The 56673-nt window shown below is 70.9% G+C and carries 56 protein-coding genes (1 of these 56 only partly in view); 9 read left to right on the top strand and 47 right to left on the bottom strand.

Translation table 11 applies throughout. From position 1 onward, the window contains the following. Positions 1-517: 517 nt before the first annotated feature. From HCT63_RS12205 to HCT63_RS12305, 21 genes are all read right to left on the bottom strand, one after another. On the bottom strand, positions 518-949 hold the full coding sequence (locus HCT63_RS12205; RefSeq protein WP_167005047.1) for a pilus assembly protein TadG-related protein: 432 nt from the start codon (positions 947-949) through the stop codon (positions 518-520). Beyond that, positions 946-1377, bottom strand: coding sequence for a hypothetical protein (locus HCT63_RS12210; RefSeq protein WP_167005050.1), 432 nt, complete (start codon positions 1375-1377; stop codon positions 946-948). The genes HCT63_RS12205 and HCT63_RS12210 overlap by 4 nt, the downstream gene beginning before the upstream one ends. Beyond that, positions 1374-1766, bottom strand: coding sequence for a TadE/TadG family type IV pilus assembly protein (locus tag HCT63_RS12215; RefSeq protein WP_167005053.1), 393 nt, complete (start codon positions 1764-1766; stop codon positions 1374-1376). Before HCT63_RS12215 ends, HCT63_RS12210 begins: the two co-directional genes overlap by 4 nt. After that, complete coding sequence (locus tag HCT63_RS12220; protein ID WP_220471276.1) at positions 1763-1945, bottom strand: hypothetical protein; 183 nt, start codon at positions 1943-1945, stop codon at positions 1763-1765. The genes HCT63_RS12215 and HCT63_RS12220 overlap by 4 nt, the downstream gene beginning before the upstream one ends. A 42-nt stretch (positions 1946-1987) precedes the next feature. Further along, a complete protein-coding gene (locus HCT63_RS12225; protein ID WP_167005058.1) occupies positions 1988-2917 on the bottom strand; it encodes a type II secretion system F family protein in 930 nt (309 codons plus the stop codon). Beyond that, positions 2914-3780 carry a type II secretion system F family protein gene (locus HCT63_RS12230; RefSeq protein ID WP_167005061.1) on the bottom strand — a complete coding sequence of 289 codons (867 nt, stop codon included), beginning with the start codon at positions 3778-3780 and terminating at the stop codon, positions 2914-2916. The genes HCT63_RS12225 and HCT63_RS12230 overlap by 4 nt, the downstream gene beginning before the upstream one ends. Further along, positions 3780-5003 (bottom strand): ATPase, T2SS/T4P/T4SS family, encoded by a 1224-nt coding sequence (locus HCT63_RS12235; protein ID WP_167005064.1) that lies wholly within the window; start codon positions 5001-5003, stop codon positions 3780-3782. Before HCT63_RS12235 ends, HCT63_RS12230 begins: the two co-directional genes overlap by 1 nt. Positions 5004-5097: 94 nt before the next feature. Continuing rightward, positions 5098-5553 (bottom strand): hypothetical protein, encoded by a 456-nt coding sequence (locus HCT63_RS12240; RefSeq protein ID WP_167005067.1) that lies wholly within the window; start codon positions 5551-5553, stop codon positions 5098-5100. Further along, the gene (locus HCT63_RS12245; protein WP_167005070.1) at positions 5553-6545 is read right to left on the bottom strand and encodes a helix-turn-helix domain-containing protein; all 993 of its coding nucleotides are present in this window, start codon (positions 6543-6545) and stop codon (positions 5553-5555) included. The genes HCT63_RS12240 and HCT63_RS12245 overlap by 1 nt, the downstream gene beginning before the upstream one ends. Before the next feature lie 101 nt (positions 6546-6646). Further along, positions 6647-8002 carry an amidase gene (locus tag HCT63_RS12250; RefSeq protein ID WP_167005073.1) on the bottom strand — a complete coding sequence of 452 codons (1356 nt, stop codon included), beginning with the start codon at positions 8000-8002 and terminating at the stop codon, positions 6647-6649. After that, positions 7999-9111 (bottom strand): NAD(P)-dependent alcohol dehydrogenase, encoded by a 1113-nt coding sequence (locus HCT63_RS12255; RefSeq protein WP_167005076.1) that lies wholly within the window; start codon positions 9109-9111, stop codon positions 7999-8001. Before HCT63_RS12255 ends, HCT63_RS12250 begins: the two co-directional genes overlap by 4 nt. Beyond that, the gene (locus HCT63_RS12260; protein WP_208322425.1) at positions 9108-10166 is read right to left on the bottom strand and encodes a branched-chain amino acid ABC transporter permease; all 1059 of its coding nucleotides are present in this window, start codon (positions 10164-10166) and stop codon (positions 9108-9110) included. The genes HCT63_RS12255 and HCT63_RS12260 overlap by 4 nt, the downstream gene beginning before the upstream one ends. Before the next feature lie 46 nt (positions 10167-10212). Beyond that, positions 10213-11079 carry a branched-chain amino acid ABC transporter permease gene (locus tag HCT63_RS12265; protein ID WP_167005079.1) on the bottom strand — a complete coding sequence of 289 codons (867 nt, stop codon included), beginning with the start codon at positions 11077-11079 and terminating at the stop codon, positions 10213-10215. Between the two features lie 4 nt (positions 11080-11083). Continuing rightward, a complete protein-coding gene (locus HCT63_RS12270; RefSeq protein ID WP_167005082.1) occupies positions 11084-11812 on the bottom strand; it encodes an ABC transporter ATP-binding protein in 729 nt (242 codons plus the stop codon). Continuing rightward, positions 11809-12570 (bottom strand): ABC transporter ATP-binding protein, encoded by a 762-nt coding sequence (locus tag HCT63_RS12275; RefSeq protein ID WP_167005085.1) that lies wholly within the window; start codon positions 12568-12570, stop codon positions 11809-11811. The genes HCT63_RS12270 and HCT63_RS12275 overlap by 4 nt, the downstream gene beginning before the upstream one ends. Beyond that, entirely contained in the window at positions 12570-13877 is a 1308-nt protein-coding gene (locus HCT63_RS12280; protein ID WP_167007045.1) for an ABC transporter substrate-binding protein, read from the bottom strand. The genes HCT63_RS12275 and HCT63_RS12280 overlap by 1 nt, the downstream gene beginning before the upstream one ends. 226 nt (positions 13878-14103) lie before the next feature. Then, a complete protein-coding gene (locus HCT63_RS12285; protein WP_167005088.1) occupies positions 14104-15024 on the bottom strand; it encodes a polysaccharide pyruvyl transferase family protein in 921 nt (306 codons plus the stop codon). Between the two features lie 67 nt (positions 15025-15091). Next, complete coding sequence (locus HCT63_RS12290; protein ID WP_167005091.1) at positions 15092-15805, bottom strand: GAP family protein; 714 nt, start codon at positions 15803-15805, stop codon at positions 15092-15094. 71 nt (positions 15806-15876) lie between these two features. Further along, positions 15877-18555 (bottom strand): M14 family zinc carboxypeptidase, encoded by a 2679-nt coding sequence (locus HCT63_RS12295; RefSeq protein WP_167005094.1) that lies wholly within the window; start codon positions 18553-18555, stop codon positions 15877-15879. A gap of 146 nt (positions 18556-18701) precedes the next feature. After that, positions 18702-19442 carry a CPBP family intramembrane glutamic endopeptidase gene (locus tag HCT63_RS12300; protein ID WP_208322426.1) on the bottom strand — a complete coding sequence of 247 codons (741 nt, stop codon included), beginning with the start codon at positions 19440-19442 and terminating at the stop codon, positions 18702-18704. Beyond that, positions 19439-20344 (bottom strand): NAD(P)H-binding protein, encoded by a 906-nt coding sequence (locus tag HCT63_RS12305; RefSeq protein ID WP_167005097.1) that lies wholly within the window; start codon positions 20342-20344, stop codon positions 19439-19441. The genes HCT63_RS12300 and HCT63_RS12305 overlap by 4 nt, the downstream gene beginning before the upstream one ends. Before the next feature lie 204 nt (positions 20345-20548). On the opposite strand from HCT63_RS12305, the gene HCT63_RS12310 reads away from it, so the two are divergent. Genes HCT63_RS12310 through HCT63_RS12325 form a run of 4 tightly spaced genes read left to right on the top strand, consistent with a single transcriptional unit; the run spans position 20549 to position 25044 of the window. Further along, positions 20549-21385: a transporter substrate-binding domain-containing protein gene (locus HCT63_RS12310; RefSeq protein WP_167005100.1), complete on the top strand. Its 837-nt coding sequence runs from the start codon at positions 20549-20551 to the stop codon at positions 21383-21385. 24 nt (positions 21386-21409) lie between these two features. Then, the gene (locus HCT63_RS12315) at positions 21410-22234 is read left to right on the top strand and encodes an amino acid ABC transporter permease (protein WP_167005103.1); all 825 of its coding nucleotides are present in this window, start codon (positions 21410-21412) and stop codon (positions 22232-22234) included. After that, entirely contained in the window at positions 22234-22992 is a 759-nt protein-coding gene (locus HCT63_RS12320; RefSeq protein ID WP_167005106.1) for an amino acid ABC transporter ATP-binding protein, read from the top strand. Before HCT63_RS12315 ends, HCT63_RS12320 begins: the two co-directional genes overlap by 1 nt. Positions 22993-23052: 60 nt before the next feature. Next, positions 23053-25044 carry a hypothetical protein gene (locus tag HCT63_RS12325; RefSeq protein ID WP_167005109.1) on the top strand — a complete coding sequence of 664 codons (1992 nt, stop codon included), beginning with the start codon at positions 23053-23055 and terminating at the stop codon, positions 25042-25044. A gap of 86 nt (positions 25045-25130) precedes the next feature. On the opposite strand, the gene HCT63_RS12330 is transcribed toward HCT63_RS12325, so the two are convergent. The 3 genes from HCT63_RS12330 to HCT63_RS12340 all read right to left on the bottom strand — a co-directional run bounded on the left by HCT63_RS12330 (position 25131) and on the right by HCT63_RS12340 (position 32000). Beyond that, positions 25131-26246, bottom strand: a complete 1116-nt coding sequence (locus HCT63_RS12330) for an ABC transporter permease (RefSeq protein ID WP_208322427.1) — start codon at positions 26244-26246, stop codon at positions 25131-25133. Then, positions 26243-27145 carry an ABC transporter ATP-binding protein gene (locus tag HCT63_RS12335; protein ID WP_167005111.1) on the bottom strand — a complete coding sequence of 301 codons (903 nt, stop codon included), beginning with the start codon at positions 27143-27145 and terminating at the stop codon, positions 26243-26245. The genes HCT63_RS12330 and HCT63_RS12335 overlap by 4 nt, the downstream gene beginning before the upstream one ends. 85 nt (positions 27146-27230) lie before the next feature. Then, a complete protein-coding gene (locus HCT63_RS12340) occupies positions 27231-32000 on the bottom strand; it encodes an NAD-glutamate dehydrogenase (protein ID WP_208322471.1) in 4770 nt (1589 codons plus the stop codon). A 90-nt stretch (positions 32001-32090) separates the two neighbouring features. Between HCT63_RS12340 and HCT63_RS12345 the strand changes: the two genes are divergently transcribed. Then, complete coding sequence (locus HCT63_RS12345) at positions 32091-32585, top strand: DUF2505 domain-containing protein (protein WP_167005117.1); 495 nt, start codon at positions 32091-32093, stop codon at positions 32583-32585. A 33-nt stretch (positions 32586-32618) separates the two neighbouring features. Here the strand turns inward: HCT63_RS12345 and HCT63_RS12350 are convergent, their stop codons facing one another. Genes HCT63_RS12350 through HCT63_RS12385 form a run of 8 tightly spaced genes read right to left on the bottom strand, consistent with a single transcriptional unit; the run spans position 32619 to position 38778 of the window. Further along, positions 32619-33092, bottom strand: a complete 474-nt coding sequence (locus tag HCT63_RS12350; protein WP_167005119.1) for an RDD family protein — start codon at positions 33090-33092, stop codon at positions 32619-32621. Further along, positions 33089-33802, bottom strand: coding sequence for a hypothetical protein (locus tag HCT63_RS12355; RefSeq protein WP_167005122.1), 714 nt, complete (start codon positions 33800-33802; stop codon positions 33089-33091). Before HCT63_RS12355 ends, HCT63_RS12350 begins: the two co-directional genes overlap by 4 nt. A gap of 9 nt (positions 33803-33811) precedes the next feature. Next, positions 33812-34915 carry a glycerate kinase gene (locus HCT63_RS12360; RefSeq protein WP_243843015.1) on the bottom strand — a complete coding sequence of 368 codons (1104 nt, stop codon included), beginning with the start codon at positions 34913-34915 and terminating at the stop codon, positions 33812-33814. Next, entirely contained in the window at positions 34912-35112 is a 201-nt protein-coding gene (locus tag HCT63_RS12365; RefSeq protein WP_208322428.1) for a hypothetical protein, read from the bottom strand. Before HCT63_RS12365 ends, HCT63_RS12360 begins: the two co-directional genes overlap by 4 nt. Positions 35113-35150: 38 nt before the next feature. After that, positions 35151-35480, bottom strand: coding sequence for a hypothetical protein (locus tag HCT63_RS12370; RefSeq protein ID WP_167005126.1), 330 nt, complete (start codon positions 35478-35480; stop codon positions 35151-35153). Next, on the bottom strand, positions 35477-36943 hold the full coding sequence (locus tag HCT63_RS12375) for a wax ester/triacylglycerol synthase family O-acyltransferase (RefSeq protein ID WP_167005129.1): 1467 nt from the start codon (positions 36941-36943) through the stop codon (positions 35477-35479). Before HCT63_RS12375 ends, HCT63_RS12370 begins: the two co-directional genes overlap by 4 nt. A 9-nt stretch (positions 36944-36952) precedes the next feature. Beyond that, positions 36953-38200 carry a hypothetical protein gene (locus tag HCT63_RS12380; protein WP_167005131.1) on the bottom strand — a complete coding sequence of 416 codons (1248 nt, stop codon included), beginning with the start codon at positions 38198-38200 and terminating at the stop codon, positions 36953-36955. Further along, the gene (locus tag HCT63_RS12385; RefSeq protein WP_167005134.1) at positions 38197-38778 is read right to left on the bottom strand and encodes a hypothetical protein; all 582 of its coding nucleotides are present in this window, start codon (positions 38776-38778) and stop codon (positions 38197-38199) included. Before HCT63_RS12385 ends, HCT63_RS12380 begins: the two co-directional genes overlap by 4 nt. A gap of 205 nt (positions 38779-38983) precedes the next feature. On the opposite strand from HCT63_RS12385, the gene HCT63_RS12390 reads away from it, so the two are divergent. Then, positions 38984-39265 carry a helix-turn-helix domain-containing protein gene (locus HCT63_RS12390; RefSeq protein WP_167005136.1) on the top strand — a complete coding sequence of 94 codons (282 nt, stop codon included), beginning with the start codon at positions 38984-38986 and terminating at the stop codon, positions 39263-39265. On the opposite strand, the gene HCT63_RS12395 is transcribed toward HCT63_RS12390, so the two are convergent. Beyond that, a complete protein-coding gene (locus tag HCT63_RS12395) occupies positions 39249-39758 on the bottom strand; it encodes a hypothetical protein (protein ID WP_167005139.1) in 510 nt (169 codons plus the stop codon). The two genes, HCT63_RS12390 and HCT63_RS12395, sit on opposite strands and share 17 nt — an antisense overlap. A 97-nt stretch (positions 39759-39855) precedes the next feature. Here HCT63_RS12395 and HCT63_RS12400 point away from each other — a divergent pair, with 97 nt between their 5' ends. Further along, positions 39856-40596 carry a LysM peptidoglycan-binding domain-containing protein gene (locus HCT63_RS12400; protein ID WP_167005141.1) on the top strand — a complete coding sequence of 247 codons (741 nt, stop codon included), beginning with the start codon at positions 39856-39858 and terminating at the stop codon, positions 40594-40596. A 39-nt stretch (positions 40597-40635) separates the two neighbouring features. Then, entirely contained in the window at positions 40636-41160 is a 525-nt protein-coding gene (locus HCT63_RS12405; RefSeq protein WP_167005144.1) for an Rv3235 family protein, read from the top strand. A 95-nt stretch (positions 41161-41255) separates the two neighbouring features. Here HCT63_RS12405 and secA read toward each other — a convergent pair whose 3' ends face one another. The 11 genes from secA to HCT63_RS12460 all read right to left on the bottom strand — a co-directional run bounded on the left by secA (position 41256) and on the right by HCT63_RS12460 (position 54065). Beyond that, positions 41256-43973 carry a preprotein translocase subunit SecA gene (gene secA, locus HCT63_RS12410; protein WP_208322472.1) on the bottom strand — a complete coding sequence of 906 codons (2718 nt, stop codon included), beginning with the start codon at positions 43971-43973 and terminating at the stop codon, positions 41256-41258. Between the two features lie 144 nt (positions 43974-44117). Continuing rightward, the gene (locus tag HCT63_RS12415; RefSeq protein WP_167005146.1) at positions 44118-45365 is read right to left on the bottom strand and encodes a crosslink repair DNA glycosylase YcaQ family protein; all 1248 of its coding nucleotides are present in this window, start codon (positions 45363-45365) and stop codon (positions 44118-44120) included. Beyond that, positions 45362-46018, bottom strand: a complete 657-nt coding sequence (locus tag HCT63_RS12420) for a response regulator transcription factor (RefSeq protein ID WP_243843016.1) — start codon at positions 46016-46018, stop codon at positions 45362-45364. The genes HCT63_RS12415 and HCT63_RS12420 overlap by 4 nt, the downstream gene beginning before the upstream one ends. A gap of 40 nt (positions 46019-46058) precedes the next feature. Beyond that, entirely contained in the window at positions 46059-46718 is a 660-nt protein-coding gene (gene raiA, locus HCT63_RS12425) for a ribosome-associated translation inhibitor RaiA (protein WP_167005151.1), read from the bottom strand. Between the two features lie 61 nt (positions 46719-46779). Further along, positions 46780-47565 carry a ComF family protein gene (locus HCT63_RS12430; RefSeq protein ID WP_208322429.1) on the bottom strand — a complete coding sequence of 262 codons (786 nt, stop codon included), beginning with the start codon at positions 47563-47565 and terminating at the stop codon, positions 46780-46782. A gap of 96 nt (positions 47566-47661) precedes the next feature. Next, positions 47662-49443, bottom strand: coding sequence for an LpqB family beta-propeller domain-containing protein (locus tag HCT63_RS12435; RefSeq protein WP_167005155.1), 1782 nt, complete (start codon positions 49441-49443; stop codon positions 47662-47664). Next, positions 49440-51077 (bottom strand): MtrAB system histidine kinase MtrB, encoded by a 1638-nt coding sequence (gene mtrB / locus HCT63_RS12440; protein WP_167005158.1) that lies wholly within the window; start codon positions 51075-51077, stop codon positions 49440-49442. Before mtrB ends, HCT63_RS12435 begins: the two co-directional genes overlap by 4 nt. 5 nt (positions 51078-51082) lie before the next feature. Then, positions 51083-51796, bottom strand: coding sequence for an MtrAB system response regulator MtrA (gene mtrA / locus HCT63_RS12445; protein WP_255490665.1), 714 nt, complete (start codon positions 51794-51796; stop codon positions 51083-51085). Between the two features lie 20 nt (positions 51797-51816). Continuing rightward, positions 51817-53247 carry an adenosylhomocysteinase gene (gene ahcY, locus HCT63_RS12450; protein WP_167005161.1) on the bottom strand — a complete coding sequence of 477 codons (1431 nt, stop codon included), beginning with the start codon at positions 53245-53247 and terminating at the stop codon, positions 51817-51819. Between the two features lie 60 nt (positions 53248-53307). Continuing rightward, positions 53308-53628, bottom strand: a complete 321-nt coding sequence (locus HCT63_RS12455) for a hypothetical protein (protein ID WP_167005164.1) — start codon at positions 53626-53628, stop codon at positions 53308-53310. Then, a complete protein-coding gene (locus HCT63_RS12460; protein WP_167005167.1) occupies positions 53625-54065 on the bottom strand; it encodes a threonine/serine exporter family protein in 441 nt (146 codons plus the stop codon). The genes HCT63_RS12455 and HCT63_RS12460 overlap by 4 nt, the downstream gene beginning before the upstream one ends. 17 nt (positions 54066-54082) lie before the next feature. On the opposite strand from HCT63_RS12460, the gene HCT63_RS20480 reads away from it, so the two are divergent. Continuing rightward, on the top strand, positions 54083-54493 hold the full coding sequence (locus HCT63_RS20480; RefSeq protein WP_243843017.1) for a hypothetical protein: 411 nt from the start codon (positions 54083-54085) through the stop codon (positions 54491-54493). On the opposite strand, the gene HCT63_RS12470 is transcribed toward HCT63_RS20480, so the two are convergent. The 3 genes in view from HCT63_RS12470 to HCT63_RS12480 are tightly spaced (at most 27 nt apart) and all read right to left on the bottom strand, a layout consistent with a single transcriptional unit that may run on beyond the window. After that, positions 54466-55479 (bottom strand): SIS domain-containing protein, encoded by a 1014-nt coding sequence (locus HCT63_RS12470; RefSeq protein WP_243843018.1) that lies wholly within the window; start codon positions 55477-55479, stop codon positions 54466-54468. The two genes, HCT63_RS20480 and HCT63_RS12470, sit on opposite strands and share 28 nt — an antisense overlap. A gap of 27 nt (positions 55480-55506) precedes the next feature. Beyond that, on the bottom strand, positions 55507-55680 hold the full coding sequence (locus tag HCT63_RS12475; RefSeq protein WP_167005170.1) for a Trm112 family protein: 174 nt from the start codon (positions 55678-55680) through the stop codon (positions 55507-55509). After that, positions 55677-56673: the 3' portion of a phosphomannomutase/phosphoglucomutase gene (locus HCT63_RS12480; protein ID WP_208322430.1), read on the bottom strand. It continues 395 nt past the right edge of the window; the window shows 997 of its 1392 coding nt (coding positions 396-1392); its start codon lies beyond the right edge, outside the window — the gene reads right to left on this strand; its stop codon occupies positions 55677-55679. Before HCT63_RS12480 ends, HCT63_RS12475 begins: the two co-directional genes overlap by 4 nt.

Genomic DNA, 56673 nt, shown 5'->3' on the forward strand with positions numbered 1-56673 from the left:
CGTCGAAAACCCAACCAAAGGCTAGGCAACAACTTCCGTTATGACCCGGACTAACTATTTGCTGACAAATAATTGTCACGGAATCAACCCCAAACACTCACCCCTCCAAAGAGAAGCAAAAGTCCGAGGCCTTACTACTGATTATCTCGTCGACTTTTGGCACACTGTTGAGTTCTCAAACATCAGACACACAAAACCCTCAACCCCCACGGGCATCAGATCAAGGCGCGACCCCCAAACCTACCAGGCGCTCCTCGGACTCCCAAACCGGGCTCCTTCGGGGCACCTCGTAGCGACCATCTCCCGCTCCACGCGTGTGGAACCGGCTAGGCTCTTGCTTTGAGGTGGTTATCGCTGGGGCCGCGTGCCCGGCCTCTCGGCCTTGCCCGCCGCCGTCCCCGGCAACAAGAAGAACATTACAGGGTCGGTTTTGGGCGGTCAAACCGGGGGTACCCCTTAACGCGCAAAGTGCCTCTGACCTGCGGGGATGCGTAGCACCCGCGTGCAGGGGGCCGATTCAGTCGATCCGGAGCTCCACGGTCGCATCGGCAGAGATCGCTGCGCCGCGCGTCCATCCCGGGGGCACCAACGGCAGCCGAACCCGTCCTTCGAGCCGAACGACCACCGCGTCACCCCTCCCCCGCACCTCCCAACGGAGAGCTGCGACGTGTCCGTCGGCGTCGACCGCCCGGAGGTAGTCGGCCACCGCTGTCCTCGCCGCCGTCGGATCGAGCGGCGCACGCTCTCCTGTCGCCCCGTACAGGCTCGAGCGCTCGACTCCCTCCGCAGCGGCCAGCGCGGCACCGTCGGCGAGGTCCGCGAGACGCCGTTGTCCGAGGTAGGCGGCTGACGCGTTGACCACGACGGCGACGACGAGGAGCAGGACGAGGAAGAAGCCGATGATCATCACCGAGATCTGACCGCGGTCGTCCCGCTTGCCCTCTGTCACGACCGGTCCTCGCGGAACCGCCCGTACGGCTCTGTGTGCGTGCTGCTCACGCGGACCGCCGGCCGGGCTCCGCCGAGGAAGTCCGGGACGAACGGCAGGTCGGCCCATACGTCGACGGTCACGGTCACCGACGATCCCGGACTGAGGCAAGGTCCGCCCGTGCAGTCCACGCTCACGGCGCGGGCACCCGCCTCGATGCCGTGGTCCTCGAGCACGAGCGCGGCCGCCGCACTCCCCCGCTGCTGAGCGGAGGCGACGTCCGGGCTCTGGACGTACGCGCGACCGGCGGCCCGCCCTGCGGCGCTGGCGCCGTACGCGGCCCGCTGCACCTCGAAGACCGAGAGCATCACGTACGCCAGCGGGATCAGGAGCAAGATCCCCAGCCACGTCATCTCGACGATCGCGCTGCCCCTCTCGTTGCGCGTCATCCGGTCTCCTCGACGGCGCGGCCCGTCCCCGTCACCGTGACGGCGGGGCCGACGATCCCGAGTGCCGGGACCTCGGCACGGGCTCGCACGACGACGACCGGCTGCCCGCTGGCCGATGCCCGCGCGGTGGTGACCTCGCGGGCGTACCTGCTCGACAGAACTCGGGTGATCTGCTCGCGCGTGCGGCGCGCGCCGTCGTCCGGTGTCGCCCCGGACCGCGAGGCGACACGCGCGCCGTCGGCAGCCGCCGCGGTGAGGGTGTTGCGGACGTGCAGCACGAACCCGACCTGCATGACGCCGAGCACCAGCGGCACGAGCACGACCATGACCAGGCAGAACTCCGCGACCGCGGATCCCTCGTCGAGCCGCGGCTGCGCGCGTCGGCTCATCCTCCGACGGAGCTCAGCGCCGACTCGAGCATCGACTGCAGCTGCGGCCCTGCGACGGCCGTCAACCCCGCGACGAGGCCGGCTGACATGACGACGATCAGGACCCAACCGGGCACGTCGCCGCGCTCGTCCCGGTCGTCGTGGACCCGCTGGAGGCGGGATGCGGGTCTGGGGGACACACGGTGTGGGTGGGGGCGTACGAGCATGACTCTCCTCGGGTGTCAGGGCGTGCTGAGCGACAGGCTCACCAGACCGGGGTAGAACGCGAACAGGACGGTCACCGGCAGAACCAGGAAGACGACCGGCACGAGCATCAGGACCTCGCGGCGGGCACCGGACTCGACGAGCTCGCGGCGGCTCGCCTCGCGGACGTCTGCGGCTTGGGCGTGCAGCACCTCGGTCAGAGGCGTACCGCGCTCGACGGCCACCGACAGGGTCTCGGCAAACCGCGCCACCGCCGTGACACCCGAGCGCGCGGCAAGAGCGTCGAGCGCCTCGGAGAGCGGGCGGCCGATCCGGACGTCGGCGACCACCGTCCGCAGCTCGGCCGCCATCGCCCCGTTGCTCACCCGACCGACGCGCTCGAGGGCGGAGACCGGCCCCTCGCCGGCGGCGACCGCGAGCGCGAGGAGGTCGGCGAGCGTCGGGAACTCGCGCACGAGCTGGTCCTCTCGGCGCGCGACCGCCTGGGTGAGGGCGATGTCACGAGCGAGCACGCCACCGACGGCGGCAACGCAGCACAGCACGAGGCCGGCGAGCGGCCGTACGGTCGAGACGGCGCTCCAGCACAGCAGGAGAGCGGCCACTGCACCGAACGCCGAGCCACCCCACACCACCTGGCTCACCCGGAACTCCTCGAGCGTCATCGGCGACCCGCTGCGTGTCAGCCGACGGCGCACGGACGCGCTCCCGCCGAGGGTGCGCTCCACCAGCTCGGCCGCGCGGCGGACAGTCGGGCCGAACACTGCCCACCCCGTCTGCAGCGGGGCGGGCGTGCGGTCGGACGCCGAAGGCGGGACGACGTCACGGACGTAGGGAGCGACCCGGCTGACGAGGGTGGGACGGCGTCGCAGGCGCGCGACACGGACGAGCTCCAGCAGCCCGACGGCGACTCCCGCCGCCAGAAGCCCTCCCGCCACGACCGGGGTCACCGCAGGACCCTCGGCTCGCGGGGAAGGCGGCCGATCCGAAGCATCAGCCGGTACGCGACGACGCACACCGCGAGCCCGCAGAGCAGGAGCACGAGGCCGGTGCCGCTGCCGAACTGCGCAATCGCGTCGCGACGCATCGCCATCAGGGCGAGCACGATCCACGGCGCGGAGACGGCCAGCCGAGCACCGTTGATCGTCCAGGCCTGGCGGGAGACGAGCTCGCCACGGGTCCGAAGGTCGTCGCGCAGGAACGCCGAGAGCGTACGGAGCATGCGGCCGAGATCGCCGCCGCCGACGTCGCGCGCCACCCTCAGCGCCTCGACGACGCGGTCGCCGACAGGATCGGCGAGTCGCGCCTTGAGGGTGTCGAGCGACTCGGAGAACCGTCCGCTCGCCTGATAGTCGCGAGCGAAGGCGGCGAACGGCCCCCGTAACGGCTCAGGGCCGCGCTCGCCGAGACCCGCGACGGCCTCGGGAAGCGACAACCCCGCGCGTACGGCCGAGGCCAGGTGGTCGACCGCCTCGGGCCAGGCCGCCGCACGCTCAGCGACGACCCTGCCGGCGCGTGCCCGGATGACACCCACCGGCACGTACGCGGCGGCGAGCCCGCCGACGAGCGCGACCGTCGGCGTCCCCGTGACGAGGAGCGCCACGACGAGCCCGAGCACCCCGCAGGCACCGCAGACCCCGACGAGTCCGGAAGCGGTCACCCCCTCGGCGCCGGCGCGCGCGAGAAGGTCGGCGAGGCGACCCCTGCCGTGACCTGTACGGGTGGTCGCGACGTGGCTCGCCGACGACGCGGTGAGGCCTGACCAGGCGAGGAGGAGACCGATGCCGATCCCCAGACCGAGGACGTAGCCCATCAGCCCTCCCGCCGCAGGAGCGCGCCGATGTCGATGCCGGACTGCTCGAACCGCTCCGTACGGGCAGGGGTGCCGGCGCCGCGTACGAGAACCCCGTCCCGGAACGAGAACAGCGTCTCGGTCTCCATCACGTCCTGCTCGACCCGCCCGTTGACGGCGGCGATCTCACGCACCGTACGACGGCCCTGGGAGTCGAGGCCGAGGTGGACCACGTGGTCGACGCACGTCGCGACGGTCGGGACGACGAACCGGGCGGAGATGTTCTCGCCGGCCAGCAGCGGCAGGGTGCAGAGCTTGACGAGGGCCTGGCGCGCTGACGACGCGTGCAGCGTCACCATGCCCGGCAAGCCGGCGTTGAGCGCGAGGAGCAGGTCGAAGCACTCCTCGGCGCGGACCTCGCCGATGATCAGGCGCGAGGGCCGCATCCGCAGCGCCTCCTTGACGAGCGTGCGCAGGCGGATCTCCCCGGTGCCCTCGAGGCCGGCCTGGCGGGTCTGCAGCGCCACCCAGTCTGGGTGGGCGAAGCGCAGCTCGAAGACCTCCTCTGCCGAGACGATCCGCTCGGCACCCGGCACCTCGGTGGCGAGCGCGTTGAGGAGGGTCGTCTTGCCGCACTGCGTGCCGCCGGACACGACGATGTTGTGCCCGGAGACGACACTGGCCCGCAGGAAGTCGGCCGCATGCTCGGTGAGCGTGCCTGCGGCGACCAGGTCGGCGAGCCCTCGGAAGCGCTGGACGAACTTGCGGATGTTGACAGCGACGAAGCCGCGCGAGATGCCCTCCAGCACGACGTGGAGGCGATGCCCTCCTGGGAGGGTCGCATCGACGAACGGCTGGCTCACATCGAGCCGCCGGCCGCTGGTCGCGAGCATCCTCTCGACGAGCTCACGCACCTCGACCGCATCGAGGATCACCGGCGTCAGCTCCGTGCGACCGGCCCGCGCGACGAAGACTCGTGACGGATCATTGATCCAGATCTCCTCGATGTCGGGGTCGTCGAGGTAGGGCTGGAGTGGCCCGAGGCCCGAGACCGCGGCCACCAGCTCGCCGACTGTCGCCTCGGGATCGGGCAACGCCGCGACGACTCCCGTCAGGCTCCGCTGGTCGTGCGCGGCCGCCACCTGCTCGGCGATCCGCCGCACCGCAGACGCATCTCGGAGCGGATCCACCCCCTGCGCGCGCACGTGCTCACGGACCTGGTCAGCAAGGCTGCTCGTCGTCACGGAACTCCCCCAAGGGCGGCGATCGTGACCGGAATCCTGCCGCAAACACGGGTCACCACAACACCCCTGTGACCGAACCTGTGGAAACCCAGGCTCAGACCGACGCGGTCGTGCCGTACAGCAGACGCCTGACACCTGCCCGCGACGCCAGGAGAGCGAGGACGAGCAGGGTCACGGGGACGAAGCCGCCCAGGCTCACCGAGCCGCCGAACGCGACATCGATCAGCCAGAGCACGACGAGCTTGCTCCCCACCGCCACCACCCAGAGCAGGACGGCAGAGGTCGTCTTCGTCAGCAGGGTGGTGGCGCCACGCAGCCGGGTCAGGACGACCCCCTTGACGAGGAGCACCAGCTCCAGCGTCACCTTGAGCAGGACGGCCGTCAGCAGCGAGAGGGTGAAGGTCTCGCTGATCACCGCCGGGAGGTACTGGATGGCGAGGTTGAGGACGACCACGTAGACGAACACGTCGATCACGTCGGCCGGGTGCGCGGCGACCCAGGCGCGCAACGACCCGCGCTGGGAGCCGGCCTCGCCCACGACGTACGGCATCAGAGTGTCCGGCCCTCAGTGCGCGGCGACCACGGCACCGACGGCTCAGCGACGCCCCGCGCGCGGTAGGCCCGGGGCGACAGCCCGTGGGTGCGGTGGAAGACGCGGCTGAAGTGGGTCGGGTCGGGCAGGCCGACTGCGGCGGCGATGTGGGCGATCGACTCCCCCACGTGCTCCGGGTCGAGCAAGAGGTCGCGGGCACGGGCGATGCGGCGTTCGCGTACGTACGTCGCGACGGGCCCGAGCTCGGCCGCGAACGCCTCGTACAGGCGTCGGCGTGACACCCCGGTCAGCGCGGCGAGGGCGGCCGCGTCCAGCGTCGGGTCAGCGAGCCGCGCCTCCACGTGGCGCTGGGCGGCGGCCACGATGCGGTCGTGGTCGGTCCGCGCGGGCAGGCGGAACGCGGGCGTGTCACGGACAACCCGGGCCGCGATGTCGGCGAGCACACCGGTCGCGAGGAACCCGTCGCCGCGCGCGCTCGTCAGCATCGCCTCGCGCAGCTGCGGGAGGGCGTCGCTCTGCAGCGGCTGCGCGGCCTTCATCGCGATCTGGTCGCGCGACAGCCCGAGCGCGCTGCGTGGGATCAGCAGCAGGAGGATGCCGAACGGCAGCGCGCTGCCCGCGTCGTACGGGTCGGCCGTGTCGTACACGACGACGTCGCCGCGGCTCAGCGCATGCGTACGGTCGTGCTGGCGCAGCGCCATGTGGCCGCCGAGCCCGAGGCAGAGCTTGATGTAGTCGCTCCCGCCGACCGTGTCCTGTTCGCTGCGGGACGCCACGTGGGCCGTCCCCTGAAGCGTGCACGCGCGGATGCCGTCGTGCTGGCGCATCGTGACGTGACCGTGGACGACCTTCTGAGGGCCGGTGATGGTGAGCGGGACGAGCATCCGCGAGCACGCCTCGGTCCACATGTCGGTCGTGCTCGCGAGCGACGACCGTCGCGTGTCGAGCTCGGCGAACGCCGTCGCCGGATCAGCCTCCACGTCCGTCACCTCGAACGCCTCAGAAGTCGGAGGACGGGGGTCGTCCGCCGCACTGACCGGCATCATAGGCCAGCTCGGGGGTGATTCTCGCCACTTTCGCGACCGCGAGGTCAGGCCGGCTGCCAGGGAGCAGCCGGTACGCCCAGCCGGTCGGCCACCGCGAGCACCACCGCCTCCGCACCCGCCCGGCCGATCACCTGGAGGCCGACCGGCAGCCTGTCGACGGTGCCCACGGGGACGGACGCCGCCGGCGCCCCCGTCGCGTTCGCGAGCGAGGTGAAGCGCGTGAGGACGAGCTCGACCGGCCAGGCACGGCCCGCGACGTCGACCTCCTGCGCGCCGATGCGTGGCGCGACGACGGGGACGGTCGGACCCACGAGGACGTCGACGTCGCGCAGCGCCGCCTCGCACCACGCACGCGTGCGCGTCACGACCTCCCGAGCACGCGCCAGGTCGGCGTCGGCGACCGGACCGAGCTCCAGCAGGGCGGCGAGGTCGGGCCCGTACGAGGCAGGCGCGTCGGCGAAGGCCGTACGGTGCACCTGCTCGGCCTCGTGCCGGACGAGGGTGAGGATCGCCTCGGTCCGCGCGGCGACATCGGGCACGGCCACGTCGACCACCTCGGCGAACCCGGCGGCGACCGTGCGCGAGGCGGCGGCCACCTGCGCGACCTCGGCGCTCGTGGACGGCTGGGCGTCGACGAGCCAGCCGACCCGCAGCCCAGACAGATCGTCCCCGGCGACCGTACGCCCGCCGAGCGCGTGGAACGCGAGGCCGACGTCGGCGGCCGTACGCCCGAGCAGCCCGACGTGGTCGAGCGAAGGGGCGAGCGGGTAGGCGCCGTCGAGGCTCATCCAGCCCGCCGTCGGCTTGAGCCCGACGCAGCCGGACAGCGCTGCGGGGATGCGCACGCTGCCGGCGGTGTCGGAGCCGAGCGCGAGCAGGCTGCTGCGCGCGGTGACCGATGCGCCGCCACCACCCGACGAGCCACCAGGGATGCGGTCGTGCGCCCACGGGTTGCGCGTCGGCCCGAAGTGCGGGCTGTCGGTGCGTCCGCCCCACGCGAACTCGTGCGTCGCCTGCTTGCCGAGGACGACCGCACCCGCCGTCCGCAGCGCCGTCACGGCCGCCGCGTCGCCGCGTGGGACGTGGTCGGCGAACCGCGCCGAGCCGTACGCGGTGCGCAGGCCGGCGATGTCGAAGAGGTCCTTCACCCCGACCGGGATGCCGTGCAGCGGTCCACGCGGACCACGTGCGGCGATCTCGGCGTCGGCAGCGCGGGCCTGCGCGAGCGCAGCCCCACGGTCGACGGTGACGTAGGAGTTGAGATCTGGCTCGGTCTCCGCGATCCGTCGCAGGTAGGCGTGCGCGAGGTCGACGGCACGCACCTCGCCCGTCGCCAGCGCCCCGGCCGCCGCGACCAGGTCGAGCGCGAGGAGGTCGTCGTCGCGTGCTGACGGGTTCATCGCGGCATGCACACGACCGGCTTGATCGCCTCGCCCGACAGGCTCGCGGCGATCGCGTCCTCGATCTGGTCGAGCGCGAAGTACTCGACGAGCCGGTCGTACGGGAAGCGTCCCTGGGCACGCAGCGCGAGCAGGGCCGGGATCACCTGGCGGCTGGTCGCCCCGCCGCCGAGGACGCCGATGATGCGCTTGCCCCACAGCGTCGTGAGGTGGTCGATCGCGAACTCCGCGCCGGCCGGGGCGCCGCCGATGAGGATGCAGGTCCCGAGCATCCCGACCGAGTCGACGGCCTGACGGACGACCGGGACGACACCGGTGCACTCCAGCGCGAACGTCGCCGGGCCGCCGCAGATCTCGTGGACCTGCGCGACCACGTCCTCGCTCGCGTCGAGAGTGTGGGTGGCGCCGAAGGACAGCGCCAGGTCGAGTCGAGACCGGTGCTTGTCCACCGCGATGATCGTCGTCGCCGGCGTGCAGCGGGCGGCCATCACCGCGGAGAGACCGACGGCCCCAACCCCGTACACGACGAGCGAGTCGCCCATCGCTGGGCGTGCGGTGTTGAGGACCGCGCCCGCGCCGGTGGAGATGCCGCAGGCCAGCGGCCCGACGATCTCCAGCGGCACGTCCTTGTCGACGACGACGAGCGCGTCCGCCCACGTCAGGGCGTACGTGGCGAGCGACGACTGGCCGAAGAAGTGGCTCGACAGCGCCGACCCGTCCGTACGGTGCAGTGCGGACTCGCCTTCGCGCGGTCCGAGCAGGCGCGCCCCCGACACAAGGGCCTCCCCCAGCCGGTCGCAGTAGCGCGGCTCGCCGCCGATGCAGTGCGCGCACATGCCGCACGACGGCCAGCCGATCACGACGTGGTCGCCGGGCGACACCGACGTCACGCCGTCGCCGACCGCCTCCACGATCCCGGCGCCCTCGTGCCCGAGCACGCCGGGAAGCGGCTGCGGCAGGTCGCCGTGCCGGGTGATCTCGTCGGTGTGGCACAGCCCCGTCGCGATCACGCGCACCAGTGCCTCGCCAGCACCAGGACGGTCCAGCTCGACCTCCTCGAGCACGAACGGCGCACCGGACTTCTCGACGACCGCGGCAGTGATCTTCATGAGGTCCTCTCCTGGGTACGGGCGGGGGCGCGCGTCTCGAGCGCGGTGAGGTCGACGTGGTAGCCGACCGGGAAGATCCGGAAGCCCGTACGGTCGATGACCTGGCCCCACAGCCCGCGCGGCATCCAGATCGCGGAGGCGGCGGCGAGGACGCCGAGCACGATGAGGTACCAGCTGCCAGAGTCGGCGAGGAGCTGCTGGAGCGCGAAGAAGACGACCGCTCCGACGATCGGGCCCTCGAGATAGCCGATGCCGCCGATGACGACGATGAAGATCATGTACGCCGACCACTGCACGCTGAAGATCGCGTCGGGCTGGACGCTGAGCGCGTTGATGACCAGCAGGCCGCCCGCGGCGCCGCAGCCGGCAGCGGAGGCAAGGTAGACGACGTACTTGGCACGGGCGACGTCCACGCCGCTGGCCCGCGCGGCCACGTGGTCGTCACGGACCGCCGTCAGCGCGAGGCCCACGCGACCGCGCAGCAGCCAGTAGCAGGCAGCGACGGTGAGGATCGCGACGCCGAGTGCGGACCAGTAGATGAACGCGGCACGCAGGGTCTGATCGACGGTGCTCATGCCGGTCAACGGACGGCCGCTCGGGCCGCCGAGCGCGTCGATCTTGATCACGACGAGCCGGTAGACCTCCGCGATCACCCACGTGCCCACGGCGAAGTAGTCGCCGCGCAGCCGGAACGCGAGCCAGGACGTCGGGATCGCCAGGATCGCCGCCGTGAGGGCCGCGAACACGAGCGCGAGGAACGGCGAGAGGCCCTGGTCGGCGAGCGCGACGACCGTGTAGGCGCCGACGCCGATGAACGCCTGCTGCCCGACCGAGACCATGCCGCCGAACCCGGCGAGGAGGTTCCACATGCTCGCGATCACGACGTACACGAACAGCATGAACAGGCTGCTCGTCACGCTCTCGAAGACGAGGAACGGCAACGCGGCCAGCAGCACGACGAGGGCGCCGAGCGCGAGCACCGTCCATCGCGAGGAGCGGGCGGAGCGCCGTACGATGGCCTTCGGTGCGCCCGGGTGCGCCATCAGCGTGCTCATGCCCTGCTCCTTTCGCATGAGCACTGCGGTGCCTCGCTCCTCGTGCTCATGCCATCACCCGCTTCGGGATCATGCCCTGCGGCCGGAACGCCAGCACCGCGAGGAACACCAGGTGGCCCGCGAGCACGGCGCTCGACGGGTCGTACAGGGCGACGATGCTCTGCGTCATCCCCAGGATGAGACCGCCGGCGAGCGTGCCCCACAGCGAGCCGAGCCCGCCGATCACGACCGCCTCGAACGCGAAGATCAGCCGGGACGGCCCGAGCGCCGGGTCGAACGACGAGCGCATCGCGAAGATCATCCCCGCCAGCGCCACCGTGCCGAACGCGATCGCGGTGGCGATGCCGTAGACGTGGCGCGAGTTCGCGCCGACCAGCGCCGCGGTCTCCGGGTCGTCAGAGGCGGCGCGCATGATGCGGCCGTTGCGGCTGCGGCTGAGGAAGAGCTGGATCGCGATGATCGAGCCGAGGGCGGCGACGAGTCCGAGGATCCCGAGGTACGACAGCGAGATCTCGCCGACCTGCAGCGCGCCGGTCGCGAGCGCACCCGCGTCGAGCGTGCGGGTGTCGGCGGAGAAGATCTGCAACAACGCGTTCTGGAGCACGATCGACAAGCCGAACGTGACGAGCAGCGTAGCGAGCGGGCCTGCCTTCAGGCTGCGCTGGAAGAGGACCCGCTGCGTGCCGTACCCGATGAGCGCGAACAGCGGGATCGTCACCACGACCACCATCCACAGCGGGAGGAACGTCGCACTGACCAGGACGAACGCGAGGAACGAGGCGGCGATCGCGAGGTCGCCGTGCGCGAGGTTCACGATCCGCATCACCCCGAACATCACCGAAAGACCGCAGGCGAACAGGGCGTACAGGCCGCCGAGCAGGATGCCCTGCGTCACGGCGTTGAGGAGGTCCATCGGGTCAACCCGCCTTCGGACTGGAGTCGATGCCGAAGTACGCCGCCTCGACGTCGGGCAGCGCGAGCTCGCTCGGCGCCCCCGACAGGACGGTGCGCCCTTCGAGCAGGCAGTGGACGTGGTCGGCGACGGCCATCGCCTGGCTGACGTCCTGCTCGACCAGCAGGACCGCGCAGCCGCTGCGGACGATCTCGGCGAGCGCCTCGTAGATGCGCTGCACGACGACCGGGGCGAGACCGAGCGACAGCTCGTCGACGAGCAGCAGCCGCGGGTTCGCCATGAGCGCACGGCCGATCGCGACCGCCTGCTGCTGACCGCCGGACAGCTGCATCGACGACTGGTGCCGCCGGTCGGGCATCCAGTCGAAGAGCGCATAGATCGCGTCCAGGTCCCATGCGCCGGGCCGCCTGCGGTACTGGCCGGTGAGGAGGTTCTCCTCCAGGCTCAGCGAGGGGAACAGCCGCCGCCCCTCAGGCACCATCGCGATCCCCTGCTCGACACGCTGGTGCGTCGGCACCGTCGTGATGTCGGTGCCGACGAGGCTGATCGTGCCGCGCGACGGCCGCAGGACACCGGCGAGCGTACGGAGCAGCGTCGACTTGCCGGCGCCGTTCGCGCCGATGACGGCGACCTTCTCGCCCTCGCGGACGTCGAGGTCGAAGTCGCGCAGTGCCTGGAGCTGTCCGTGCTCCACGCACAGGCCTCGTACGGAGAGCAGGGTGTCCTCGCTCATGCGACGTCTCCTTCGACGGTCACCGCGTGGCCCAGGTAGAGCTCGCGGACGGTCGGGTCTGCCAGGACCGCGGACGGCTCGCCGTCGGCGACCAGGCGTCCGCCCGCCAGGCACGCAAGACGGTCGACGGTCGCGGTGAGCGCATGGACGACGTGCTCGATCCAGACGATCGCGACGCCCGAGGCGTTGACGGCTCGGACGAGCGCGACGAGCTCCACGACCTCCGGCTCGGTGAGGCCGCCGGCGACCTCGTCGAGCAGCAGCACCTTCGGCGCAGCGGCAAGCCCGCGGGCGACCTCGAGGCGCTTGCGCTGCAGCAGCGTCAGCGCGCCGCCACGCGTGTTGGCCACCGGGAGCAGCCCGGCACGCTCGAGGACCTCCATCGCCGCGTCGGCCGCCGCCCGGCCACGCAGGCCCGCGGCCTCGGTCGCCGCGACGAGGACGTTCTCGAACACCGTCATGCCCTCGAAGGGCCGCGGGATCTGGTACGTCCGCCCGAGGCCGGCACGCGCGCGACGGTGGGGCGCCATCGCCGTGACGTCGACGCCTTCGAGCACGACGCGTCCGGAGTCGGGGGCGAGGTCGCCGGAGATCATCGCGAAGAGCGAGGTCTTGCCCGCACCGTTCGGTCCGACGATCCCGAGCGTCTCCCCCGTACCGACGGCGAGGTCGAGGCCGTCGGCCACGACGACCTGCCCGAAGCTCTTGGACAGGTCGTCGAGACGCAGCAGCGGCGAGGCGGTCTGCGCGGGGACCATCAGGCGTTGGTCGGCTCGAGATCGCCGCCGACCGGCACCTCGGTGTTGGCCGAGTTGTCGACGATCGAGATGTCCCAGTCGAACTCGGTGCCGGGACGCCACTGACCGCCGACCGGGTGCTGGATCGCGATGCCCGGCTCCGGCCCCTTGGTGAAGTCGAGCGGACCGCTCATGCCGGTGTAGGACATGGTGCGCAGCTTCTCCGCGACGTCGTCCTTGTCCTTCGGGTCGTCGGCCTTCTTGAACGCCTCGACGGCGATCTCGAACAGCGAGTAGACCGACCCGAGCGCCTGCGTCCACTGGTTGCCCGTGTCCTTGGCGAACGCCGTGGCGAGCTCCTTGCTCGTCGTCCCGTCGATGCTCGAGGTGTACGGGTGGGACGGGCTCCACCAGATGTCGGTCGCGATGTTGTTCGAGAGCTGGCCGAGGGCTTCGGCCTCGGCGGGAAAGAGCATGACCTTCGCGACGGTCGCGAGCTTCGGGCGGAAGTCCTGCTGCTGCGCCTGCTTCCAGAACGTCTGGAAGTCGGGAGGGATCGGCGTGGTGGTGAAGAGCTCCGCGCCGGACTTCTTGAACTTCGCGATCTGGGCGCTGAAGTCGGCGGCGCCGTTCTGGTACTTGCCGCCGTCGATCGGGTTCCAGCCCTGCTCCTTCATCGCCGCGCCGAGGCCGTCGCGGAACGCGTTGGCGTCGGTGTCGTCGGGCCAGAGCGCGGCGACGTCCTTGGACTCGACGCCCATGCGTTCCCACATCGGGAAGAAGCACTCGGCGAACTGGTCCATGCCGAAGAAGAACAGCGTTGTGTACTGGAAGCCTTCGCCCGGCGTGCCGTTGCGGCCGTGGAACCACGCCTCCCAGGGCGCGATCGTCGTCACGTTCGGGACGCCCGAGGCCTCGCACTGGTCGGCGACGGGGTTGGTCGTGTCAGGAGTGCCGGAGCCGACGATGAGGTCGACCTTGTCGCTGTTGATGAGCTGCTGCGTCACCTCGGTGGCGCGGGTCGCGTTCGACTGGGTGTCCTTGACGACGATCTCGATCATCCGCTTCTTGCCGCCGGCGGTGAAGCCCTTGCGCAGCGCCTCGTTCATCTGCTTGACGACGAACGAGTCCGACGACGCGAAGCTGGCGAGGGGGCCGGTCTGCGGCGATACCAGCCCGATCTTGAGCACGTCGCTGGCCGAGGAACCGGTTCCCTTCAGGCCCCCGCAGGCCGAGAGCACCGAACTGCCACCGAGCGCGACGGCACCCATGCCGACGGTCTGGAGGAATGACCGGCGCGAGAAGCCGGTCCCGGGGGTGTTGTCCATGAGGGTTCTCCTTGATGCGCGACCGACCAGCGGTGACGTTGTCCGCCGAATGTGTTCGTAGATCGAACACATGTAGCGAGAGCGAACATAGCTGTGACGTGGATCTCCCCGGAAGGGCCGAGCGGTGTCCCTGCACGAATCGTCAAGTGGCTACACGACGACCGCCCTCGGCAGATCTGCCGAGGGCGGTGCGCACCTGCCACGAGAACGTGGCAAGGGGAAGGCGTCAGGCGGTGGGTCGGCGCTCCATGAAGGGGCAGGCGTCGAGCAGCCTGCGGAAGTCGAACGTGATCGGACGGGCATCGAAGTCCAGGCGGCTGCGCAGGTAGGCGACAGTGACCTCGCGGCCCTTGATCTTGAGGCCCTGCGGCAGGCGGAACTTGTCGACGCTCGCGAAGTAGTCGAGGTACTTGAACTCGCCGCCCGCCGCCGTACGCGAGAGCACCCACGCGTTGGGGATGCCGTACGCGTCGGCGATGACCAGCCCGTGCAGCGAGGCCGTCACGATCTGGCGGCAGCTCATGATCTCGCGGAGCACGCCCTCGACGTCGTCGGTGCCGAGGTCGATCAGCTTCACCCCGGGCCCGAGCTGAGCCTCAGCCCAGCGCTTCTCCGACCAGCGGGCGACGATGCCGATGTCGTGGGTCTTCTTCACCTTCGGGCGGAAGTACAGCGGAGTCAGCAGGGCCGGGTCGCCGTACACCTCCGGGACCTTCGCCTCGACGTCGAGCAGACGCGCCCGCGACAGCGGCCCGCGGACGGCCGTGTAGGTCGCCTCGGGCACGAGCTGGTCGCGATTCTCGTTGCCGAACGAGCCGGACCCCCAGACGATCGACTGTGGCGAGACCCGCTTGAGGATCGAACCGACCGCGATGTAGTGCGGACGCGACTTGTCGGCGAACACGACCTGGCGGCCGGTCATCTTGCCGATCAGCCACGGGGAGAGCAGGTCACCGAAGTTCGGAGCGCGCACCCACCACGTGAGCGGCAGCGCACCGTTCTGCTCGATGACGTCGCTCGCCACCTCGTACTCCCCCGCGATCGCCGACAACGCCGACGGTGACGTGCGGCGTCGGCCGAGGCGGGTGTGGACACGCTTCCGGAGCGTCGTACGGGGGCCGGAGGCGGTGACGACCTGGCTGGGCATGGTCGTCAGCGTATCCGTACCGATCCGCTGGACAAAGCGCCCGTGCCGTGACGGGCCACGTGCACCGTCACCCGCGTCCGAAGTAGCGGGTCGCCGCCGCCACGACGAGGAACGTCCCGACGACGATCAGGGACCACCCGCCGAGCCTGCGCCAGCTGCGCGACCGCACCCAGGCGACCACCCGGTCGACATAGACCGCGAGCTGGGGCACGCGCACGCGCGCCCACAGCATCAGCAGGTACGGCAGCGCCGCCGCCGCCGCGAACCCGACGTACACGAGCACCTGAACCAGGACGGGCGAGTCGCCCTCGCGAGCGATCCGGACGACCAGGTACGTCGCTGCCGCACCACTCACGCTCACCACGGTGTTGACCGCCGCGAACCCGAAGAGCTCTCGCGGGCGCGCCAGCTCCTTCGAGGCGACGCGCGGCTCGGGGAGGTCGTCGTCGGACTGCTCCCGGCGGCGAAGCACCCAGATCCCGGCGATGACGAACAGTACGCCGGCAATCTCGTCGAAGGTCTGCTCCACGAAGAGCGACTCGACCTTGCCCTGCAGCACGCGAGCCCACGTCTCGGGGTTGGCGAGCTGGAAGAGCACGGTGAGCGCGACGGCGCCCGTGGCCACACCGCCTGCCACGACCAGGCCCTGGCGCGCCACCCGCCCGCTCCGCCCGAGCACGGCGACCTGGAGGGCGATCAGCGTCGGGCTGAACCCCGTCGCGAGCCCCAGCATCACGAGACCGAGGACGGTCCCGGCCGCGGAGAGTACGAGGGCGAGCATCGCTCACAGCCTAGGGCGGGTCGGCGGCCCTCACCGGCCACCGACCCGCCCCGGGTGCTCGATCTGTCGTCCTACCTCGGCGCCGCGACGCCTTCACCTTCGGGCGCTGCCCAGAACAGGCCGCGTGCCGCCTGGCTCTGCCCGCCCTTGGGGTGCGTCCGGAAGAACACCGAGGTGCCGAAGACGAACGCCTTCGCGCCCGACGCCGCTTCGGCCGAGACGACCGCCGGCTGGCCCGCGGCGTCCTGCGGACCGTTCGGCGTGGTCCCGCCGGCACCGCCGCGCCGCCAGTGCCCGGCGATCAGCGGCGTCGTGGCGTCGAACGTCTGCTCCACCGTGACCTCTGCCCCCAGCCCCGTGAACCACGTCGCGGGATAGACGAACGAGTGGGCCTGCGCGTACGGCGCCAGGACGCCCGCGGCCACGGTGTCGACGGCGACGATCCCGTTGCCGGAGCCGTTGCCGGCGACCGCCGTCCCCGTGACGAGGCCGAAGGTCCGCGCCGTGTTGAAGGCGCCGGCGCCGCGACCGACGATGCTGCCGCCCGCGTCGACGTATGCCGTCACGGCAGCGCCGCCCGCAGCCTGGCTCTCGTTGAAGCTCAGCGCCGACCCGAGCCACAGCACGTCGACGTCGACGAGCAGCGACGGCGTCGCCGTGAGCGTCGCGGCGGTGAGCGGGACCAGGTCGTCGAACCCGAGCTGGGTCAGCGACAGCAGGTCGTCCTGGTTGCCGGTGTAGCCGATCGTCAGGTCGTCGAGCCCCTTGGCCGTACCGTCGCTCAGCTGGCGCACCTCCGCGGAGGTGGCCTTCTCGAAGTCGACGTCGAGCTCCTCGGCGACGTCCTCGACCGCTTCGTACGAGGCGCGGTCGGACCCAACCACGGCAGAGCCGTCCGCGAGCTGCGACACGGCGACGCCGTCCTCGAGCAGCGCGTTGAGCGCCCGGTAGTCGTTGACGCCGGCGAGGTCGAAGGTCACGTACGCGCGCTTCGACGGGACGTCGCCGTCGGCGTCGCCGCTGACGGGCCGGAGCTTCGGCAGCCTGCCCACTCCGGTCGTGCCGACCGGCTCGACGTCAGCACCCCAGAGGAAGCCCCAGCTCCACGCCGAGATGTCGTACATGCTCGGGAACTTCGCCGAGATGTCGGCTCCCGGAGCGAGCAGCGCGTGCGCGAGGTTGCGCTTGGGCTGGTGCAGGTCGACGACGTACGTGCCCTTGCGGAAGGTCGTGCGGCCAAGCCGTTCCGAGCGGTCGAGCCGGCCGACCTCGATGCCGTGCAGGCGCAGCGCGCGGACGAGCGTACGGGCGTCAGAGACCGAACGCTGGTCGTCGTCGATGGGGATCACGAACGCCCGCGGGTACGACACCGGGTTCTGGTCGTCGGCGACGTCCCACTCGTCCTTCCACTCCTGCGGGCCCGGGACGTCGGCGATGGTCGCGGTCGTCAGCGCCTCGCGCGGGGCGCCGACCGACGCCCGGCGGAAGAACTCGATCTGGTCGGAGAGCATCGCGGCGTCGTTGTTCTCCACGTAGTCGACGAGGCTCTGCATGGTCTTGAGTGCGACCGCCGTGTTGATGACGGCGTTCGCCGGGGTCTGGGTGCTGCTGTTCGGCCGCGACTTCGGCAGCTCGACGGTCGCGGTGACCGCGCCGGAGAACGCCGCGTACTGAGCGGTGAACACCGGCGGGAAGTCGTCCCAGCCCGACGGGGTGTCGCGGTACGGGATCTTGATGTGCGCGTTCTCCGGACCAGTGACCTCCGGGACGACGCGGCCGGTGGTCACGTCGTAGTAGGTGTTGCCGGGGATCTGCGCCTCGACCACGTCCTTCTCCACCTGCAGGGACAGCGCGTACGCGTGCGGGATGAAGAGGTCGTACTCGTAGTCGTCGCCGTGCGGCGGGCCGCAGGGCTCGATCTGCAGCACGCTCGTGTAGCCGTGGAAGTCGGCGGCGTACAGCGCCTGGACGGCCTCGGCGGTCTTGATGAACGACGTCGACTCCGGCGTCGTGTTGGTGATCATGTCGCGGTTCGCGTCGAGGTTCACCGCCGTCGGCCGCTGTCCGATCGTCCGGCCGTCGGGGTTCAGCGTGAGGCTGAAGTAGAGCCGGTGTCCGTCAAGGAGGTCGCCGACCTCGCTCTCGGGCGCGGTCACGAGCTGCTCGATGTACTGGAGGGAGGCGTCCGTGCCCTCCCACTCGTTGCCGTGGATGTTGGAGCTGATCCAGATCGGCGTCTTGTAGTCCCGTGCCAGGCGCCTGTCCTTCGCGGCGTCCTTCGGGTCCTGCTTGATCTCGTCGCGCCACGCGGTCTGCTGGGCGGTCTCGCGGCGGTTCTCGGGCGCGGTGACCGTGACGAGGTAGAGGTCACGGCCCTGCGTCGACTGGCCGACGACCTGGGCTGAGATCCGGTCCGACTGCGCCATCAGCGCGTTCAGGGTCGGCGCGATGTCGTCGTACCGGACCATGTCGCCGCTGTCGGCGGCGTCGGGATCGGCCTCGGGGAAGACCTTCAGCGTCGGCTGGTACGGGTACGACGTCGGCATCCGCAGCGGGTCGCCGGCGACCTCGCCGGACGCGGCCTTGCGCGCGGCCTTGGCGGTGAGCGAGCCCGCGGCGGCCGGCTCCTTGGCCGAGCGTTCGGTGAACGGGGAGACAGGGGACGGGTCGGCGACGGCGGGGGCCGTCATCAGGGCGGTCGCGACGAGCGAGGCGCTCGCCGCGAGGCCGACTACGCGGAGGTGTCGCACGGGGGATCCTCTCCGGAGGGGACGGAGCCGGTGTGACGCGTTGTGACGTACGACACGTCGGCACGGATAGGCCGATTCTGCCGCGAAATCGCGCCGACGGCGAGTGCTCTCTGCGGGGTGAATTCAGGTCTTCACCGGGTGTCCGGTCAGGAAACGTCTCCGAAACGGCGCCGCCGGAACAGCGCCGGCAGGAACCGCAGCATCAGCGCCGACCACGTGAGGTGGGTCAGCGTCGACGCCTGGACCCCGCCGGTGGCGCGTCGCTGGAGCCCGAACAGTGTCCCCATCACCGCACCGGCCAGCGTGAGCGACGGGTTGCGGGAGGAGGCGGTGGTCGCGGTGTAGGCGAGGGTCGAGACGAGGACGGGGTGGCGCTGCCCCACCGCCTCGTACAGAGCGCCGCGGAAGAACAGCTCTTCGGCGGCGCTGTTCGCGAGGGTTGTGAGCACGACCATCGGCGGGCTGCCCTCGGCGAAGCGCAGCACCCGCCGCACGGCCGCGTCGAGGACCGGGATGCGCTGCGCCACCAGCGCACCGGCGTAGAAGCAGCCGAACGCGCCGACCCCGGTCAGCACCGGCACCACGACGGGACGCCGCTGCGGCGCGTCCGGGCGTTCGATCCAGCCCCGGTGCAGGGGACCCGAGGCCAGCGCGCCCGTCGTCCAGGTCGCCGCCGTCGCCAGGGTCAGGCCGTAGAACTGTGGCGAGTCGGGTCGTGTCGAGAGCGACACCCCGAGCAGGCCCGCACCAGCGACACCCACGGCGGCGACCGTACGGCGACGCCGACGGACCACCTCCGCGGGCTCAGGGACGGCGGCCCGGGCGACGTACCCGAGCCCACGCGGCAGCAGGGCGCGGACACGGTCCCACCGTCCCCCGCCGCTCACGAGGACCCACCGTCCTCCTGCTCCCGGGCGCGCTCGGCGAGCGCCCGCCGTACCGCCTCGTCGTACGCGAGCGGCTCGAACGGCACCACCTCGCGGATGGCGTCGTCGCGGACCACGACCTCGTTGACCATCGAGCCCACCAGCGAACGCCCCGTCCGCGTGTCGACGTCGGTGACGAGGGCGAGCCACAGCGCCGAGAGCCCCGGACTGAGCAGCGGGACCGGGAGGATCACCGGATGGCGCCCCTCGATGTCGGCGAGGCGGCGCATCATCGCCGCGTACGCGAGGACGTCCGGGCCGCCGATCTCGTACGCCCGGTCGGTGCCTTCGGGCAGGCTCAGCACTCCGACGAGGTAGCGGATCACGTCGTCCACGGCGATCGGCTGCGTCCGTGTGCTCACCCAGCGCGGCGTCACCATCGCCGGCAGGTGCTCGACGAGCTGACGCGTCATCTCCCACGAGATGCCGCCGTGACCGACGACGATCCCCGCACGCAGCGTCGTGACCGGGACGCCGCCCTCCGCCAGCAGGCCCTCGACCTCGCGCCGGCTGCGCAGATGGGGAGAGAGTTCGTCGCTGTCGTCGCCGAGCCCGCCCAGGTAGACGATGCGCCAGACCCCGGCCGCGGCCGCCGCCTCACCGAACGCGCGCGCCGCCTGCGCATCACGCCGGACGAAGTCCTCCGATCCGAGGGAGTGGACGAGGTAGTACGCCGACTCCACGCCCTCCAGGGCGGGCGACAGGGAGGCGGCGTCGTGCACGTCGCCGAAGACGGCCGTCCCCTCGCCCTCGTACGCGTCGGGCCGACGGGTCATCGCGAGCACCTCGTGCCCGTCCGCCACCAGCGACGGGACAAGTCTGCGCCCGATGAATCCCGTGGCTCCCGTCACGAGTACACGCATCGCGCCCTCCCCTGGTTGGCACCCTGCCTTCGATCATGGATTAACGGGCACCGGCACGCTCGTCGCCGTCCGTAACCCTTCGAGAACGATCTCTGGGCGTCGTAACAATCTCGTGCTCTTCTTGTGGCACCATCCCCTTCGTTACGAGATCAGCCTCACGAGAGATCAGTCTCGTGAACCCTCAGAGCTCAAGGAGCAACTTCGATGAAGGTCACCGGACGAGGCCTCAGCAGGGCGTTCGCCGCCGCTGCCGGAGCACTCGCGCTCACCGTCTCGATGGCCGCCTGTGGCGGTGACGACAGCGACGACGCGAGCAAGGAGGTCGACGGCATCAAGATCGTGGAGGGCGACACACTCACGATCTGCACGCACCTTCCCTACAAGCCGTTCCAGTACCGCGACGACAGCGATGAGGTCGTCGGCTTCGACACCGACCTGCTCGCGCTGCTGGCCGACGACATGGGCATCGACCACAAGGTCGTCGACATCGACTGGGCCCAGATCACCTCCGGCGCCGCGTTCAAGGCCGGCAAGTGCGACGTCGGCATGGGCGCCATGACGATCACCGACGAGCGTGCCGGTGCACTCGCGATCTCCGACCCGTACTTCGACGCCACCCAGGCCCTGCTCGTCAAGGCCGACTCGGGCATCGAGGACCTCTCGGCGCTCAAGGGCAAGAAGATCGGCGTCCAGACGGACACCACAGGCGCGATGTACGCCGAGGAGAATGCCGAGGCCAACGGCTACAGCGTCGTCACGTTCGAGGACATGGCGCTGCAGGCCAACGCCGTCAAGGCGGGCTCGATCGACGCCGCGATCAACGACAACGGCGTGCTGTTCGACTTCGCCAAGGACAACCCCGACACCGCGGTGACGACGGAGTTCGACACGGGCGAGCAGTACGGCTTCCCGGCGGCTAAGGACGCCAACGGCGAGAAGATCATCGAGCGCCTCAACGAGGTCCTCGCAACCGCCAAGGAAGACGGCACGTACGACGAGATCTACGAGAAGTACTTCGGCACCAAGCCGTCGACCCGTTGATCCGTCTGGCACAGTAAGGGAGCCATGAGCACCCCCACCGACTTGGCTCCGACCCGTCGTCCGCTGAGCCCGCGCAAGCGGGCTCAGCGGATCCGGGCCGTCCAGTACACCGTCCTCGTCCTGCTCATCGCCGCCGCCGTGCTGTTCGCGGACTGGCCTCAGATCAAGGACGTCTTCTTCCGGCCCGACCTCGTCGAGAAGACGATCACGAGCGGGCTCGGCCACGCGCTCTTCAACACGATCGTCTACACCCTCGGCGCCTTCGTCTTCGGCATCGTCGTCGGTACGATCTTCGCGATCATGCGGCTCTCGCAGATCGGCCCGTACCGGTGGATCGCCACCATCTACATCGAGTTCTTCCGCGGCCTGCCCGCGCTGATCGTCTTCCTCGTCTTCACGCTGCTGCCGCTGGCCTTCCCGGGCATGCGCATCCCATGGGACCCGTACGGCACGGTCTGGCTCGCCCTCGGCATCGTCGGCAGCGCCTATCTCGCGGAGACGATCCGCGGCGGCATCCAGGCCGTCCCCAAGGGCCAGGTCGAAGCCGCCCGCTCGCTCGGCATGACGTCCAGCCAGGCGATGCGCAAGGTCGTCCTCCCGCAGGCGTTCCGTACGATGCTGCCGCCGTTGACCAACGAGCTGATCTTGCTGGTCAAGGACTCGTCGCTGGTCTACATCATCGGGCTGTCCAAGGAGCACTACGAGCTCACGAAGTTCGGACGCGAGCTGGCGAACCAGAACGTCAACGTGACGCCACTGGTCGTCGCCGGCATCGCGTACCTCATCATCACTCTCCCGCTCTCGATGCTGGTCCGCCGGCTCGAGGCCAACGCAGGAAAGGCACGTTGATGTCCGACGCACTCGTCGAGATCCGCGACCTGCACAAGTCCTTCGGCGACAACCACGTCCTGCGCGGGATCGACTTCGAGGTCGCCCCCGGCGAGGTGGTCTGCGTGATCGGTCCGTCGGGCTCCGGCAAGTCGACGCTGCTGCGCTGTGTCAACCTGCTGGAGGAGCCGAGCAGCGGCACGGTCCTCGTCGCCGGCGAGGACCTCACCGATCCCGACTGCGACATCGACGCCGCCCGCCGGCACATCGGCATGGTGTTCCAGAGCTTCAACCTGTTCCCGCACCACACGGCGCTGAGCAACTGCATGGTCTCCCAGCAGACGGTGCTCAAGCGGGGCAAGAAGGAAGCCCGCAAGATCGCCGAGGAGAACCTCGACCGCGTGGGGCTCACCGACAAGCACGACGCCTACCCGGCGAAGCTGTCGGGCGGGCAGCAGCAGCGCGTCGCGATCGCCCGCGCGCTGTCGATGGCGCCCAACCTCATGCTCTTCGACGAGCCCACCTCGGCGCTCGACCCGGAGCTGGTGGGCGAGGTCCTCACGGTCATGCGCAAGCTGGCCGAGGAGGGCATGACGATGCTGGTGGTCACGCACGAGATGGCGTTCGCGCGCGAGGTTGCCGACCGTGTCGTCTTCATGGACGGTGGAGTGATCGTCGAGCAGGGCACCCCGCACGATGTCATCGGGAGCCCGAAGGAGCCTCGCACGAAGGAGTTCCTGCGCCGTGTCCTCGACCCCACGCACGTCAGCCCGAGCTGATTGCGAGATAGTCGACCCTCGACAGACTCCTGGGAGGACCCTGCATGGCTGAGACGAAGCATGGCTGAGAAGCAGTCCGTTCTCGGCCGCGTGACCGCACTCGCGCAGGCCGACGTCTCGACGCTGATCGACGACTCCGCCGATCCGGAGTCGCTCTTCCTCGCCCTCGCTCGGGCGTACGCGACGACGATCGCCGAGGCCGAGGACACGCTCGCGAGTGCGCTCGCGGCGAAGCGTCTGACCGAGCACGACCGGGCCGAGGACCAGCAGACCGCCGACGACTGGGGCGTCCAGGCGGCCACCGCGGCCTACCACGCCTCGGAGCTGCGCATCGAGGGCAACATCAGTGGCGCCGCGGTCTTCGACGACCTCGCCCGTACGGCACTGGCGCGCCAGCTCGCCACCGAGAAGGAGGTCGCCGACGCCGTCTCGGTCGTCGCGTCCATGGCGTCGTACGTCGAGCGCCTGCGCAACGGGCTGGAGCTCGCGCGCGACCAGCTGGCGATCATCGAGGAGCGCCGCGCGCGTCAGCTCGGTCACGTCGAGCCCGCGGACGGCCGGCTCCTCGACGACGAGGTCGCCGACGTGCTCGACCCGTACACCGAGCTCGCGACCTTCGAGCTGAAGCTGCACCGCGAGGACGAGCGGCTGTCCGACGCACCCGACCGCCCGTCCTACCTCGACGACCGCTTCACGGGCCGTGTTCACCCGAGCGTTCGCAGCGAGGTCGAGCGGCGCCTCGAGCTGCTGCGCCCGGACGAGGACGAGCTCGTCGCGGCCCTGACGGCACGGGCGACCGCTTCGGCCGAGCGGCTCGCAGACGAGGCCGAGCGGCTGGCCACCCAGGCGCAGGAGCACGACGACTCCGATCTCGATGTCGACGAGCCGGAGATCGAGGTCGGGGTCGAGGCCGCGGCTGAGGTCGAACCCGAGCCCGCGGTCGAGCCGGAACCGGAGCCGGAGCCCGCGGTCGAACCCGACCCGGAGCCCGCGATCGAAGCGGTGCCCGAGCCGGAACCCGCAGCTGAGGTCAAACCCCAGCCAGAGCCCGAAGCCGTGGCCGAGCCCGTGGCCGAAGCGGTGCCCGAACCCGAGCCCGCGGCTGAGGTCGAACCCGAGCCGGAGCCGGAGCCTGCGGCAGAGCCGGAGCCGGAGCCGGAGCCTGTGTTCGAGCCCGAGCCCGAACCCGAACCCGAGCCCGAACCCGCGGCTGAGGTCGAGCCAGAGCGAGCGCCCGAGCCCGCCCCGGAGCCCGAGCCGGCATTCGTGGGGGAGCCCGAGCCGGAGCCCTTACGACCCGCCGGCCGCCGACGCGCGAACGTCCCGGTCAAGGGGCCGGACGACGAGCCGACCGTGCCCGTGACCGGGAGCGGGCCGGTGCCCACCCCCGTCCCCACCCCTGCTCCGGCACCGCCGCCGGATCCCGCGCCCGCGCCCGAGCCCGAGCCTCCGGACGACGATCCCGAGCCTCCGGCTCCGCCGAGCGAGGTCCGGCTGTCCTCGGTCGATCCCATGCCGCGCGGCAACCCGCTCGCGGGGATCGCGGACACCGAGGCGGCGTACCGGCTCGCACGCGCGCAGGAGGAGACACGCTTCGACCTCCCGGTCTTCGACGACTCGCGGCCGGACACAACCGGGTCGCAGGCGGCGCTCGCACACATTGCCCCGCTGCCGCCGCTGCCGCCGCTCGACGAGGACGAGCTGCCGACGGCCGAGTATCCGGCGATCAGGTTCGACTCCGTGCCCAACGCTCCGGAGCCTGCCCCGAAGTCCGAGGAAGACCGGCTCCGCGAAGAGGGCGACGCACTGGCACGCCGTCGCGCTCGACGCGCCCGCGAGGCTCACCAGCCCGGTGTGCCGACGGCGTACGACATCGCGTACGACCCGAACCAGGGTCCGACGCACCCGAGCTATCTCGAGCCGCCGGGCCCGCGTGACCTCGGAGAGGACGCGCAAGTGTTCCCGCTGCGCCCCCGTACAGAGGCGCCGCGCAACGGCGCGCCCCGCCCGAACGGCCCGAGCGAGCCCACGGACTCCGACGACGCCCCCTGACGGGCGCGGCACGCTCACCAAGCCAAGGTTGCTGACACCGAGCCAACCGAAGAGGCGTGGCTCGGCGTCCGCAACTCCGGCTAGGTTCAGGCCTTCTCCCAGCGGAACAACCGCGTCGCGAGCGCTCCGAGCACCAGTGCAAAGGCGAGCAGCGCGAGGATCGGCACGACGACGGCCGACGGCCCCTCGCCGCGCACCATCACGTCGAGCATGCCCTGGTTGACCCACTTGAGCGGGAGCACGTTCGAGAGCGCCACGATCCACGCCGGAGCCCCGTCCAGCGGGAAGAACGAGCCCGACAGGAACGCCATCGGCAAGATGACGAAGTTCGCCGCGCCCGTCGCCCCCTCCTCGGTCTTGCTGAACGAACCGATGAGCAGGCCGAGCGCAAGGAACGCGAGCGTCGCCGCCGCGAGCAACGGCACCGAGATCCACCACCAGCCCGTCAGCTCCAGCCCCATGAACGCGACCGCGGGGACGAGGAACATCACCATCTGGATCCCGGCGAGCATCAGCGCGGTCACCACCCGGGCGCCCACCACCGCGTAGGTCGGGACCGGCGACAGCCTGAGCCTGCGCAGCAGCCCGTTGCGTCGCCACAGCACGAGGTTGGCGGCCGCCCCGAACGTCGCGCCCATCGCGATCGCCCAGCCGAGCAGTGACGGGGTGAAGAACTGGATCGCGCTGAGCGACTCGTCCTCGACCTGCTCCGGCGCCAGCGTGTACGTCGGCGGCTGGCCCGACGCGGCGGCGTTGGCCGCCTGGACGATGTTGTTGAAGGTGCCCTGGACGATGCCGGCGGTGACCTGGTCGGCCGCCGAGTACCACAGCACGAGGGAGTCGCCGTCCATCGTGACGACGGCGTCGGCATCGCCCTTGCGGACCTCGGCGATCGCCGCGTCACGGTCGTCGCCGTCCTCGATGTCGAGGGTCTCGTCGATCGCTGCCTGCGTCGCCGCATCGGCGTCGTCCAGGAGCGGCACGGCACCGACCTGGATGACGTCGCTGCGGGGGACGCTGGCGTCGCCGAGCAGACCGCCGAAGAGGAAGAGGAACATCAGCGGGAAGACCACGGCCCAGAACAGCGCCATCCGGTCACGCAGGAATCCCTTGACCATGGCGATCGCGAGGCTGCGGAAGGGCCGGCCGCGGCTGGGTGCCGCGGCAGCCTTCGCCGGACGCTCGGTGGTGGGGGCGCTCATGCGCGGTACTCCCGTCCGGTCAGGTCGAGGAAGACGTCCTCGAGGGTGGCGCCTCGTACCGAAAGGCCCTCGAGGGCATCACGCTCGGCCAGGGCGGTGAGGACGAGCGCCGGCCGGCGGGTCGAGACCCGTACGGCGGACTGCTCGAGCGCGGCGGACTCCACACCCGGGAGGGCGGCGGCCTGCTCGGGGGTGAGCGTGCCCGGCGCGAGGCTGATCTGCACGGGCAGGTCGAGGCCTCGTACGAGCGCGGCCGGGGAGTCGATCGAGAGGATCTTTCCGCGGTCGACGATCGCGACCCGATCACACAGGATCTCCGCCTCGTCCATGTAGTGCGTCGTGAGCACGACTGTCCGCCCCGACTCGTTGAGGCGCGCGAGGACGTCCCACAGGTTGCGCCGCGCCTGCGGATCGAGCGCCGCCGTCGGCTCGTCGAGGAAGACGAGATCGGGATCGTTGACGAGCGCGCACGCGATGGACAGCCGCTGCTTCTGGCCGCCGGACAGCTTGTCGGCCTGGATCGCCGCCTGCTCCGTCAGTCCGACGAGCTCCAACAGCTCGCCGGTACGCGTGGCAGGCGCACCGTACAACGCGCCGAACGTGTCGAGCTGCTCACGCGCGCTCAGCTTCTCGAAGAACGCCGAGGCCTGCAGCTGCACCCCCATCCGCCCGAGGATCCGCGGGTCGCGACGCGCCGGGTCCATCCCGTCGACGAGAGCCCGGCCCCCGTCGGGTCGGCGCAGGCCCTCCAGGATCTCCAGCGTCGTCGTCTTGCCCGCACCGTTGGGCCCGAGGAGTCCGAAGAACTCCCCGGGCTCAACGGTGAAGGTGATCCCGTCGACAGCACGTACCTCGCCGTACTTCTTGACGAGGTCGTGCGCCTCGACTCTCAGCCCCATGTCTCCACCCTCTGATCATTGGTTCATTACTGAAGTAATGAACCATAGAGCAAGGGACGGGGTCAACCCGTTTCACGCGCTCCCGTCACGTGAGCAGCGTGCGCACGACCCGGAGGCCGACTGAGAGGCGCGCGAGATCCGGGGTGTCCTCCCCCCAGATCTCCTCGAGCGTCTCCTCTGCACGCTCGAGCACCGAGGCCTCCGTGGCGCCCCACTCCTGCACGCGGTCGTGCGCGGATGACTCGGGATCAGTCGAGCTCAGCACCTTGCGGGCAAGCTGTCCTTGGACGCCGAGCAGGTCGTCGCGCAGCGCGGCACGGGCCATCGAGCGCCACCTGTCGTCGCGAGGGAGCGCCTGGATGCGGTGCGCCAGACGATCCAGCCCGAGCTGCTCGCCGAGCTCGAAGAACAGCTCCGCGACGGTCGTCGCCACCGTCCCTGTCGACAGGGCGATGTCGGCCATCTCGATCGCCCCGTAGGCCGGCGCGAGCGCGGCGAAGGTCTCCGCGTCGTCGGTCGGGACGTGCGCATCGGCGAGCGCGTCGGCCCTCCCCCGCCACAGCGCATGCTCACGACCGACCATCAGCCGGGGCAGGTCGCGCAGCAGGCTCTGCACCGCCGTCCCGAAGTAGTCGACGCTGCCCTCGACGTCGGCGAACCGGCGGTGGTTGATCAGCCATCGCGACGTCCGCTCGACGAGCGCCTGCACCGCGCTGCGCATGACCTCCTGCACGTCGGCCGGCACCACGTTGTCGAGCTGGCTCGCCCGCTCGAGCAGCGCCCCCTCGCCACAGATCTCGCTGGCGATCGAGCGCGCTCGTGCGAGCTCGGCAGCCGAGGAGCCCGTCTCCCCCGACAGCCGGTGGAAGTACGAGATGCCCGCACGGTTCACCATCTCGTTGACGATCGCGGTCACGACGATCTCGCGGCGCAAGGGATGCTCGGCCATGTCGGCGCGATACTCCTGGCGCAGCGCGCTCGGGAAGTAGCCGAACAGGTGCCCCCGGTAGTAGGGGTCGTCGGCGATGTCGGACGTGAGCAGCTCCTCCTCGAGCACGATCTTGGTGTACGCCATCAGCACGGCAAGCTCTGGCGCCGTCATCCCGACACCCTGCGAGCGACGCTCCGCGATCTGGTTCGGGGCGGGCAGGAACTCCAGGGCACGGTTGAGGTAGCCCCCGCGCTCCAGCCGAGCGACCCAGCTCGCGTGCGCGTGCAGCAGGCTGACCGCGGCATCGACCGAGCCCGCCAGCGACACGTTCTGGTCGTAGTTGTCGGTCAGGACGAGCCGCGCGACCTCGTCGGTCATCGACGCGAGCAGGGTGTCGCGCTCCTGCGAGGAAAGGTCGCCGCGCGCCCTGACCTGGTTGAGCAGGATCTTGATGTTGACCTCGTGGTCGCTCGTGTCGACGCCGGCGGAGTTGTCGATGAAGTCGGTGTTGATCCGACCGCCCGTCAACGCGTACTCGATGCGCCCGAGCTGCGTGAGTCCGAGGTTGCCGCCCTCGCCGACGCACTTGCAGCGCAGCTGATCGCCGTTGACCCGGATGGCGTTGTTGGCCTTGTCGCCGACGTCCGCGTGCGACTCAGAGGACGCCTTGACGTACGTGCCGATGCCGCCGTTCCAGAGCAGGTCGACCGGTGCCATGAGGATCGCCCGGAGCAGCTCCGGCGGGCTCATCGCGGTGACGTCGTCATCGATCCCCAGCGCCTTGCGCATCTGCACGCTGATCGGCACCGACTTAGCCGTACGGGGGAACACCCCGCCGCCCTCGGAGATGAGGCTCGCGTCGTAGTCGGCCCAGCTCGAGCGCGACAAGGCGAACAACCGCTTGCGCTCCTCGAACGACGGTGCCGCCTCCGGGTCGGGGTCGACGAAGATGTGCCGGTGGTCGAACGCGGCGACCAGCCGCGTGTGCTCCGACAGCAGCATCCCGTTGCCGAACACGTCGCCGGACATGTCGCCGATGCCGACGCAGGTGAAGTCCTCGCGCTGGCAGTCGACGCCCATCTCGCGGAAGTGCCGCTGGACCGACACCCACGCGCCACGCGCGGTGATGCCCATGGCCTTGTGGTCGTAGCCCGCCGAGCCGCCCGACGCGAACGCGTCGCCCAGCCAGTAGCCGTAGTCGGCCGCGATCTGGTTGGCGATGTCGGAGAACGTCGCCGTCCCCTTGTCGGCGGCGACGACGAGGTAGGTGTCGTTGCCGTCGTGGCGGACGACGTCCGGCGGCGGGACCGCCTCGCCGCCGATGCGGTTGTCGGTGAGATCGAGCATCGACGAGATGAACGTCCTGTAGCAGGCGACGCCCTCGGCGAGCCACGCCTCACGATCGGCAGGATCGGGGAGCTGCTTGCAGTAGAAGCCGCCCTTCGCCCCGACCGGCACGATGACGGCGTTCTTGACCATCTGCGCCTTGACCAGGCCGAGGACCTCCGTACGGAAGTCGTCGCGCCGGTCGGACCAGCGCAGACCGCCGCGCGCGACGGCCCCGAACCGCAGGTGCACACCCTCGACCCGCGGCGAGTAGCAGAAGATCTCGTGCGCGGGCCGCGGCTCGGGCAGGTCGGCGATGTCGCGCGGCGACAGCTTGAACGACACGTACGACCGGGGGCGACCGTCCTCGTCGCGCTGGTAGAAGCTCGTGCGTACGGTCGCGCGGACCAGCGTCCGGTACGACCGCAGGACGCGGTCGGTGTCCAGTCCCTCGACCGCCTCGAGCCGCTCGCGCAGGTCGGCCTCGACCTCCTCGGTCAGCGACTCGCGGCGGGAGTCGTCGACGGAGGGGTCGAAGCGGGCCTGGAACAGGTCGAGGATGAGCCGGACGACGCCGGCCTCGGCCAGGAGCACGGCCTGGATCGACTCCAGGCTGAACGGCGTCCCCGCCTGCTGGAGATAGCGTGCGTACGCCCGCAGGACGACGGCCTGGCGCCAGTCGAGGTCGGCACCGAGGACGAGCCGGTTGAACCCGTCGACCTCCGCGCGGCCGTCCCAGCACGCCGCGAACGCCTCGGTCAGCCGCGTACGGCCGGACTCGTCGGTGAGCACGTGCGAGCGGGCCCGGAACCAGTACACCCACACCGGCTCGCTCGTCGCCAGCTCGTACGGCCGCTCGTCGAGGATGTCGACACCGTGCGAGGCGAACGCGGGGAGCAGGTCGGTGAGCGCGGCGGGCTCGCGGGTGTACAGCCGGACACGAAGCCGATGGGGGTCGTCGTGCCGCGGGTCGGGCTCGACGTGGACGACGATCTGGTCCTCGCCACTGAGCAGCTCGCGGGCGGCGAGGACGTCGTCGACCGCGTCGGCCGCGTCGACGTCCTCCTTGTAGCCCGCAGGGAACGCGTCGCGGAAGCCAGCGAGGACGGAGGTCGTGCTCGCCTCGCCGAAACGCCGGTCGACGGCCGCTCCCAGCGAGTCCTCCCACGACCGGATTGCGGCCGCGACCTCACCCTGCAGCTCCGCCGCCTCCACGGTGCCGAGCTCCTGGCCCGGGCGGGGGCGGACGACCAGGTGGACGCGGGCGAGCTGCGACTCGCTCACCCACACGCCGTAGTCGATCATCGGGTCCCCGCCGACCCGCTCGGCCACCATCTCCTCGATGGTGAGCCGGACGTTGGTCGTGTAGCGGTCGCGCGGGAGATAGACGAGGCACGACAGGAACCGGTCGTACGGGTCGCGCCGGACGAACAGCTGGACGTGGCGACGCTCCTGGAGGTGGATCAGCGCCTCGGCGATCTCCGAGAGTCCTTCGACCGGGATCTGGAAGAGCTCGTCGCGCGGATACGTCTCGAGGAGGTCGAGGATCTCCTTGGCCGCGTGGCTGTCGGCGTCGTACCCGAGGCCAGAGATGACCGCGTCGACCTTGCGGTCGAGGATCGGGATGCGGGTGATGCTGCCGGTGTAGGCCGACGACGCGAGCAGCCCGAGGAAGCGACGCTCCCCCACGACCTCGCCGGAGGCGTCGAAGGTCTTGATGCCGATGTAGTCGAGATACCTGGTCCGGTGCACGGTCGAGCGCGAGTTGGCCTTGGTGATGACGAGCACTGTCTTCTCACGCGCCCGCGCGCGCGAACGCGGAGGGAGACGGGAGAAGGATGCGCTCTCGCGCCGCTCGTTGCGCAGGATCCCGAGCCCGCTGGCGGGGACGGAGCGGAGCTTCTCGTCGCCCGGCTCACCCGCGAGGTCGTACTCGCGATAGCCGAGGAAGGTGAAGTTGTCGTCCGCGAGCCAGCCCAGCAGCAGCGCCGCCTCGGCGGCCTCGTCGGCAGAGATGCCGGCCGGCGGCGTCGACCGCAGCTCGGCGACGATCTCGTGCGCACGCGAGCGCATCGGGTCCCAGTCATCGTTGGCGAGCTCGACGTCGTACAGGACCCTTCGTACGCCCTCGCTGATCACCTCTTCGATGTCGGGACGGTCGCTGCGGTCGAGCTCGAGGTACATCCACGACTCGCGCACCGCGCCCGGCGCGGACTCGCCACCGGCGATCCCGACCGACTCCAGCTGGCCCGCGCCGTTGCGGACCACCTCGAGCTGCGGGTGGACGAGCCAGTCGACTCCGAACCCCTCCCTCGTCAGGAACCCGGTCGTCGAGTCGACCAGGAACGCACGGTCGTCGGTGACGACCTGGAGCACCAGGTGCCCCCGCGCATCCCACCCGTCGGTGTCGGCATCTGGTTGCCACACCTTCAGCAGGGTCTCCCCCGGCGCTCTGACTGCGGCGAGCCGGGCGTGGCTCGTGGCCGCGCCCCTCAACGCCTCTGGCGGTCGTTCCTTGCGCTCCTCGGCAGGGACGTGCTGGTAGTAGGCCTCCACCAGCGCATCGGTGACGTCGGGGGGCAGGTCGCCTTCCTCCATGGACAAGATCGGACTCCTTCGTGCACATCGTTGTGACTCTCTGCACACTACTTGGCGCCATTCTCGAGGCTCCCTGCGATGATGTCCGGCATGAGGCTGCACGAGATCGCCGACTACCCCGGCGCCACTCCCGACCAGGTCTTCTCGATCATCCGCGACGACGAGTTCCGTGCCGAGGTGTGCGAGAAGATGCACGCCATCGCGTACGAGGTCTCGGTGGACGACCAGGAGGACCAGGTTCAGGTCCAGATCGACCGGACGATGCCGGCGGAGATGCCGGACTTCATCAAGCGGCTGACCGGCGACACGGTCGAGGTCCGCCAGATCGAGACCTGGGGCCCCGCCGCTGCAGACGGCTCCCGTGCTGGCACCGTCCGGCTGACGATCAAGGGCCAGCCTGCGTCGATGGACGGCACGATGGCGATCCACCCGACGGCATCGGGCGCCGAGCTGGTCGTCGAGGGTGACCTCAAGGTCAAGATCCCGCTGATCGGCAGGAAGGTCGAGCCCGAGGTCGCGAAGGCCATCGTCGCCGCCCTGCGCGTGGAGTCCGAGGCGGGCCAGGCGCGGTTCGCCGAAGGCTGACCGCCCGTACGGTCACCGCCGTGCGTCGGCGCCTCAGGGACGGACGTCGGTACGCCAGGCGTAGACGACCGACGTGCGTATCACGAGGTCCTGCGCCGACCGCGCGCGCACGTCGACCGCCGACCAGAACAGCCCGATCGGGAACGCCACGACGACGACCGCGCGGGCCAGCGCACGCAGGACGTGCACCCGCTCGCCGTCCCGTACGACCCGCGTGCCCATCACCTGACCGCCGAGCGTCTTGCCGCTCGTGGCCCACGTCGCGGTCAGATAGGTCACCATCGACAGCGCCCCCAGGATCAGCACCGCCCCGAACGACCATCGCGGCCACTGCCACTCGACCGGGTTGTAGAGGAAGCTGAGCGCCGCCACGCCGACGTACACCCCCGCCGACCACAGCCCCACGAGCATGTAGTCGAGCCCGCCCGCGATCACCCGCGTCACGACGCCGGCGGGCTGCCCCTGCAGCTGCGCGCCCGGCCCGACCGGATGCGCCGCCGGGCTCATCGCGGACCGCCCTCGCGGCGACGACGCCACACGAGCACCCGGTCGACGGCACGCGCGACGACCTCGTCGGCCGTCGCCGCCCCCGTACGCGCCTCGATGACGAGGTCGGCAGCGATGCCGCTGGAGGAGTCACGGATGATCTCGGGGAGGTCGACGTCGTCGATCACCTCGTTGGCGAGGGCGTCGAGGTCGACCCTCTCGCGCACGAGCGCCGTCAGGTCGAGCCCGTCGAGGACGTGCGTGACGACGCGCTGGAGGTCGACACGGTCGAGGACGACCTCGGTGAGGTCGAGCTGGTCGAGCGCGGTGCTGACGACCTGGCCGAGGTCCACATGCTCGGTCACGACGGCGGTGAGGTTCAGCTCGTCCAGGGCGGTGACGACGACATGCGCGAGGTCGACACGGTTGAGCACGAGCCGCGTCAAGTCGATCTGGTCGAGCACCTCGTCGACCACGACGGGCACGGCGGCGCGGGCACGCTGGACCAGCACCTCCTGCGCGAGCAGCCGCGTCGCCCGTCCGCGGACGACCAGCAGCCGCGCGACGGTGCCGGGTGCGAGCTCGAGCGGGACCAACGGCGGGTACGCCAGGCGGCGCCCGACATGGATCGCCCCCGGGGCGAGCGCTCGGGCCGCGCCGACGAGAGGGACCGCCACGGCGACGGTCGCGCCGACGGCCAGGTCGACGAGCCGTACGACGTGGTCCTGCACGAGTCGAATCTAGAGGAAACGCGCCCCCACGGCGCGGCCCATGCGTTCGAGCAGCTGCGGCGCGTCGGCCATGCAGCGGTGGGGATCGCTCTCGAGGTCGGTCAGCGCGAGCACCTCGGCGAACCCTTCGGCGCGGGCCCGAGCGGGCGACAACGTCGTCCGGCCGCAGACGACCACGACGGGCACGCCACGCGCCCGGGCCCGTCCGGCGACCACCGCGGGCGCCTTGCCGCGCAGGGTCTGCTCGTCGAACGCTCCCTCCCCGGTGATCACGAGGTCGACCTCGTCGAGCGCCGCGTCGAGGCCGACGAGGTCGAGCACGAGATCGGCCCCCGACCGCAGCCGGGCTCCGAGCAGCGCGACCGCAGCGAACCCGACACCGCCCGCAGCACCAGCTCCCGCGGCGTCGCGCAGGTCGCGTCCGGTCGTCGACGCGACGACGTCGGCCCACCGGGTGAGTCCGGCATCGAGGGTACGGACCTGCTCGAGGTCGGCGCCCTTCTGCGGGGCGTAGACCGCCGCCGCACCCTCGGGTCCGGTCAGCGGGTTGTCCACGTCGCACGCGACCTCGAGCGTCACGCCCGCCAGGTCGAGTCCGTCGAGGTCGAGGGAGGCGACGTCCGCCAGCCCTGCGCCCCCGGCGGGCACCGGCGCCCCGGCTGCGTCGCGCACGCGCGCACCGAGGGCGCTCATCAGGCCCGCGCCGCCGTCGGTCGAGGCGCTCCCGCCGATCCCGACGACGACACGCGTGGCCCCGTCCGCGATCGCGGCCGCGATCACGTCGCCGAGCCCGCGCGAGCTGGCCGTCATCGGCGCGAGCGGCCCGTCGAGCCGCCGCATCCCGCAGGCGTCCGCCATCTCGACCACCGCGTCGGCCCCGCGCCGCGCGAATGTGGTCGCCACCGGCTCACCGGTCGGCCCGCTGACGGTGACCGTCTCCGGCGCCCAGCCCGCGGCGAGCGCGGCAGCGACCGTGCCGTCGCCGCCGTCGGCCACGGGCAGCTCCACGGCCTCGGCCCCGGCCGTACGGAGGCCTCGGGCGAGCGCGGACGCGACCTCAGCCGCGTCCGCCGAGCCCTTGAACTTGTCCGGCGCGACGAGGACCCGCGTCACAGGTACGGCTCGACGAGCTCGGCGTAGCGTCGTGCCATCGTCTCGACCACGTCCTCCCCGGCTGCTGCCCATACGTCGGCGTTGACGATCTCGACCTCCACGTCGTCGGCGTAACCGGTCGCGGCGACCGCGCGGGTGAACGCCGCGAAGTCGACGTGCCCGTCGCCCATCATGCCGCCCTGACGCTCGCGGGTCACTCTTTCCCGACCCCGGGTCACTCCCGCGGCACCGCGGGTCAGTCGCCGAGGGCGGCCAGGACGTCGTCGAGCTCCTGCGTCGCGTACCACGCGAGCTCGTCCCCGACGTGGATCGCCTCCACGTCTCGCAGCGCGACCGGACTGCTCATCTCGCTGCCAGCCCCCCCGGGTGCCTCGATCGCGAGCACGAGGACGGTCCCCCACCGCTCCTCTGCGATCTCGCCCGCGACCGCCATCGCGTCGTACTCGTCCTGCTCGTCGTCGCTGGCCGCCACGACACCCTCGTACGCGTCGGCAGGCAGCCTCTCGTCGCCCGCGAGCCGGCGCAGCGCCGCGGGGTCAACCGCCAGATAGGCGCGCACGCTCATGCGGTGCTGCCGGCGTCGTCCACGCTCGGCGCGTGCTGGTCCCAGACGGGAGCGAGGCCGCCACGAGGAGCCCGTTGCCGGGTCGGGCTGGCCGTCTCGACCAGCTCGGCGAGCGCCTCCTCGAGGCACTGTCCGAGGATGTCGGCCTCAGGCACCGCCTGGCGGTCGGCAACGAGGCCGTAGTAGACACCTCCCGCGTACGAGGTGATGCCGATCGACAGCGTGCGGCCGTGCGAGAGCGGGATCGCGGGGTACGTCTCGACGATCTGAGCTCCCCCCATGAACATCGGCTCCTGCGGGCCCGGGACGTTGGTCACGATCAGATCGTACGGGTGGTGCGCCTGCGTCTCGGCCACGCGTGCGCCGACGGCGTGGAACGTCGTCGGGGCGAACCCAGGCAGCGACGCGAGGGTGTTGGCGGCGACCGCGACGCCGGTCTCGCGGTGCGCCTTGAGCGCGTACGACACCTGGTGCAGGCGGACGACCGGGTTCGTCTCGCCGACCGGCAGCGACAGCAGGTGACCGCGCACCGTCGACCCGTACGAGGTGGGGACCCCGTCGGGCGCGGCGACCGACATCGGCACCATGGCGCGCAGGCGGGTCTTGTCGCTGACCGGCTCGGCCTGCGTGAGCATCCAGCCCCGGATCCCCCCGGCGATCGTCGCCAGGATCACGTCGTTGACCGTGCCGCCGTGCACGTCGCGCACCCCGCGGTACTGGTCGAGGCGCGTGCTCACGGTGACGTAGCGACGGTGCTGGCTGAGCCTACCGCTGAACGGACCGGGGGCATCGGCGGCGACCGGGCCGACGACCGGGAGCGTCTGGACGACCTTGCCGACCCGCGCCTGCACCTTGTCGAACCCCGACCTCAGCCGACTCGCCGCACGACGCGGGTCGAGGGCAGCGTCGACGAGCGACCCCGCGACCAGCGACGCTCCGCCCGGCTCGGAGCGTGGTTTCCAACCGTCGGACGGGACATCGCGGTCGTGCGCGCTCTCGTCGAGGAGCACCTGGGCGAGGTCGACCGTCACCGAGCCGTCGACGAGCGCCTGGTGCGACTTGATGAGGACGGCGCAGCGACCGCCTTCGAGCCCTTCGATGAAGTAGGCCTCCCACAGCGGCCTCGTCAGGTCGAGGCGTCGCGCGATGAGACGGCTGACCAGCTCGCGCAGCGCGGCGTTGGAGCCGGGACTCGGGAGTGCGGAGCGCCGGACGTGGTACGACAGGTCGAACGACGCGTCGTCGACCCAGACCGGAGAACCGATCCCGCCCGGAACGGCGGCGACACGCTGGCGGTAGCGGGGCACCAGCCCGATCCGCTCGTTGACCACCTGCACGAGCGTGTCGTAGTCGAAGGGCCGCTCGCCCGGCGCGACGACGGCAAGCGTCATCACCTGGCGCGGCGTGGCCGACGTCTCCTCGTCGAGGAACGTCACGTCGAGCGCATCGAGACGTCGGGGCACGGGCACAGGTTACGCCAGTTCGTGAGCTCGAGCGCCGAGATCGTCTGCCAATCGTGAGACCGCCCGTTGAAAGGCCGACCCGGCTGCTCCCTCGTACGACGTCAGGCCGTGCACGAGGCAGTGGTCGAGCGCCGTGCGGTCATACGGGAGGAACGCTGTGGGGATGACACCCGTGAACCGCTCGACGGCCTCGCCGACCTCGTGTGTGCTCCACCCGAGCGTCGACCGCATCTGGTTCACGACGACCGTCGCCTCGACGTCGCACCGGGCGCGCAGGTCCAGCACCGCCCGCGCGAGGCGCGACAGGCCGACGGGGTCGGGGAGACCGACGAGCACGATCTCGTCGGCGGTCGCGAGGGTGTGCCGCGCGACGGCGGTGCGTCGTGGCGCGACCCCGTCGAAGCCCTGCTCACCCGTGTCGTCGAGACAGAAGCCGAGATCGACGACGACGTCGTCGGCGAGGTCGCGCGCGGTCGCCAGGACCCCTTCGTAGGCGGTCGCCCGCAGACCGGGCCATCGCTCCGCGCGGGGCAGCCCCGTGAGGACGCCGAGCTCGGGACCGATCCAGCGGAGGTGGCCGGCGAGCGCCCCAGTCGAGAGGACCGCTCCGTTGGCGTCCCGGGCGGCGGCGAGCAGCCCGCTCACCTCGTCCAGGAGGGCGAGCGCGGCGGCCTGCGTGCCGCCATCGACGTCGGCGTCCACCAGCACGGTGCGACGACCGCGCGCAGCGAGCTCGGCCGCCAGGCCGCGTGCGACCGTGCTGCGCCCCGGCGAGCCGGCCGGCCCCCAGACCGCCGTGAGCCGCCCTTCTCGAGGCGGGGCGTCGAGCGGGAAGCCTGTCGCGGAGGCGGCCTCCGTCGCTGCCCCGGTCGCGACAGCTCCGCCTGGCCGAGGGTCGGCCCCTGCGTCGCCGCGGCGTGCGAGTGTCACGACGCTCGCGAGCCGACCGAGCGGCACGACGGCCTCGATGCCCAGCGCGGCGGCGATCCGTGCGGCCTCGTGCATGCCTGCGTCGGGCGCGATCGCGACGACGACCACGCCGCGGCGCGCGATCCTTTCGACTGCATCAGGGTCGAGGCCGGGCAGCTCCACGCTCACCAGCGCGAGCGCGACCGCGCCGCTGACGGCGGTGGCGACGGCGTCAGCGACATCGACGCAGCGGCGGACGACGGTGATGCCGCGTGCCTCGACCGCAGCCGAGACCAGCTCCGCCTCCCACGCGGCGTCGCCCGCGGCGATGAGGACCGGGACGCTCACGCGTCGGCCCCGCCACGTCGTACCAGGGTGACGGTGCCGGAGTCGAGCGCGGCGAGGGCCTGGGGCAGCAGGTCCTCGTCGTCGACGCGGACGACGATGCCGCGCATGGTCGAGTCTCCCCAGGCCGTGCCGGCCCCGTGGACGGCGACGACCGTGACGTCGTCGAGGACCCGGCGCGCCTCGGCGGTCGACTCGACGGAGGACTCGCCGGGAGCGACCCAGACGTCCACCCGGTGCCCCTCGCCGAGATCGTCGGGGACGGAGGCGTGCGACACCTGCAGCGGCAGCTCGACGCCGCCCTTGACGGACGCGTCCACGAGTGCGGCGTCGGGAACGAGCTCGCCCGCGGCCATGTCACGGCCCCACACCGCCGACGCCGCCCTGTCCACGAGGGCGTCCGTCTCGCTCGCGGCGAGGTAGTGGGCGCGCGCGTCGCCCCCGAGCCGGGCGTCGACCCGCTCCAGATCGTCCACGCGCACCGGCTCGCCAGCACGGACGTCGGCCCGCAGTGCCCAGAGCTCGGTCGTCTCCGACACGCGCGCCATGAGCAGGCCGCCGAGCACGACACAGATCGCCACCAGGGCGACTCCTCCGAGGGCGCGGGGATGGGTCCAGCGTGGCCGTTGAAGTCGGCGAGTGTCCGCGCGCACAGAGTCGGTGCGCTGCGAGAGGGTCAGCATGGAGCCTATTGATGCCGCATCCGATGCCCGCGCGTCCACCCGTTGTCCACAGTCCGTCGCGGCACGGGCTGATCCCCGGGAGGTCGACTGGCACAATCAGCACATGCCCGTCGGATCCGAGTCACCCCGATTCCTGCGTCTTTCGGACGTGGCCGACATCCTCAACGTCTCCGAGCGGCAGGTCTACGCCCTCGTACGCCGCGGGGACCTGCCCGCGATCCGCGTCGGCGGGCGCGGCGTGTGGCGGGTCGAGAGCGAGGCGCTCGAGCGCTACATCACCGACCAGTACACCGCGACGCGCGACCACATCGCCGCCCACCCGTTCGTCGACGAGGAGACCGAGGCCGACGCGCGGACCGAGTCCGGCGTCAACGCGGACACCTGATCGCCACGACGGCGTCGTACGGCATGATCTCGCCCGCGATCTCAACGTGGTCGAGCCCCGTCACCACCGGGACTCCGCGGACGCTCGACCCGTCGCGGCGGAGCACGTGCACCTCGTCGCGGTCGCGGACGAGCGCGCCCCACGCCTGACGCCAGGTCATCCGCCGCTGCACCTCGCCTCGTGACGTGCGCGGCGTGCCCTCGCTCGGCACCACTGCGACGACGTCGCGCAGCGCGACGACCCAGTCCGTGACGGCGTCGTGGTGGACCAGCGCCCAGTCCGCGGTCACCATCGCCAGCTCGCCGCGGATCGTGCCGACCGACACGACGCGCATCGTCACCGCAAGCCCCAGGCACCGGTCGGCCCACGGAAGCTGAGCCGAACGCTCCGCAGCAAGGTCGCTGATCTCTTGGTCGCGCTCTGCGTGGGCCTCGCCCTCCGCCTGGAGCGCGAGGTCGTGCTCCAACGCCACGAATCGGTCGTCCCACGGCATGGCGAGCACTCTAGCGATTCCCCAGGCTCTGTGGATGAACGATTGACTGCGTCCTTCACCGTACGCAAATGTAGGCAAACGTAAGGAAGGGGAAGAGATGCTCCGTACCGGTGCAGTGATCGCCGTCCCGTGGGGTGCGCTCCTCCTGCTCGCCGAGCAGGTGCCGCCGGCGGTGACGCGACTCGCCGGGGCGGCCGGGCCGGCCGCTCCGCGCCTCGACGTACTCGTCGGCGATCTCGGCCTCGTCGTTGCGACGTTCTCGACGGGCTGGCTGGCACTGCTGACGATCGGGGCGGCTGTGTGCCGGGTGAGCGGGCACCCGCTGCCGCGCGTCCTCCTCCGGTTGTCGCCGGGGCCGTGGCGGCGCGTGATCCTGGCGGTGGCGGGGTCGTCCTTGGTTCTCGCGGGGCCCGCAGCGGCGGTCACCGGCGCCCCGGGCGCGCCGGGTGAGCCCGCCGGGCCGCGTGCCGCGCAGGTGCCGGGCTCGGCCGCATTGCGCGGCCTCGCGCTGCCGGACCGACCTGCCGCGCTTCGACCCGCCTCGTCTCATCCCGTCGGACAGCGTCCCGCCGCCGGGCCCGTCGGACGGTCGGCCGCACGATCTGGCGCGACCCACCGGGTCCGCGCGGGCGACTCGCTGTGGGAGATCGCCGCAGCGTCCTGGGAGGGGACCGGTGCCGAGCCGACCACGGGACAGCTCGACCGGGAGTGGCGCCGCTGGTACGCAGCCAACCGCGCCCGCATCGGTGCCGATCCCGACGCGCTCCGGATCGGCATGATCCTGCGGGCCCCTTCTTCACGTGCCGCCAACCGCATGCCCGACGACCCCCGTCCTTGACACCACACAGAGCGACCACACCCCAGCGAGGAGACTTCGATGACCGACACACGCGCAGCACTCCACGATCTCTCGATCCCGTACGCCGCCGACGGCCGCACGCGACACTCCATGGCAGCGCAGTGGTCGCTCCCCCTCGTCGACGGTTCGCTCGCGCTGTCGACGGACGTACGACCGTCGCTCCCGTCTCGCCCCCACCTCACCCTCGTTCCCCCGCAGGCGCCGGTTCCGGACCAGCGTGCGGCGAAGTTCGTCCGCGCGCTGCTCGAGGTCTCGTCAGGCACCCGACCACTCCAGCAGCTCGCACGGGTGCTGACGCCGGAGGTGTACGAGGAGATGCAGCACCGGGTCGCCGTCCTCGCACGCGCCCGCACGCGCGAGCCGCGACAGGCACCGGTCAGCCGGCTGGCGAGCATCCGGGTCTCCCACCCGCGCGAGGGGGTCGCCGAGCTCAGCGCCCGTATCGCCCAGGGCACGCAGTCGCGGGCGCTCGCTGCCCGGCTCGTCCATGACATCGATCGGCGCGACCCGACCTGGGTCTGCAGCGCCCTGTGCTGGGTGTGAGCGGAGCTGGAGCCCTGCGTACGACGAAGGACCCGCCCTCGCGACCAACAGGTGGCCGCGAGATCGGGTCCTTCGTCAGAGGTGGTGCGTGAGGCTCAGCGGTTGTTCTTGCGCGACTTGCGCTGCTGCTTGGCCTTCTGGCGCGCCCGGTTCTTGGCGTTGTTCTGGCGCACCTTCTCGTTCTCGGTGAGCGCCAGCGGATCGTCGTCCTCGTCGGCGACCTCGACCTCGACGTCGCCGGTCTCGGTCGGCCCGCTGTAGGTCAGCTGCTGAGGAACGTTCTCCTCCAGGCCCTTCGCGGACAGCTCGACCTCGCCCTCGGCGTCGGAGCCCTCGACCTGGACGTCGACGTTGAAGAGGAAACCGACGGTCTCCTCCTTGATCGCGTCCATCATCGCCGTAAAGAACTCGTGGCCCTCGCGCTGGTACTCGACGAGCGGGTCACGCTGGCTGTAGGCACGCAGTCCGATGCCCTCGCGGAGGTAGTCCATCTCGTACAGGTGCTCGCGCCACTTGCGGTCCACGACCGACAGCACGACCTTGCGCTCGAGCTCGCGGGTCACCTCGGAGCCGAGCTCGGCCTCGCGGCGCTCGTACGCCTCGCGGGCGTCGGTGGTGATGGCGTCGACGAGGAGCTCGCGCGTCAGGCCGGAACGACCGCCGTGCTGGTCCTCGAGCTCGACCACCGAGACGGAGACCGGGTAGAGCGTCTTGAGCGCCGTCCACAGCGCATCGAGGTCCCACTCGTCGGGGAAGCCCTGCGCGGCACCGTTGACGTAGCCGGTGACGGTGTCGGTGATCATCTCGCGCACCCAGTCGGACAGGTCTGCGCCCTCGAGCACGCGGCGACGCTCGGCGTAGATGACTTCACGCTGGCGGTTCATGACGTCGTCGTACTTGAGGATGTTCTTGCGGGTGTCGAAGTTCTGCGCCTCGACCTGGCTCTGCGCCGACGCGATCGCGTTGGTGACGTTCTTGTTCTCGATCGGCACGTCGTCGGGCACCTTGAGCCGCGTGAGGATGAAGTCGACCCAGTCGGCCTTGAACAGCCGCATCAGGTCGTCCTCGAGCGACAGATAGAAGCGCGTCGAGCCCGGGTCGCCCTGACGTCCGGAACGACCACGCAGCTGGTTGTCGATACGCCGGGACTCGTGGCGCTCGGTGCCGATGACCGCGAGGCCACCGAGATCGACGACCTCGTCGTGGTCGGCAGCGACCTGCTTCTCGACCTCGTTGACGGTCTCCTGCCACGCGGCCTCGTACTCGTCGGGCGTCTCGACCGGGTCGAGGCCCTTCGCGCGAAGCGCCTGGTCGGCGAGGAACTCCACGGATCCACCGAGCATGATGTCGGTGCCTCGTCCTGCCATGTTGGTCGCGACGGTGACGGCACCCTTGTGACCGGCGACGGCGACGACGGCGGCCTCACGATCGTGCTGCTTGGCGTTGAGGACCTGGTGCGCGACGCCACGCTTCTTGAGCATCTTGGAGAGCCGCTCGGACTTCTCGACGCTCGTGGTGCCGACGAGGATCGGTTGGCCGGCCTCGTGGCGCTCGGCGATGTCGTCGACGACCGCCTCGAACTTCGCCTCCTCGGTCCGATAGACCAGGTCGCGCTCGTCGACACGAGCGACCGGCTTGTTCGTCGGGATGGCAACGACGCCGAGCTTGTAGATCTTGTCGAACTCCGACGCCTCGGTCATCGCCGTACCGGTCATGCCCGAGAGCTTGTCGTAGAGGCGGAAGTAGTTCTGGAGGGTGATCGTGGCGAGGGTCTGGTATTCCTCGCGGATCGTCACCTCCTCCTTGGCCTCGATCGCCTGGTGGAGGCCCTCGTTGTAGCGACGTCCCTCGAGGATGCGGCCGGTGTGCTCGTCGACGATCAGGACGTCGCCGTTGATGACGACGTAGTCCTTGTCGTTCTTGAAGAGCTCCTTGGCCTTGATCGCGTTGTTGAGGAACGAGATCAGCGGCGTGTTGACCGCGTCGTACAGGTTGTCGATGCCGAGGTGGTCCTCGACCTTGGTGATCGCCGGCTCGAGGACGGAAACCGTGCGCTTCTTCTCGTCGACCTCGTAGTCGTAGTCGCGCTCCATCGGACCCACGATCGCGGCGAACTCTCCGTACCACTTCACCTCGTCCTGCGTGGGACCGGAGATGATCAGCGGCGTACGAGCCTCGTCGATGAGGATCGAGTCGACCTCGTCCACGATCGCGAAGTTGTGACCGCGCTGGACACACTCCGAGATGTCGTCGGCCATATTGTCGCGCAGGTAGTCGAAACCGAGCTCGTTGTTGGTCGCGTACGTGATGTCGGCGAGGTAGGCCTTGCGGCGCTGGGCGGGAGTCATCGACGGCACGATCACGTCGGTCGTCAGACCGAGGAAGCCGTGGACGCGGCCCATCCACTCCGCGTGGTACTTCGCGAGGTAGTCGTTGACCGTCACGACGTGGACGCCCTTGCCCGACAGTGCGTTGAGGTAGCTCGGGAGGGTCGCGACGAGCGTCTTGCCCTCACCGGTCTTCATCTCAGCGATGTTGCCGAGGTGCAGCGCGGCACCGCCCATGATCTGGACGTCGAAGTGCCGCTGGCCGAGCACGCGCTTGGCGGCCTCGCGAACGGTCGCAAAAGCCTCCGGCATGAGGTCGTCGAGCGTCTCGCCCGCCTCGAGGCGGTCCTTGAACTCGTCCGTCATGCCGCGGAGCTCGTCGTCGCTCATGGCGACGAAGTCGTCCTCGAGGGCGTTGACCTGCTTGACGATGGCCTGCAGCTGGCGAAGGATCTTGCCCTCGCCCATCCGCAGGATCTTGTCGATCACCTTCGGCACGGAATCGCACTCCTGAGACTTGCTCCGAAGCCGCCCAGGGCCCGGAACACGCCGGATCGGCCCCGCAACGGCAGAATCGCGTCCATCCTAGGCGACCGACGGGGGCAACCGTAACTGCCTCAGGGATCTGGGTCACACCGCGGAGGGATCAGGCACGGAGACGGCGGCCGGGACAGCAGCCGGCACGGCGGCGGCGAGCGCCGGCGCGAGATCACCCCGTGGCTCCACCTCGAGGGCGTCCAGCCCCAGCCATCTGGCCGCGGCCCACAGCTGCTCGGCCAGAGCAGCCGCCACCCGCCCGGTATCGACCCCAGGCTCGGCCCACGCGGCACGCGCCAGGAGGCGCCCCGTCGCCCGGTCGGCCTTGAGGTCGACCCGCGCGACGATCGCGTCGTCGAGCAGGAACGGGAGGACGTAGTAGCCGTGCACCCGCTTGTGGGCCGGGACGTAGATCTCGATCCGGTAGCGGAAGCCGAACAGGTCCTCGGTGCGTGCCCGCTCCCACACCAGCGGGTCGAACGGGCTCAGCAGGGCGGCAGTACGGATCCGGCGCGGCGTCGCAGCGGCGACGTGCCGATAGGCGAGACGCTGCCATCCCTCGACCCGCACGGGCTCCAGCGCGCCCTCCTCCACGAGCTCGTGCACCGCGGCCCGCGTCTCGCGGGCACCCATCCGGAAGTAGTCGCGCAGGCTCGCCTCGGTGGCCACGCCGCTCGAGATCGCCGCGCGGCGCACCAGCGTCCGTGCCGCCTCCGGCGCGTCGAGGTCCGGCGCGTCGAGGACCGCGGCGGGAAGGACCCGTTCAGGGAGGTCGTACACGCGCTCGAACGCACCGTTGCGGCGTGCGACGGCGAGCTCGCCGGAGAGGAAGAGGTATTCGAGCGCCTTCTTGGTCTCCGACCAGTTCCAGCCCCACTGGTCACGCGGGCGGCCGGTGGCCGGGTCGAGCTCACGCGCGGTCGCGGCGCCGCTGCGCTCCACCTCGACGAGCAGCGCATCGGCGAGGGCGGGCCTGCCGGCCTCGCCGCTCCAGGCGTGGCCGCGCTCGCGGTAGCCGAGCATGCGGTGGCGCATCGCCGGCCACAGCTCGACAGGCATGTATGCGGCGACGTGCGCCCAGTACTCGACGAGGCGGCGTGGACGCTTCTCGGCCGCTCGGTGCAGGAGCGCGGTGTCGTACGGGCCGAGACGACTGAAGAGCGGGAGGTAGTGCGCCCGCTGCATGACGTTCACCGAGTCGATCTGGAGCACGCCCGTCCGGGTGAGGGCGCGGTCGAGCGTCCGCATCGTCACCTTCGTGTGAGCAGGGTCGTTGAATCCCTGAGCGGCGAGCACGGTCCGCCTGGCGGTCGAGGCCGCCATGTCCTGCGCTCGCGTCACGGCAGGTCGAGCAACCGCTCGCGGACCGCGTACGTCGCGGCCTCCACCCGGGACCGCAGCTGGAGCTTCTCCAGGATGTTGCGGACGTGGTTCTTGACGGTGTTCTCGCTGATGAACAGCTTCTGTCCGATCTCTCGGTTGTTGTTGCCCACCGCGACCAGGCGGAGCACCTCGAGCTCTCGATCGCTGAGCTTGGTGCCGCGTGGCGGCTCACCGCGCGTGGCCAGCAGCCGGAACTCCTCCAGAAGACGGGTCGCCATCGGAGGGCTGATCAGCGACTGTCCGGTCGCTACCCGCCGCACGGCGTCGCTGACCTGGTCGACGGACGAGTCCTTGAGCAGGTAGCCGGACGCGCCGTTGCGGATCGACTCCAGGAGGTCGCTCTCTTCGTCGCTGGCGGTCAGCATGATGATGCGCGCGGACGGCGCGACCTCCTTGATCGCCGCTGCCGCCTGGGGCCCACTCATGCCGGGCATCCGGACATCGAGGAGGACCACGTCCGGAGCGCTGGCCGTCGCCTGAGCGACGCCCGACGGACCGTCGTGGGCCTCCTCGATGTCGAGCCCCGGATCGGCTTCGAGCACCATCCGCAGACCGCGCCGGAACAGCTCCTGGTCGTCGACGAGGAGGACCCGGACCGTCTCAGTCGGCACGTCTGCAGCGTCCATCGCAGCCGATCATGCCACGGAAAGGTCAGCCGACGCTGTCGTCGAGGCCCTCGAACCCTCCGGATGTCGGCTCGATGTGGATGACTCCGTAGTCGTATCCCCGCCTCCGGTAGACGACGCTCGGGTGTCCGGAGTCCTTCTCCACGAAGAGGTAGAAGTCGTGCCCCACCATCTCCATCTCGTACAGCGCCTGGTCGAGCGTCATCGGGGCGGCGCGGTGCGTCTTCTCGCGGACGACCAGCGGGCCCTCGCCGCGGACCTCGACGGGGCCGGCGTAGTGGACGGCGTCGATCGGCTCCTCGTCGGGCTCGGCCGTGGATGCACCGTCGGTGGCTGCGGCGAACTCAGAGACCGACATCGGCGTACGGCTGCCGTGGTGGACGCGACGGCGGTCCTTGGCCTTCCTGATCTGCGCCTCGAGCTTGTCGACGGCCTTGTCGAGCGCGGCAAGCGGGTCGTCGGAGCAGGCTTCGGCGCGCATCGCGGGCCCTCTGCCGCGAAGGGTGATCTCGACCCGCTCGCAGCGTCCGCTCTGGCGGGGGTTGTACTCCTTGGTGAGCTCGACGTCGACGCGCTGGATCTTCTTGCGATGGTCGTACTTCTCGATGCGAGGTGTCTTCTCGTCTACGTAGTCGCGAAAACGCTGGCTGATCTCGCAGTTCCTACCCTTGACGACAATGTCCACGAAGCCTCCTCGAATGAGCGACTGCCACCGCTGACCGGTGGCGAGTCGCGGCGGATGACGTTCACATGTCTCGACCGTAGACCCGGTCAGGACATTTCTCCAGAGATGGCGGACACACGGGACGAAGGTCCCGACGCACCGGACTCCTCCGCACGGTCGCAGCCACCGTGGCGACGGCGATCGGGCGCGTTCCCGCCGCCCCGAGCACCCTCACGGCCTCCGCCGCGCTGGCACCGGTGGTCAGGACATCATCGGTCACGACGACGGCGCAGGCCGCCCCAGCACGGCCGACGGGTGAGCCGCGGAGCCGGTAGGCCCCGGCAAGGTTGGCCGCCCGCTCGGCCGCACTCAGCCCGGCCTGGTCGCGGACCGACGTGTCGACCGCCAGCACGCGCGACGTCCGCACGGGCAGGCCGCGCCGCCGCAGGTCGGCCGCCGCCCGGAGCGCGAGCTCGCTGCCGGCGTCGAACCCACGCGCGCGTACGGCCGAACGCCGCGACGGCACAGGGACCAGGCGGATCTCGCGCCCGGTCGCGCCGGTCAGAACCAGCGCGTGGAGGACAGCGTCGGCCAGCGCACGGCCCAGCGGTGCCGCGAGAGCGGTGCGAGGCTCCTCCTTGTAGGCGTGGAGCGCCGCGGGGACGACACCCTCGTACGGACCGGTCGACACCATGACCACCGGCGGGGCGCGCGTGAGCGCACGCGGAGCCGGATCGGGGCTGCGTACGGCCGGGGCGCCCCGCACGCGCGCCTCGCACCCGGCGCACAGGACGACGCCTGGGTCCTCGCAGCCGGCGCAGCGCACGCCGAGGAGGAGATCGGCAGCAGCCTTGAGGAGTTCTCGCACGCCTTCAGGGTGGCGTCCGCGGGTGGGTCGCGAGGGGCGGCAGCGCTCCCCTGGGGACAGGGTCGCACGTCTCCACCTTGTGGACGGGCGGCTGGCTCAGCCCGCGAACGCCGCGAGGCTCACCGGCTCGTCGCTGGCCTCCGCCCAACGACCGTCACCGTTCTGCGTCCACAGCATGCCCTCGGCATCGAGCACGAAGATCGGCGACGAGAGCAGGCCCGCGCTCAGCACCTGGCGTGCGCCGTCCTGAGGCAGCAGGCCGACCCGGACAGCTCCGGTGACGCTGCTGGACCCGTCGACGGCGACGATCGCGACCTGCGGCACCCGCTCCTGCGCGCGGGCCAGCAGGGCGATCGTCGTGCTCGAGCGCCACGCCGCCGACAACGGCACCCCGGTCTCCGTCGGCAATGGGATCTCCGCGATGTCGACGAGACCGACCACCCCGCCGCCCTCGGCGTCGTAGCGGATCGCCCCCACGTACAGCGCGTCGCGGGCGCCGACGCGTGCGGTCGCCGTGAAGCGCGCACCGTCCGGCGAGAGCTCGAATCCGGTCACCCGACCGCCGGCGAGCGGACCGAGGTCGATCGAGCGCGGAGGCTCGTCGGCGGGCCCGACGGTGAGCCGCGAGCCGCCCCGGACACGGTCGATGGTCCACAACCGGCCTGCGGCGTCCCAGCTCGGCCGGAGCAGATCGGTCCCCTGCCGTGCGGGGACCAGCGCAGGTTCACCGGCCAGCGGTGACACCGAGACGACACGACGACCGCCTGTCACCAGCGCGATGCGCTCCGCGTCCACCGCGACCCGGAAGTCGTCGGCGGGCACCGGGTCGCGCCCCCACGCGCCCGCGAACGGCCCCGTGCTCGAACGCCCGACCACCAGCAGCCGACCTTCGCGCATCGCGAAGAGCTGTGTCGGGCGGTCGGCAGCGGGGTCGAACTGGTCCCATGCGTCGATGCGTTGGACCTCGGGGGTGTTGGGCAGGGCGATCGGGCGGTCACCGATGCGGATCTCCACCCCGGTGACCGTCGAGATCTGCCGCAGGCTCCACACCAGCTGGGCGGACAGCCGCTCACGGTCGCCGACCGAGACCCCCGAGTCGGATCCCGCGAACCTCACGAGCGCCACGCCCTGGTCGTCGACCTCCACCGGCGCGGCGAGCTTCCAGGTGCTGGGAAGGAAGCTGCGCGCCTGTCCACCGAGCACTCCGTCGGGCCCTCCCAGCAGGGACGACACGAGATCGGTGGGCCGACCCTCGTCATCGGGAAGGTGGACCGGTGCCGCGACGAGCTGCTCGCCCGCCGAGTCGAAGTAGTACGCGTTGACCGCGTCGTAGTAGTCCTCGAAAAAGGCGTCGGTGATCAGCGCACCCGGTGGTGGGTCCGCGATACGCCACTGCTCATCCTCCTGAACCAGTGTCAGGTCGAAGTGCTGCTCGCGCGCGGCGGGCACCGTGAAGCGCCCCTGCTCGGTGAGGACGGCCTCGCGTGCGATGTCGACCGCGACGCTCTCGGCGCCGGAGCGCTCCTCCGGCTCTGCGACCGACGACAGCGAGTAGACGGTCACCGACTCCTCCGGACGCCAGTCGTCGCCCGCCCCGTCGGTGAGGAAGCGGCGAGCGATGTCGTAGCGCACCGGCGACGACATCATCGCCTGGAGGAAGCCGTTGACGATGTCGCGCGGCGAGGCCCCGTCGGCGGGACCGGCCGGGCGGATGCGCGCCGGCGAGACCTGCTGGGGACGGCCGTCCTCGACGACGCGGACCGGTCCGCCGTCGGGGATCGAGACGCAGCCGGCGAGAAGCGCACCCAGCGAGAGCGCCGCGCCGAGCCGCACGAACGGGCGGATGGTCGTACGCGAGGTCGAGATCGGCCGCGTCATCGGACACCCTCCGTACGGTTGAGCCCGGCCCCGGCGTCGGGGACCAGCGGAAGCGGTGAGCGCTGCGGGTCGTCGCCGGCGTGCCGCGGCAGCGTGAGACGGAACTGAGCACCTTGCCCCGGCTCGCCCCACGCCTGGAGCCAGCCGCCGTGCAGGACGGCATCCTCGAGCGCGATCGCGAGGCCGAGGCCCGTGCCGCCGCGGCTGCGCTCACGCGCCGGATCGGCACGCCAGAAGCGGTTGAAGACCAGCTGCGACTGGCCCGGCTCGAGACCGACCCCGAAGTCGCGGACGGCGATCGCCGCACTCGTCGCGCCGTGTGCCACGAGCAGGTGCACCTGCGACGAGCCGGAGTAGTGGATGGCGTTGGCGACCAGGTTGCGGACGATCCGCTCGATCCGGCGTACGTCGGCGTCGACGATGGCAGGCCCGTCGCGGTTCACCACGCGCAGCTCGACGCCGTGCCGCGCTGCCAGCGGCGCGTACTGGGCGCAGACGCGTTCGGCCAGGTCGACGAGGTCGACCGCCTCGAGGTCGAGACGTGCCGCGCCCGCGTCGAAACGGCTGATCTCCAGCAGGTCGCTCAGCAACGCCTCGAACCGGTCGAGCTCGGTCTGCAGGAGCTCGGCGGACCGCTCCGAGCTGGGGTCGAAGTGCTCGCGGTTGTCGTACAGGACGTCGGCGGCCATGCGCACGGTCGCGATCGGGGTGCGCAGCTCGTGCGAGACGTCGGACACGAACCGGTGCTGGAGGCGGGACAGCTCCTCGAGCTGACGGATCTGCCGCTGGAGGCTCTCGGCCATCTTGTTGAACGACAGGCTCAGGCGTGCGATGTCGTCCTCGCCGCGCACCACCATGCGCTCCTCGAGCCGGCCGTCGGCGAGGCGCTCGGCGATGCGCCGTGCGAGGCGCACCGGGGTCACCACCTGCCGGGTCACCAGCCAGGCCACCCCCGAGGAGAGCAGGACGAGCGCGAGTCCCGCATAGAGCAGCGAGTTGCGTACGAGCGACAGCGTGCGCTCCTGGTCGGTCATCGGGAACGCGTAGTAGAGAGCGAACTCCTGGTCGCCGTCCGGCATCCGCAGCAGGTCGCCGACGATGATCGCTGCCTCCTTCTCGTCGGACCCCTCGATCTCCATCCGAGTGAACGTGTACGCCGCGTGCTGGCCGTCGGCGACTGCCTGCGCGAGGTCGTCGGGGATGGCGGGCGAGGCGATGCCGGCCGAGGCGAACGCCGCCTCGCCGTCGCCCGACGGATCGAGCGGCCCCTCCAGCATGACCTGGTACGAGGGAGGCGAGCCCGACCGCGCCGCGAGGTCGTTGACCAGCGTGCGCAGGGCATCGATCTCCGAGGACGCCTCGGAGACCGAGCTGACGTCGAGGGACTGCTGCGCTTGGCTGAACCCTGCCCGCGCCTCCGACAGCGCCACCGCGCGACGTGCCTCGACCATGCCGTCGGCCACGCCCTGCAGCATCAGCCAGCCGACGCCACCGATCACGAACGCGCTGATCGCCATCGTCGTGATGACGACGCGCGCCTGGATCGAACGACGCCACAGCGAGACGACGGGAGACAGCACGTTGCGCACCCGCAGCAGCCCCCGGCGCAGCCACCTCGGCGCCCGTCGCGCCATGGTCGTCAGGAGCTCCCGGCCTTGTATCCGACACCGCGCACCGTGACGATCACGGTCGGGTTGTCGGGATCGGGCTCGACCTTCGAGCGCAACCGCTGCACATGGACGTTCACCAGGCGGGTGTCGGCCGCGTGACGGTAGCCCCAGACCCGCTCGAGCAGCACCTCGCGGGTGAACACCTGCCGTGGGGAACGGGCCAGGCACACGAGCAGGTCGAACTCCAGCGGCGTGAGCGACAGCTCATGCTCGCCGCGGACGACGGTGTGGCCCCGGACGTCGATCTGGAGGTCACCGATGGTGAGCAGCTCCGGCTCGGCCTGCTGGTGCACGCGGGTGCGGGCACGTACCCGCGCGATCAGCTCCTTGGGCTTGAAGGGCTTGACGACGTAGTCGTCGGCACCCGACTCCAGCCCGAGCACGACGTCGACCGTGTCGGTCTTGGCGGTGAGCATCACGATCGGCACGCCGGACTCGGCCCGGATGAGCTTGGCGACGTCGATGCCGTTCATCCCCGGGAGCATCACGTCGAGCAGGACGAGATCAGGCGTGTACGCGCGGAACGCATCGAGCGCCGCCGTCCCCGTGGAGGCGACCGAGGTGTCGAACCCCTCGGCCCTCAGCACGATCGTGAGCATCTCGGCAAGCGCCCGGTCGTCGTCGACGACCAGGATGCGGCCGTTGTAGCGACCGCTGTCCTTAGCAGCCTCGTTGCTGTCCACGCCCGATCTCCTCGCCAGCCTCAGTAGCGGTAGTGGTCGGACTTGAAGGGGCCCTCCACCGGGATGCCGAGATACGCGGCCTGGTCGTCGCTCAACGTCGTGAGCTCGACGCCGAGCGACCCGAGATGAAGCCGCGCGACCTCCTCGTCGAGGTGCTTCGGGAGCGTGTAGACACCGACCGGGTAGTCCTCGTTCTTGGTGACGAGCTCGATCTGCGCGAGCACCTGGTTGGTGAACGAGTTGGACATCACGAACGACGGGTGGCCGGTGGCGTTGCCGAGGTTGAGCAGGCGTCCCTCGCTCAGCACGATCACGGTGTTGCCGTTCGGCAGCGTCCACAGATCGACCTGCGGCTTGACGTTCTTGGTGGTGACGCCGGGCGTCGCGGCGAGACCGGCCATGTCGATCTCGTTGTCGAAGTGACCGATGTTGCCGAGGATGGCCTGGTGCTTCATGCGGCCGATCTGCTCGGCGGTGACGACGTCCTTGTTGCCGGTGGCCGTGACGACGATGTCGGCCTGCTCGATGACCGAGTCGAGGTGCGCGACCTGGTAGCCGTCCATCGCGGCCTGGAGCGCGCAGATCGGGTCGATCTCGGTGATGATGACGCGGGCGCCCTGGCCGCGCAGTGACTCGGCGCATCCCTTGCCGACGTCGCCGTAGCCGCAGACGACCGCGACCTTGCCGCCGATCAGGACGTCCGTCGCACGGTTGATGCCGTCGATGAGCGAGTGGCGGCAGCCGTACTTGTTGTCGAACTTCGACTTGGTGACCGAGTCGTTGACGTTGATCGCCGGGAAGAGCAGCGTGCCCTCCTTGAAGCGCTCATAGAGCCGGAGCACACCGGTGGTGGTCTCCTCGGTGACGCCCTGGACGCTGTTGCCGATCCGGGTCCAGCGCTCCGGGTCGGTCTCGAGGCTGCGCGCGAGGACCCGCAGGACCTCCTTGAGCTCGAGGTTGTCGGTCGTGTCGGGCGACGGCACCTCGCCGGCCTTCTCGTACTCCACACCGAGGTGGAGGAGCATCGTGGCGTCGCCGCCGTCGTCGAGGATCATGTTGGGGGTCTCGCCGTTCGGCCAGACCAGGATCTGCTCGGCGAGGTCCCAGTACTCCGCGAGCGTCTCGCCCTTCCACGCGAAGACCGGCACGCCCTGGGGATCGTCGACGGTGCCGTCACGGCCCACGACGACCGCGGCGGCGGCCTCGTCCTGAGTGGAGAAGATGTTGCAGCTCGCCCAGCGGACCTCCGCTCCGAGGTCGACGAGCGTCTCGATGAGGACAGCAGTCTGCACTGTCATGTGGAGCGAGCCCGCGATTCGCGCACCGGTGAGCGGCTTGCTCGTCCCGTAACGCTCGCGCATGGCCATCAGGCCGGGCATCTCGTGCTCGGCGAGGGTGATCTCCGTACGGCCGCGCTCGGCCAGGGTCAGATCGGCAACCTGGAAGTCCATTGCCCCATCGTAGCCACGAGGCGCACACCACCTGACCAACATGGGCCGGTCGGGCCGGTCTCATGAGGTACGACGTGCCCCGACCCGTGCCTGCACGTCGCCGACCTGCCGGGTGAGGGCGGTGCCCACGAGGAAGCCCAGAGCGATTGCGAACAGGGACATGAACGTGTCGATGAGCACCTGCACCCCCGCCACAGATCCGCTCGCAGCCTCTCCCAGACCGACGAAGCCCAGCGCACCCGGGACGAGGAACCAGAACGAGGCCAGCAGCATCACCATCGACGTCGGCGCCGTCCGGAACGCGGCGGCGAACCGAGTGAACGGGACGACTGCGAGGGCGCCGACGAAGCCTGACAGGGTCGCGCCGAGGCGGCGACTCACACGCCGGCCACCACACCGAACGCGAGCAGCAGAAGCTGGGCGGTGCCATAGATGATGCGCGATGCACCGGCGACCACCTGGTTGCTGGTCAGCTCCACCGCGGCGACCGTCATCGTGAGACCAGGCAGGAACGTGACGAGCGCGGGCGCGATGAGCCGGAGCGGCTCGTCGCCCACGGCGCCGGCGACGAACGTGCACGTGAGCACGGTGACGAGGAACGCCGCAAAGACCGGCAGCGCCGTCTGCAGCGTAGGCATGGCACGGGCGAGCATCCGGAGCAGGCCGACCGCGAGGCCGAGCAGGGCGTACGAACCGAGCGCCGCCGCCGTCGGGTTGAGGGAGAGCCCGAAGCCGACGCACAGCACGACATACCCGGCCAGTCTCGTGAGCTGTCCGAAGCGCGGTGGCGAGGCTCGCACCGCCTCGATGCGCGCCACACCTCGGCCGGAACGAGGTGACCGGCCATCCCTTCCGTGACGAGGTGCTCAATGGCCCGAGCCTGGTCGAGACGCGCCTCCGCGGACGGGACGGGCTCGAGCTCGGTCCGGTGACCGGAGCCGTCCGTGTCGGTGCTGTCGATCTCGATGAACGCGATCGTTGGGAGCACGACCGCACGGAGGGTGTCGATGCCGTACGCGCGCGCGATGACGTGAAGGCTCTCTTCGACGAGGTTGGCCGGCTGCCCGACCTCGAGCTGCGCGACCGCGAACGCGCGCAGCATCGTCAGGACCTCGGCCTCCGAGGGCGCCGTGTCCGGGGCGGGCACCTCCTCCGGCTGCTTGAGCACGCGCCGGGCGAGGGCTTCGACGCCGGAGCGCCACCACCGACCGACCCGGCTCATCGTCCCAGGCCGATCCCGACGTAGGCCGCGACGTACTGGCCGGTGAGGGTCAGCCCCGCGTAGCGCGCGAGCGGGCCGCCCTCGAGCGCGGCCACGCGGTCGTGGCGTACGCCGGAGCGTTCGGCGGCGGCGACCAGCTCGCCGTTCTCGACGCGCACCCTGGCAGCGTCGACGCCGTCGTCGAGCACCACCAGGTAAGGCTGCACGTCAGCGGGCGGGTCTTCGTACGGGTCGGCGAAGACGTCACGCGGCGTGCTCGACTCCAGCAGCGCGGCGAGGTCGGACGACTCGGCTGCGAGCGCGGGGCGACCGGCGGCTCGGCGCAGGCCTTCGGCCCACCGCCGCGCCGAGCGCGCGGCGAGCACGGTCCCGCCCCACAGCAGCGGCGTCGCGTCCGCGAGCGCGGTGGCGACCTGCTTGGCACGGTTGCTGCCGAGGTCGCGGAACGGCGAGCACGCGACCGCCACGTCGTCGAGGGTGCGGGCGACCTCGTCAGCGTCGACCGGCGGTGCGAGCCCGAGTGCCTCGAGCGCCTCGAGCGCGACCACCGTCGTCGCCAGCACGTCGCCCGTCGACGTGGGCAGCAGCGTCGTCCAGCGGGACGCGCCGAGCTCGGCGAGCGGGGATCCCGCGGAGGCGACGAGGATCAACGGGCAGCCGCGGCGCACCGCGTCGGTCACCGCGAGCTGGGCCGCGGCACCGTCGGGCGCGCCGGTCACGACCACGAGGTCGAGGCTGCCGGTCCAGCCGGGAAGCCCGGGCCCTGGCCAGGCGACGAACGGCACGGGACAGACAGGTTCGAGCACGGCGCGCAGCAGGCGTGCTCCAGGACCGGCGGCGACCACTGCGCGCGGGCGCTCATCCCTGCCAGCACCGCTCAGCGCCGCGATCGCCTCACCCGCGGCGTGCGCGTCGACCCGGACGCGCGCCCCCGACCCCGCCAGCTCGCGCATCCCCGCGTCGGCGCGCGCCAGAGCCTGGTCGTCGTCGAGCCTGCCGTCGTCGAACACCGCGCCCCCCAGCGTCCCGCCCGGCGCTCAGTCTGCCAGGCTGCGGGCCTCGTCGACGAGCATCACGGGGATGTCGTCACGGACGGGGTACGCGAGGCGGCACAGGTTGCACACCAGCTCGGCGCGGTCGACGTCCACGGCGAGCGTGGCGCGGCACTGGGGACACACGAGGATGTCGAGCAGCGTCGGGTCGAGGTTCATGAGGACTCCTCCTGGTGGACGAGAGCGAGGACGGCGTCACGCACCGACTCCATGGTGGCCTGGTCGTCGGCCTCGACGTTGAGCCGCAATAGCGGCTCGGTCTGCGAGCTGCGCAGGTTGAACCACCAGGAGTCGGCGGTGACGGTGAGCCCGTCGAGCCGGTCCTGGTCGTATGCCTCGTACGCGGCCGCGACACGCTCGGTCACGACCGCTGCGTCGGCGACGCGGCTGTTGAGCTCGCCGGAGGCGGGATAGCGCTCGTACTGGGCGACCAGCTCGGACAGCGCAGTCCCCGCCTCGTTCATCGCGGCCATGACGTGCAGAGCGGCAAGCATGCCCGAGTCAGCGAGCGAGAAGTCGCGGAAGTAGTAGTGGCCGGAGTGCTCACCACCGAAGACCGCGTCGGTGCGCGCCATCTCGGCCTTGATCAGCGAGTGGCCGACCGGCGTACGGACCGGGGTGCCGCCGTTCTCGAGGACCACCTCGCGCACCGCACGCGACGTGATCACGTTGTGCAGGACAGTGGCGCCGGGGTGGACGGCGAGCTCGCGTGCGGCGATCATCGCGGTCACCGCCGACGGCGAGACCGGGTCACCGTGCTCGTCGATGACGAAGCACCGGTCAGCGTCGCCGTCGAAGGCGAGGCCGAGGTCGGCGCCTTGGTCACGGACGGCGCGCTGGAGGTCGACGAGATTGGCGGGGTCGAGCGGGTTGGCCGGGTGGTTCGGGAAGGTGCCGTCGAGCTCCATGTACATGCCGTGCAGCTCGACGTCGAGGTGGGCGAACACGGCCGGGACGATGAGGCCGCCCATCCCGTTTGCGGCATCGACGACGACCTTCAGCGGACGGGGCCCGGGCGGCACCACGACAAGCTCGGTGACCCGTAGCGCGTACGCGGTGAGCGCGTCACGCGCGATGACCGAGCCCTTGGCGAGGACCGGCTCGACGCCCTTGACAGCACGGTCGGCGATCGCGGCGAGTCCAGTGTCGCGC

It is taken from the genome of Mumia sp. ZJ430 (genome assembly GCF_011751845.1).
Taxonomy (GTDB): domain Bacteria; phylum Actinomycetota; class Actinomycetes; order Propionibacteriales; family Nocardioidaceae; genus Mumia.

Coding starts and splice junctions, on each gene's coding strand:
- mtrB (WP_167005158.1), bottom strand. CDS start 51,077: ATGGCGCGACGGGCGCCGAGGTGGCTGCGCCGGGGGCTGCTGCGGGTG.
- HCT63_RS12325 (WP_167005109.1), top strand. CDS start 23,053: ATGGCTGAGAAGCAGTCCGTTCTCGGCCGCGTGACCGCACTCGCGCAG.
- HCT63_RS12330 (WP_208322427.1), bottom strand. CDS start 26,246: ATGAGCGCCCCCACCACCGAGCGTCCGGCGAAGGCTGCCGCGGCACCC.
- HCT63_RS12285 (WP_167005088.1), bottom strand. CDS start 15,024: ATGCCCAGCCAGGTCGTCACCGCCTCCGGCCCCCGTACGACGCTCCGG.
- HCT63_RS12405 (WP_167005144.1), top strand. CDS start 40,636: ATGACCGACACACGCGCAGCACTCCACGATCTCTCGATCCCGTACGCC.
- HCT63_RS12395 (WP_167005139.1), bottom strand. CDS start 39,758: ATGCCGTGGGACGACCGATTCGTGGCGTTGGAGCACGACCTCGCGCTC.
- HCT63_RS12250 (WP_167005073.1), bottom strand. CDS start 8,002: ATGAACCCGTCAGCACGCGACGACGACCTCCTCGCGCTCGACCTGGTC.
- HCT63_RS12345 (WP_167005117.1), top strand. CDS start 32,091: ATGAGGCTGCACGAGATCGCCGACTACCCCGGCGCCACTCCCGACCAG.
- HCT63_RS12315 (WP_167005103.1), top strand. CDS start 21,410: ATGAGCACCCCCACCGACTTGGCTCCGACCCGTCGTCCGCTGAGCCCG.
- HCT63_RS12400 (WP_167005141.1), top strand. CDS start 39,856: ATGCTCCGTACCGGTGCAGTGATCGCCGTCCCGTGGGGTGCGCTCCTC.
- HCT63_RS12290 (WP_167005091.1), bottom strand. CDS start 15,805: ATGCTCGCCCTCGTACTCTCCGCGGCCGGGACCGTCCTCGGTCTCGTG.
- HCT63_RS12305 (WP_167005097.1), bottom strand. CDS start 20,344: ATGCGTGTACTCGTGACGGGAGCCACGGGATTCATCGGGCGCAGACTT.
- HCT63_RS12215 (WP_167005053.1), bottom strand. CDS start 1,766: ATGAGCCGACGCGCGCAGCCGCGGCTCGACGAGGGATCCGCGGTCGCG.
- HCT63_RS12280 (WP_167007045.1), bottom strand. CDS start 13,877: ATGGACAACACCCCCGGGACCGGCTTCTCGCGCCGGTCATTCCTCCAG.
- HCT63_RS12265 (WP_167005079.1), bottom strand. CDS start 11,079: ATGGACCTCCTCAACGCCGTGACGCAGGGCATCCTGCTCGGCGGCCTG.
- HCT63_RS12240 (WP_167005067.1), bottom strand. CDS start 5,553: ATGCCGTACGTCGTGGGCGAGGCCGGCTCCCAGCGCGGGTCGTTGCGC.
- HCT63_RS12350 (WP_167005119.1), bottom strand. CDS start 33,092: ATGAGCCCGGCGGCGCATCCGGTCGGGCCGGGCGCGCAGCTGCAGGGG.
- HCT63_RS12335 (WP_167005111.1), bottom strand. CDS start 27,145: ATGGGGCTGAGAGTCGAGGCGCACGACCTCGTCAAGAAGTACGGCGAG.
- HCT63_RS12310 (WP_167005100.1), top strand. CDS start 20,549: ATGAAGGTCACCGGACGAGGCCTCAGCAGGGCGTTCGCCGCCGCTGCC.
- HCT63_RS12390 (WP_167005136.1), top strand. CDS start 38,984: ATGCCCGTCGGATCCGAGTCACCCCGATTCCTGCGTCTTTCGGACGTG.
- ahcY (WP_167005161.1), bottom strand. CDS start 53,247: ATGGACTTCCAGGTTGCCGATCTGACCCTGGCCGAGCGCGGCCGTACG.
- HCT63_RS12260 (WP_208322425.1), bottom strand. CDS start 10,166: ATGAGCACGCTGATGGCGCACCCGGGCGCACCGAAGGCCATCGTACGG.
- HCT63_RS12275 (WP_167005085.1), bottom strand. CDS start 12,570: ATGGTCCCCGCGCAGACCGCCTCGCCGCTGCTGCGTCTCGACGACCTG.
- HCT63_RS12210 (WP_167005050.1), bottom strand. CDS start 1,377: ATGACGCGCAACGAGAGGGGCAGCGCGATCGTCGAGATGACGTGGCTG.
- HCT63_RS12475 (WP_167005170.1), bottom strand. CDS start 55,680: ATGAACCTCGACCCGACGCTGCTCGACATCCTCGTGTGTCCCCAGTGC.
- HCT63_RS12340 (WP_208322471.1), bottom strand. CDS start 32,000: ATGGAGGAAGGCGACCTGCCCCCCGACGTCACCGATGCGCTGGTGGAG.
- HCT63_RS12320 (WP_167005106.1), top strand. CDS start 22,234: ATGTCCGACGCACTCGTCGAGATCCGCGACCTGCACAAGTCCTTCGGC.
- HCT63_RS12230 (WP_167005061.1), bottom strand. CDS start 3,780: ATGGGCTACGTCCTCGGTCTGGGGATCGGCATCGGTCTCCTCCTCGCC.
- HCT63_RS12435 (WP_167005155.1), bottom strand. CDS start 49,443: ATGACGCGGCCGATCTCGACCTCGCGTACGACCATCCGCCCGTTCGTG.
- HCT63_RS12255 (WP_167005076.1), bottom strand. CDS start 9,111: ATGAAGATCACTGCCGCGGTCGTCGAGAAGTCCGGTGCGCCGTTCGTG.
- HCT63_RS12370 (WP_167005126.1), bottom strand. CDS start 35,480: ATGAGCGTGCGCGCCTATCTGGCGGTTGACCCCGCGGCGCTGCGCCGG.
- HCT63_RS12270 (WP_167005082.1), bottom strand. CDS start 11,812: ATGAGCGAGGACACCCTGCTCTCCGTACGAGGCCTGTGCGTGGAGCAC.